This is a genomic window from Brevibacillus sp. SIMBA_040, assembly GCF_046535075.1.
Classification (GTDB): domain Bacteria; phylum Bacillota; class Bacilli; order Brevibacillales; family Brevibacillaceae; genus Brevibacillus.
The window spans coordinates 288,358-346,028 of record NZ_JAWRXI010000003.1; the positions used below are offsets into that span (position 1 = coordinate 288,358).

Annotated in this window: 57 protein-coding genes and 2 riboswitches (1 of these 59 running past the window's edge); of the genes, 46 read left to right on the forward strand and 11 right to left on the reverse strand. The window is 47.6% G+C overall.

Annotation, left to right across the window (positions count from 1 at the left end; translation table 11 throughout):
- The 5 genes from SB752_RS07010 to SB752_RS07030 form a co-directional block, all read left to right on the forward strand.
- A protein-coding gene (locus SB752_RS07010; RefSeq protein WP_410714969.1) for a LysR family transcriptional regulator crosses the window boundary here: on the forward strand, positions 1–683 show its 3' portion. It extends 184 nt beyond the left edge of the window; only the last 683 of its 867 coding nucleotides appear in the window; the start codon falls outside the window, past its left edge; its stop codon occupies positions 681–683.
- A 416-nt stretch (positions 684–1,099) separates the two neighbouring features.
- On the forward strand, positions 1,100–2,506 hold the full coding sequence (locus tag SB752_RS07015; protein WP_410715137.1) for a YfcC family protein: 1,407 nt from the start codon (positions 1,100–1,102) through the stop codon (positions 2,504–2,506).
- Positions 2,507–2,521: 15 nt separating this feature from the next.
- On the forward strand, positions 2,522–3,631 hold the full coding sequence (locus tag SB752_RS07020) for a mandelate racemase/muconate lactonizing enzyme family protein (RefSeq protein WP_410714970.1): 1,110 nt from the start codon (positions 2,522–2,524) through the stop codon (positions 3,629–3,631).
- Between the two features lie 201 nt (positions 3,632–3,832).
- Complete coding sequence (locus tag SB752_RS07025; RefSeq protein ID WP_410714971.1) at positions 3,833–4,225, forward strand: YflT domain-containing protein; 393 nt, start codon at positions 3,833–3,835, stop codon at positions 4,223–4,225.
- Between the two features lie 128 nt (positions 4,226–4,353).
- Positions 4,354–4,542 carry an aspartyl-phosphate phosphatase Spo0E family protein gene (locus SB752_RS07030; RefSeq protein WP_410714972.1) on the forward strand — a complete coding sequence of 63 codons (189 nt, stop codon included), beginning with the start codon at positions 4,354–4,356 and terminating at the stop codon, positions 4,540–4,542.
- 156 nt (positions 4,543–4,698) lie between these two features.
- Here SB752_RS07030 and SB752_RS07035 read toward each other — a convergent pair whose 3' ends face one another.
- Both SB752_RS07035 and SB752_RS07040 read right to left on the reverse strand, forming a co-directional pair.
- Entirely contained in the window at positions 4,699–5,112 is a 414-nt protein-coding gene (locus SB752_RS07035) for a hypothetical protein (protein ID WP_410714973.1), read from the reverse strand.
- A gap of 54 nt (positions 5,113–5,166) precedes the next feature.
- Complete coding sequence (locus tag SB752_RS07040; RefSeq protein ID WP_410714974.1) at positions 5,167–5,481, reverse strand: YtxH domain-containing protein; 315 nt, start codon at positions 5,479–5,481, stop codon at positions 5,167–5,169.
- 219 nt (positions 5,482–5,700) lie between these two features.
- Here SB752_RS07040 and SB752_RS07045 point away from each other — a divergent pair, with 219 nt between their 5' ends.
- Entirely contained in the window at positions 5,701–6,837 is a 1,137-nt protein-coding gene (locus tag SB752_RS07045) for a PP2C family protein-serine/threonine phosphatase (RefSeq protein WP_410714975.1), read from the forward strand.
- Positions 6,838–6,877: 40 nt separating this feature from the next.
- Positions 6,878–7,213 carry an STAS domain-containing protein gene (locus SB752_RS07050; RefSeq protein WP_410714976.1) on the forward strand — a complete coding sequence of 112 codons (336 nt, stop codon included), beginning with the start codon at positions 6,878–6,880 and terminating at the stop codon, positions 7,211–7,213.
- 74 nt (positions 7,214–7,287) lie between these two features.
- Here the strand turns inward: SB752_RS07050 and SB752_RS07055 are convergent, their stop codons facing one another.
- Complete coding sequence (locus SB752_RS07055) at positions 7,288–7,749, reverse strand: Dps family protein (RefSeq protein WP_410714977.1); 462 nt, start codon at positions 7,747–7,749, stop codon at positions 7,288–7,290.
- Positions 7,750–7,899: 150 nt separating this feature from the next.
- Here SB752_RS07055 and SB752_RS07060 point away from each other — a divergent pair, with 150 nt between their 5' ends.
- The 6 genes from SB752_RS07060 to SB752_RS07085 all read left to right on the forward strand — a co-directional run bounded on the left by SB752_RS07060 (position 7,900) and on the right by SB752_RS07085 (position 13,707).
- The gene (locus SB752_RS07060; protein ID WP_410714978.1) at positions 7,900–8,361 is read left to right on the forward strand and encodes a DUF948 domain-containing protein; all 462 of its coding nucleotides are present in this window, start codon (positions 7,900–7,902) and stop codon (positions 8,359–8,361) included.
- A gap of 67 nt (positions 8,362–8,428) precedes the next feature.
- A complete protein-coding gene (gene rsbW, locus SB752_RS07065; RefSeq protein WP_410714979.1) occupies positions 8,429–8,875 on the forward strand; it encodes an anti-sigma B factor RsbW in 447 nt (148 codons plus the stop codon).
- A complete protein-coding gene (locus SB752_RS07070) occupies positions 8,872–9,633 on the forward strand; it encodes a sigma-70 family RNA polymerase sigma factor (RefSeq protein WP_410714980.1) in 762 nt (253 codons plus the stop codon). The genes rsbW and SB752_RS07070 overlap by 4 nt, the downstream gene beginning before the upstream one ends.
- A gap of 106 nt (positions 9,634–9,739) precedes the next feature.
- On the forward strand, positions 9,740–12,496 hold the full coding sequence (locus SB752_RS07075; protein WP_410714981.1) for a CHASE3 domain-containing protein: 2,757 nt from the start codon (positions 9,740–9,742) through the stop codon (positions 12,494–12,496).
- A gap of 17 nt (positions 12,497–12,513) precedes the next feature.
- Complete coding sequence (locus tag SB752_RS07080; RefSeq protein ID WP_410714982.1) at positions 12,514–13,386, forward strand: CheR family methyltransferase; 873 nt, start codon at positions 12,514–12,516, stop codon at positions 13,384–13,386.
- A gap of 156 nt (positions 13,387–13,542) precedes the next feature.
- The gene (locus SB752_RS07085) at positions 13,543–13,707 is read left to right on the forward strand and encodes a DUF1328 domain-containing protein (RefSeq protein ID WP_084765652.1); all 165 of its coding nucleotides are present in this window, start codon (positions 13,543–13,545) and stop codon (positions 13,705–13,707) included.
- A 134-nt stretch (positions 13,708–13,841) separates the two neighbouring features.
- Here the strand turns inward: SB752_RS07085 and SB752_RS07090 are convergent, their stop codons facing one another.
- Complete coding sequence (locus SB752_RS07090) at positions 13,842–13,994, reverse strand: hypothetical protein (RefSeq protein WP_410714983.1); 153 nt, start codon at positions 13,992–13,994, stop codon at positions 13,842–13,844.
- Positions 13,995–14,068: 74 nt separating this feature from the next.
- Positions 14,069–16,066 (reverse strand): serine hydrolase domain-containing protein, encoded by a 1,998-nt coding sequence (locus tag SB752_RS07095; protein WP_410714984.1) that lies wholly within the window; start codon positions 16,064–16,066, stop codon positions 14,069–14,071.
- A 282-nt stretch (positions 16,067–16,348) separates the two neighbouring features.
- On the opposite strand from SB752_RS07095, the gene SB752_RS07100 reads away from it, so the two are divergent.
- Both SB752_RS07100 and SB752_RS07105 read left to right on the forward strand, forming a co-directional pair.
- Positions 16,349–16,936 (forward strand): sensor domain-containing protein, encoded by a 588-nt coding sequence (locus tag SB752_RS07100; RefSeq protein ID WP_410715138.1) that lies wholly within the window; start codon positions 16,349–16,351, stop codon positions 16,934–16,936.
- A gap of 6 nt (positions 16,937–16,942) precedes the next feature.
- Positions 16,943–18,751: a response regulator gene (locus tag SB752_RS07105; protein WP_410714985.1), complete on the forward strand. Its 1,809-nt coding sequence runs from the start codon at positions 16,943–16,945 to the stop codon at positions 18,749–18,751.
- Positions 18,752–18,811: 60 nt separating this feature from the next.
- Here the strand turns inward: SB752_RS07105 and SB752_RS07110 are convergent, their stop codons facing one another.
- A complete protein-coding gene (locus SB752_RS07110; protein ID WP_410714986.1) occupies positions 18,812–19,759 on the reverse strand; it encodes a helix-turn-helix transcriptional regulator in 948 nt (315 codons plus the stop codon).
- A gap of 112 nt (positions 19,760–19,871) precedes the next feature.
- On the opposite strand from SB752_RS07110, the gene SB752_RS07115 reads away from it, so the two are divergent.
- The 27 genes from SB752_RS07115 to SB752_RS07245 all read left to right on the forward strand — a co-directional run bounded on the left by SB752_RS07115 (position 19,872) and on the right by SB752_RS07245 (position 47,814).
- A complete protein-coding gene (locus SB752_RS07115; RefSeq protein ID WP_410714987.1) occupies positions 19,872–20,696 on the forward strand; it encodes an alpha/beta fold hydrolase in 825 nt (274 codons plus the stop codon).
- 166 nt (positions 20,697–20,862) lie between these two features.
- A riboswitch (glycine riboswitch) is annotated at positions 20,863–20,968 on the forward strand.
- 170 nt (positions 20,969–21,138) lie between these two features.
- Positions 21,139–21,477 (forward strand): iron-sulfur cluster biosynthesis family protein, encoded by a 339-nt coding sequence (locus tag SB752_RS07120; RefSeq protein WP_410714988.1) that lies wholly within the window; start codon positions 21,139–21,141, stop codon positions 21,475–21,477.
- A gap of 44 nt (positions 21,478–21,521) precedes the next feature.
- Positions 21,522–22,937, forward strand: a complete 1,416-nt coding sequence (lpdA, locus tag SB752_RS07125) for a dihydrolipoyl dehydrogenase (protein ID WP_410714989.1) — start codon at positions 21,522–21,524, stop codon at positions 22,935–22,937.
- A gap of 50 nt (positions 22,938–22,987) precedes the next feature.
- Positions 22,988–23,091, forward strand: a riboswitch (glycine riboswitch).
- A gap of 204 nt (positions 23,092–23,295) precedes the next feature.
- The gene (gene glyA, locus SB752_RS07130; RefSeq protein ID WP_410714990.1) at positions 23,296–24,546 is read left to right on the forward strand and encodes a serine hydroxymethyltransferase; all 1,251 of its coding nucleotides are present in this window, start codon (positions 23,296–23,298) and stop codon (positions 24,544–24,546) included.
- Positions 24,547–24,561: 15 nt separating this feature from the next.
- The gene (locus SB752_RS07135) at positions 24,562–25,080 is read left to right on the forward strand and encodes a serine dehydratase beta chain (protein ID WP_410714991.1); all 519 of its coding nucleotides are present in this window, start codon (positions 24,562–24,564) and stop codon (positions 25,078–25,080) included.
- Positions 25,081–25,953: an L-serine ammonia-lyase, iron-sulfur-dependent, subunit alpha gene (sdaAA, locus tag SB752_RS07140; protein WP_410714992.1), complete on the forward strand. Its 873-nt coding sequence runs from the start codon at positions 25,081–25,083 to the stop codon at positions 25,951–25,953.
- A gap of 22 nt (positions 25,954–25,975) precedes the next feature.
- On the forward strand, positions 25,976–27,085 hold the full coding sequence (gene gcvT / locus SB752_RS07145; RefSeq protein ID WP_410714993.1) for a glycine cleavage system aminomethyltransferase GcvT: 1,110 nt from the start codon (positions 25,976–25,978) through the stop codon (positions 27,083–27,085).
- Between the two features lie 57 nt (positions 27,086–27,142).
- Positions 27,143–27,532 (forward strand): glycine cleavage system protein GcvH, encoded by a 390-nt coding sequence (gene gcvH, locus SB752_RS07150; protein ID WP_410714994.1) that lies wholly within the window; start codon positions 27,143–27,145, stop codon positions 27,530–27,532.
- 47 nt (positions 27,533–27,579) lie between these two features.
- Positions 27,580–28,887: an aminomethyl-transferring glycine dehydrogenase subunit GcvPA gene (gene gcvPA / locus SB752_RS07155; protein ID WP_410715139.1), complete on the forward strand. Its 1,308-nt coding sequence runs from the start codon at positions 27,580–27,582 to the stop codon at positions 28,885–28,887.
- Positions 28,880–30,400: an aminomethyl-transferring glycine dehydrogenase subunit GcvPB gene (gene gcvPB / locus SB752_RS07160; protein WP_410714995.1), complete on the forward strand. Its 1,521-nt coding sequence runs from the start codon at positions 28,880–28,882 to the stop codon at positions 30,398–30,400. The genes gcvPA and gcvPB overlap by 8 nt, the downstream gene beginning before the upstream one ends.
- On the forward strand, positions 30,381–31,259 hold the full coding sequence (gene lipA / locus SB752_RS07165; protein WP_410714996.1) for a lipoyl synthase: 879 nt from the start codon (positions 30,381–30,383) through the stop codon (positions 31,257–31,259). The genes gcvPB and lipA overlap by 20 nt, the downstream gene beginning before the upstream one ends.
- Before the next feature lie 103 nt (positions 31,260–31,362).
- Positions 31,363–32,238, forward strand: coding sequence for a formyltetrahydrofolate deformylase (gene purU, locus SB752_RS07170; protein WP_410714997.1), 876 nt, complete (start codon positions 31,363–31,365; stop codon positions 32,236–32,238).
- Between the two features lie 399 nt (positions 32,239–32,637).
- Positions 32,638–33,015, forward strand: coding sequence for a PAS domain-containing protein (locus SB752_RS07175; protein WP_410714998.1), 378 nt, complete (start codon positions 32,638–32,640; stop codon positions 33,013–33,015).
- Positions 32,991–33,395: an AAA-type ATPase lid domain-containing protein gene (locus SB752_RS07180; RefSeq protein ID WP_410714999.1), complete on the forward strand. Its 405-nt coding sequence runs from the start codon at positions 32,991–32,993 to the stop codon at positions 33,393–33,395. The genes SB752_RS07175 and SB752_RS07180 overlap by 25 nt, the downstream gene beginning before the upstream one ends.
- A 220-nt stretch (positions 33,396–33,615) precedes the next feature.
- Positions 33,616–33,789: a hypothetical protein gene (locus SB752_RS07185; RefSeq protein ID WP_410715000.1), complete on the forward strand. Its 174-nt coding sequence runs from the start codon at positions 33,616–33,618 to the stop codon at positions 33,787–33,789.
- Positions 33,790–34,266: 477 nt separating this feature from the next.
- A complete protein-coding gene (locus SB752_RS07190; RefSeq protein ID WP_410715001.1) occupies positions 34,267–35,385 on the forward strand; it encodes an LCP family protein in 1,119 nt (372 codons plus the stop codon).
- A gap of 199 nt (positions 35,386–35,584) precedes the next feature.
- On the forward strand, positions 35,585–36,766 hold the full coding sequence (locus SB752_RS07195) for a DUF418 domain-containing protein (RefSeq protein WP_410715002.1): 1,182 nt from the start codon (positions 35,585–35,587) through the stop codon (positions 36,764–36,766).
- A gap of 303 nt (positions 36,767–37,069) precedes the next feature.
- Complete coding sequence (locus SB752_RS07200; protein ID WP_410715003.1) at positions 37,070–37,780, forward strand: winged helix-turn-helix domain-containing protein; 711 nt, start codon at positions 37,070–37,072, stop codon at positions 37,778–37,780.
- On the forward strand, positions 37,773–39,236 hold the full coding sequence (locus tag SB752_RS07205; RefSeq protein ID WP_410715004.1) for an ATP-binding protein: 1,464 nt from the start codon (positions 37,773–37,775) through the stop codon (positions 39,234–39,236). Before SB752_RS07200 ends, SB752_RS07205 begins: the two co-directional genes overlap by 8 nt.
- On the forward strand, positions 39,233–40,345 hold the full coding sequence (locus SB752_RS07210) for a beta-propeller domain-containing protein (RefSeq protein WP_410715005.1): 1,113 nt from the start codon (positions 39,233–39,235) through the stop codon (positions 40,343–40,345). The genes SB752_RS07205 and SB752_RS07210 overlap by 4 nt, the downstream gene beginning before the upstream one ends.
- A 181-nt stretch (positions 40,346–40,526) precedes the next feature.
- A complete protein-coding gene (locus SB752_RS07215) occupies positions 40,527–41,660 on the forward strand; it encodes an acyltransferase family protein (RefSeq protein ID WP_410715006.1) in 1,134 nt (377 codons plus the stop codon).
- 238 nt (positions 41,661–41,898) lie between these two features.
- Positions 41,899–42,606, forward strand: coding sequence for an SGNH/GDSL hydrolase family protein (locus SB752_RS07220; protein ID WP_410715007.1), 708 nt, complete (start codon positions 41,899–41,901; stop codon positions 42,604–42,606).
- Between the two features lie 312 nt (positions 42,607–42,918).
- Complete coding sequence (locus SB752_RS07225) at positions 42,919–43,506, forward strand: helix-turn-helix domain-containing protein (RefSeq protein ID WP_235615634.1); 588 nt, start codon at positions 42,919–42,921, stop codon at positions 43,504–43,506.
- 333 nt (positions 43,507–43,839) lie between these two features.
- Positions 43,840–45,120: a hydroxymethylglutaryl-CoA reductase, degradative gene (locus tag SB752_RS07230; protein ID WP_410715008.1), complete on the forward strand. Its 1,281-nt coding sequence runs from the start codon at positions 43,840–43,842 to the stop codon at positions 45,118–45,120.
- Positions 45,110–45,547, forward strand: coding sequence for a hypothetical protein (locus SB752_RS07235; RefSeq protein WP_410715009.1), 438 nt, complete (start codon positions 45,110–45,112; stop codon positions 45,545–45,547). Before SB752_RS07230 ends, SB752_RS07235 begins: the two co-directional genes overlap by 11 nt.
- A 4-nt stretch (positions 45,548–45,551) precedes the next feature.
- Positions 45,552–46,907, forward strand: coding sequence for a tripartite tricarboxylate transporter permease (locus SB752_RS07240; protein ID WP_410715010.1), 1,356 nt, complete (start codon positions 45,552–45,554; stop codon positions 46,905–46,907).
- Between the two features lie 7 nt (positions 46,908–46,914).
- Complete coding sequence (locus SB752_RS07245; protein WP_410715011.1) at positions 46,915–47,814, forward strand: hydroxymethylglutaryl-CoA lyase; 900 nt, start codon at positions 46,915–46,917, stop codon at positions 47,812–47,814.
- A gap of 66 nt (positions 47,815–47,880) precedes the next feature.
- Here SB752_RS07245 and def read toward each other — a convergent pair whose 3' ends face one another.
- Positions 47,881–48,399 (reverse strand): peptide deformylase, encoded by a 519-nt coding sequence (gene def / locus SB752_RS07250; protein WP_410715012.1) that lies wholly within the window; start codon positions 48,397–48,399, stop codon positions 47,881–47,883.
- 22 nt (positions 48,400–48,421) lie between these two features.
- Positions 48,422–48,661, reverse strand: a complete 240-nt coding sequence (locus SB752_RS07255; RefSeq protein ID WP_410715013.1) for a helix-turn-helix domain-containing protein — start codon at positions 48,659–48,661, stop codon at positions 48,422–48,424.
- 383 nt (positions 48,662–49,044) lie between these two features.
- On the opposite strand from SB752_RS07255, the gene SB752_RS07260 reads away from it, so the two are divergent.
- Complete coding sequence (locus SB752_RS07260) at positions 49,045–50,280, forward strand: MFS transporter (protein WP_410715014.1); 1,236 nt, start codon at positions 49,045–49,047, stop codon at positions 50,278–50,280.
- A 45-nt stretch (positions 50,281–50,325) separates the two neighbouring features.
- On the opposite strand, the gene SB752_RS07265 is transcribed toward SB752_RS07260, so the two are convergent.
- Together SB752_RS07265 and SB752_RS07270 are read right to left on the reverse strand one after the other, a co-directional pair.
- Positions 50,326–51,507, reverse strand: a complete 1,182-nt coding sequence (locus SB752_RS07265; RefSeq protein ID WP_410715015.1) for an MFS transporter — start codon at positions 51,505–51,507, stop codon at positions 50,326–50,328.
- Between the two features lie 97 nt (positions 51,508–51,604).
- A complete protein-coding gene (locus SB752_RS07270; RefSeq protein WP_410715016.1) occupies positions 51,605–51,916 on the reverse strand; it encodes an ArsR/SmtB family transcription factor in 312 nt (103 codons plus the stop codon).
- Between the two features lie 161 nt (positions 51,917–52,077).
- Here SB752_RS07270 and SB752_RS07275 point away from each other — a divergent pair, with 161 nt between their 5' ends.
- Both SB752_RS07275 and SB752_RS07280 read left to right on the forward strand, forming a co-directional pair.
- Positions 52,078–53,808 carry an ABC transporter ATP-binding protein gene (locus tag SB752_RS07275; RefSeq protein ID WP_410715017.1) on the forward strand — a complete coding sequence of 577 codons (1,731 nt, stop codon included), beginning with the start codon at positions 52,078–52,080 and terminating at the stop codon, positions 53,806–53,808.
- 1 nt (position 53,809) lies between these two features.
- Complete coding sequence (locus tag SB752_RS07280; protein ID WP_410715018.1) at positions 53,810–55,651, forward strand: ABC transporter ATP-binding protein; 1,842 nt, start codon at positions 53,810–53,812, stop codon at positions 55,649–55,651.
- 45 nt (positions 55,652–55,696) lie between these two features.
- Here SB752_RS07280 and SB752_RS07285 read toward each other — a convergent pair whose 3' ends face one another.
- Positions 55,697–56,452 (reverse strand): MBL fold metallo-hydrolase, encoded by a 756-nt coding sequence (locus tag SB752_RS07285; protein ID WP_410715019.1) that lies wholly within the window; start codon positions 56,450–56,452, stop codon positions 55,697–55,699.
- A gap of 209 nt (positions 56,453–56,661) precedes the next feature.
- On the opposite strand from SB752_RS07285, the gene SB752_RS07290 reads away from it, so the two are divergent.
- Positions 56,662–57,648: an iron-hydroxamate ABC transporter substrate-binding protein gene (locus SB752_RS07290; protein ID WP_410715020.1), complete on the forward strand. Its 987-nt coding sequence runs from the start codon at positions 56,662–56,664 to the stop codon at positions 57,646–57,648.
- Positions 57,649–57,671 lie beyond the last annotated feature (23 nt).

A 57,671-nucleotide genomic window follows, 5' to 3' on the forward strand; every position in this document is an offset into this window, starting at 1 on the left:
AGCTGCTAAAAAGACATACAGATAAGCTGTTCCGCGATTTGGAAGAGCTGGAGCAGGATCTGCGCAGGCTGGAAAAGCCTTATGGGAATTTGAACATATCCGCGCCTGAGTTTTATTGCAGCTATTACTTGTCTCGACTGTTGAGTATTTATCTGAAGCTCCATCCACAGGTTCAAATGAAAATGCTCTGTTATAACAGCAAGGAAACCATCAAGCTCGTCGATACGAGTCAGGTCGATATCGGAATCATTGCAGGGACGTGCAACCGACCGGGGATCGAGGAGATCTTGATCGATCAGGAAGATCTGGTGCTCGTCGTCAATCCGCTTATCGTCAAAGATCACAGCGCACAAGAGCTGTTTGAGCTGTACCCGTTTATTTCCTACGATTTGGAAGGCGTCATCAAAGAGTGCTTGGACGAAATCGGCTGCGTCCCTCATTCTACGATCGAATGCGGAAGTGAAGAGACCATCAAACGAGCTGTCATGTCCCAGGCAGGAATCGCCCTGATCAGCGACGTCATCATTGAAAAAGAGCTCAAGCAAGGCACACTGCAAGCCCTGCATCGCTTTCCAAACCGACTGCTGACACACCTGATCTACCCAAAAGACCTGCGAGATTACAGCACAGTGAGCAGCTTTATCGATGTCCTCTTGGACGTGTGGCCAACATTTCGCACATGATAGGAAAAAAGGCGAATTCGGTATTTTCCGATCTCGCTTTTTTGTGGTGTTTTCCCTGCCGAAGCAAGTGAGGGCAGGAGAGCTGGTCCGAGGAAAAAGGAGAAAAGGCAAAGCTCTTTGGGACTTCTACCAAGGCGGAATGGAAAAAAGAGAAACACGCCTTTAAGCGTCCAACCCTGAGAGGCATCTCGAGAGGACCACTTTTGGACGCGGTTTCTCTTTTTTCCATGCAGCCGGACAGCCCCACCCCCAAGCTGAAGGCCCAAGAAGCTGCAGCCTTTTCTCCTTTTTCCTCCCCACCACACCAGCCCGAGCGCCGTACTATTGATTTTTTAATAGTTACCATTAAACAAACTCATTTTTCATGAATACTCAAATGAACTACTATAAATAAACAGAATTATGAAAAAGGAGAGATCGGTGTGCAAAACGACAAGGTGCAAGCATCAGGCCGAAAAAAAGCGATCAACGTTTTTGTATTGCTGTTTGGTGTACTGCTAATCGCTACAATCCTTACCCACATCGTGCCTGCCGGAGAATACGCCCGCGTCGATGTAGACGGTAGAAGCGTAGTAGATCCACACTCTTTCAAACAGCTCGAATCAACCCCTGTCTCTTTCTTTCAATTGTTTAGTGCCATTCATACAGGGCTGGTTGAAGCAGCGGACATCATCTTTTTTGTTTTTATTATTGGGGGAACATTTGGGGTACTGACAGCTACAGGTGCAGTCGATGCGTTCATCCGATCCTTGTCTAAAAAGCTGAGCAATAAGGAAAAATGGCTAATTCCCGTCATGATGCTGTTTTTTGCATTTGCGGGGGCATTTACCGGAATGGCGGAGGAATCGCTGGCTTATATCCCGATGCTGGTTCCGCTCGCTGTCTCACTCGGATTCGATGTCATCACCGGGACGGCAATCGTGTTGGTTGGGGCGTCAATCGGATTTACGACAGCCATTATGAATCCGTTTACAGTCGGAATTGCCCAAGGGATTGCCCAACTTCCCATCTTTTCAGGAATCGGCTACCGCATCGTGTTGTTCGTCATTATGTATGTCGTTTCCGTCGCTTTTATTTATCGCTATGCGATGAAGGTGAAAAAGGACCGGACCCTTGGCTTTTACGGGGAAGACGTCTCCTATGACACCGCGCAGCAGGAAGACCATCAGCCTCTATCGAGAACCCACAAAATCGTTCTAACGTGCTTCCTGCTTAACTTTGCAGTCTTGATTTACGGAGTTCTTCAATTCAAGTGGTACATTACAGAGATTTCTGCCCTGTTTGTCGTACTTTCCATCGTAATCACCTTCATTGGACGCTTGTCCGCCAACCAGTATATCGAAGCATTCATGAAGGGTGCTGCTGGCATGCTGGCTGGCTGCCTGATCATCGGTCTTTCGCGCGCGACACTGGTTGTGCTAGACCAAGGACATATCATTGATACGCTTTTGTACCATGCTTCCAGTGTTCTGGATAAGATCCCGCCAACGATGAGTGCGGGAGGAATGTTTATCCTGCAAGCACTGATTCACTTTGTCGTACCATCAGGCAGTGGACAAGCTGCATTGACCATGCCGATCATGGCACCGTTGGCGGATTTGGTGGGCGTGACCCGTCAGACAGCAGTACTCTCCTTTTCCTTGGCTGACGGGATTGGAAATATCATCTTCCCGACATCAGGCTATTTTATGGCTGGACTGGCACTCGCGGGTATTCCGTGGAGCCGCTGGGCGAAATGGATTATGCCTTTAATATTGACCCAATTTGCGATTGGACTCGTTGCTGTCCTGATAGCAAATCTCATGCATTATGGACCATTTTAATAACGGAGGTTACGCATGAAAATTGTTTCCATTGAGGTATTTGCCACCGAGCTTCCTTTGGTACGACCGTTTATCGTCGCGTACGATACATTCCATGAGCTGCCAAGCATTATCGTCAAAATGACGACGGATACAGGAATTGTAGGCTATGGCGAGGGCATGCCGGACCCCCATGTGACGGGAGAAAGCTTTTACAGCACGTACGAAATGCTGAGCAAGGACATAGCACCGCTGTTGATTGGAGAAAATCCATTTGCTATCGAAAAGCTCCATAAAATCATGTCAGCCGCTGTATACCACGCGCCAACCGCAAAAGCTGCGATCGATATTGCCTGCTATGACATCATGGGAAAAGCGACGGGTCAGCCCGTCTACAATCTGCTGGGAGGAAAAGTGCACTCGTCCTTATCCGTTCCTTTCGTGATCAGCATATTGCCGCCAGAAGAAATGGCCAGCCAAGCAGCGCAGGCTGTAGTCGACGGTTATACAAGCATCAAAATCAAGGTAGGAGATGACCCTGCGACGGATATCAAACGAATTCGGGCCGTACGGGAGGCGATCGGTGAAAATGTCCAGCTGCGGGTAGATGCAAATCAGGGATGGCGTAATGTCGCGACGACCATGCGGGTGTTGAAACAGGTCGAGGATTGTGAGATGGAATGGATCGAGCAGCCTGTGCTGGCAGACGACATCATAGGCTTGGCAGAGGTGCGACAGAAGACAACCATTCCAGTCATGATCGATGAAGGACTGCATGGTGACAAGGAAATGAGAGAAGTCATCATGAGACAGGCAGCGGATTTGATCAATATCAAGCTGATGAAATGCGGGGGACTGTATCCTGCTTGCAAGCTTGTAGCCCAGGCTGAAATGGCGGGCTTAGGCTGTCAGGTCGGCTCCATGGTGGAATCCTCGATTGCGACAGCAGCGGGCGCACACCTCTCGATTGCCAAGAGCATGATTTTTTCCAATGAGATGGTGGGGCCACTCATGTTTTCCAGAGATTTTGGAAAGCTCCCTTATGAGAAAGGTCAATTGATGGTATCAGATCGCCCAGGATTGGGTGTGGATGTGGACGAGGCAACGGTGCGAGAATTAAGTACACAATCGACACTTATCCAATAGCTTGCGCGTTAGTTGGAATAGCCGCTTTCCTAGGTTGTAGGGGAAGCGGCTATTTCCTTTTTTGAGAGATCGATCTATGAAATGCCCGATTACTGTTTCAGCTGCTATTTTCATGGGTAATACTGGTCAGCAAGACAATTACAAAGGATTGAGACAATCGTCTCCATCCATCATCCACATTCCACTTAGGAGGGATTAAAGATGAATACCATGGAAACGAAAGTGAAAACAGTCCGAAACGTAAATGAAGCACAGCTTCAAGTCGCAAAATTCAGACGGGATGGTTATCGGGAAGATCAGATTTATGTGCTTGCCTATGACAAAGATCGCACCGAGCGCGTGGCAAGCCGTGCTAATGCAGAGCAGATTGGCGTCTTGGAAGAGGGCTTTGGCACAGCGATAGCCAACGTATTCCGTACTCGTGATGAGGAGCTGCGTGCAAAGCTGAGGTCAATGGGGTTCATTTCGTCTGATGCCGAGCGCCTTGAAATGGAAATGGAGAACGACCATATCGTCGTGATCGCATGGGGTGGAACCTACTACGACGGAAACGACTACGATCCAACGATTTATTACTATCCGCCAATGTTTTAGCGGGATGGATACTACGTAACAAATAGCAAGGAGGAGAGCTTTCTCCCAGGGAATCTGGGGAAAAGCTCTTTCCTCGGGAATAATTGATCATCACCGTCACAAAAAAGGGGATGAGGGAGTTGCGTGAAATGATGCTGAGCAAAATCGAGAGGGCCAGGCAGGAGCTGTATCAGGCTGTAACGACGAGTGGTGCTCACGGGATGAGAGGAACATACGTCCTGAATAAATCGCGTAAGCTGGACAAGCTCATCTATTGCTATTTACTAAGCGAGAAACACCGAAAAAGTAAATCAGAGAGAAAAGGACGAGGGCCATGACTCTCGTAAAAAAGGAGCAAAGCCGGGTATCCGTAACATGCGGATGTCCGGCTTACTTTATGTGTATGGGTACTTACATCACCGAAAACAAGAAACAGCCATAGCCCATTTTGCTCATCGGACTATGGCTGTTCGACTATCAAATCAATTGGGTACCTATTGGATAGGATCGGGAACCTGGTTTTTATCAATAATCTCACTACCTGTTTTTAAATCCTTCATTTCATCTCCGAGCTTTTTCATCTCGTTCATATTTTGCGCCATCGAGCTGTTTTGTGCTCCTTCCAGTGTCATTTGTGTCCACTGACGTAGATGCTGCTCCAGCTCGATCAGCTTATCGAGAGCGGCTTTTTGTACTTGTAACGGAACGCTGTTGCTGGATTCAAATTCCGCTTCTTCAAAGTTAATGACGTGATGGCCTTGTTCATAGGTGATGGTGGTGACTAGCAGCGGATACGTAACGCCTGTATTCTCGCAAGCGATGTTGAGGCGATACGTTGAGGTGACAGCGTGATTGATTCTTTCCAAGCCCAGCTCTATCAATTGTTGATGCATCATCGTTGGCTCCATATACATCTCCCCTTTAACAGAAAGTTCGTTGCTCGCAAAGCGGATTGGAGCTTCTCAGCTTTTGCCCTGCATGTCTTCTTTGACTGTTTGTATGGTATCTGCGACGATCTGTTTACCCTCCTGCGCTTTTTCTGAAAACTCGGAAGCTTGTATGCTGATCGTGTCTGCCGCATTGGTTGTTCTTTGCTTGAGGGTGGAGGCGAGATCGCGTGTTTTTTCGCCGAGAGAGTTGACAGCGTTGGACAAATCCTCTCGCAGAGCCGACCCTGATTTAGGTGCCATCAACAAGGAAGCGGCAGCTCCGATTGCGCCTCCGATCAGCATTCCTTTCAAAAGACCGTTTTTATTGTTATCTGGTGTTTGATTCATCGTCCATCTCTCCTTTTGTGTCTCGTATTTTGTTCCTACTCTTCTATAAACTTGTTTTTGGTGTTTGAAACAGGAAAATGATCCATTTCTCAAAATCAACTGTTTGAATCAGCAAACGGGTGGGTAGTAAATGGAAGGAGCTCTTTGCCATATCGTGCTATGATAAAAGAAATGGACGTGGGGAGTGTCCCCTGACTTTTTTCGTGATAGGGGGTTGCTATGAATATTGTCATTGTAGACGACAACCGAACTAATCTAGTGATCATTGAAAAAATTTTGCGAAAAGCTGGCTACGATAATCTGGTGCTGTTGTCATCGGCCAAAGAGCTCTATCATTTTCTCGGCATGGATTCAAAGGCCGCAGGAGAGGTACCGGTCGATTTAATATTGATGGACTTGATGATGCCGGAAATTGACGGCGTGGAGGCATGCAGAACCGTATTGAAGCAAGAGAGACTACGTGATCTTCCGATTATTTTTGTCACGGCGATGGGAGACTCCTATAAAATGGCGGAGGCACTGGATGCGGGTGCGCTCGATTATGTTATGAAGCCGATCAACAAGGTCGAGCTGCTGGCACGTATCCGTTCGACCCTTCGCTTGAAGCATGAAAAGGATTTGCGCAAGGAACGGGATAAACGGATTCAAAATGAGCTGGCATTAGCCAAGCAGGTTCAGCGCAGTATGCTCAGCAGTCCGATCCATGATCAGGCGGTAGACATATCGGCGGTTTATGAGCCATCCTCAGAGCTAGCCGGTGATTTATACGCCTGGTATCAAATTGCGCCGAACCGCTATGCTGTCATTTTGCTTGATATGATGGGGCACGGCATCTCCTCCTCGCTAATATGTATGTACATGTACGCGGCCATGAAGGATACGATTATGGGGGTAAGTGATCCAAAAGCGGTTATGGACGAGCTCAATCGTCGCATGAACCAGCTGCAGATGTCAGATCGACTTATCAACTACTACTTCACGGCTATCTATCTGGTGCTGGATACGGAAAAGCGGACGATTCAATACGTAAATGCAGGACATCCAGCCGGAGTTGCCATAGTCGATGGAAAAGTGGTAATGCTCGACAAAGGCTGTTGTGCCTTGGGGTTTTTTGAGAAAATTGATATTGTCCAAGATGAGATTTCTTACGACGAACAGGCACGAGTTATTTTGTTCACGGACGGTTTGGTTGAGAGCCTGGGTGTAGAGCATCAAATGGGAATGTTCCCGATTGTTAGCAGATTGCAGGAACAGGCTGAACATGATCCGGTCAGCCTTGTACAAAAGCTGCAGCCGGGTGCAGGTAGAGACGATCTAAGGGACGATAGGTGCCTGGTCATGATTTCAACGAAATAGATAAAAGTTACCAACATAAAAGATAGAGGGAGTGAGCTAGATGGCAGCGGAAAAATTTTCGATAGATCAGAAGGAAACTGATAAAGCGATTGTTCTTCATTTCCATGGCGAGCTGGATCTGGAGGTAGCATCGACGTTATTCCGTGATAAGCTGGAAGCGGTGGTGTCTGGTACAGAAAAAGAACTCATTCTCGATTTGGCGGACCTCTCTTACATAGATAGCACAGGGATCGGTATCCTCGTTTCTATCTTAAAAATACGGGATGCAAAGAGGGCGCCGCTTACTGTTCGCAATATTCCACCAGGAGTGCTCAAATTATTGGAAATTACCGGCATTTCCAAATTTATCCTGCAAGGAGTAAAAGGTGGCGCGTAAAAGGACTGCTTACACAAACAAAGACCCACGGGCTGACAGTCACGCTGTCAGGTCCGTGGGTCTTTGAATTATCTTTATTTTCCGAGGTAGGCACTGAGCATCCAGCGATGCTTTTCAAAAGAAGTGTGGATGGCCGTGAGCATATCAGCGGTAGGCTGATCGCGTTGGTCCTCTGCCAAGGTAATACCGATTTTAAGCTCCTTCATGATGTTTTCCATGTCTTCTGATAAGGCTTCGACCATTTGCTGAGCATCTTCCTCCCCTGTGGCTTCCTTGATCGTTGCCATTTCCAGATGTTCTTTTAGCGTCGCGGTCGGTACGGACCCAAGAGCCAGCATTCGCTCTGCGATGGTGTCGAGATGTAGTGCGACCTCTGTATACAGCTCCTCGAATTTAACGTGCAGCGTGAAAAAGTTCTCTCCTTTTACATACCAGTGATAATTGTGCAGCTTCATGTACAGCACTGAGAAGTTAGCAACCTGCTGATTGAGCGTCTTCGTCAAGTAAATGGAATACGTTACGGTGTTTGTCATCATAAGTACCTCCGTTTATTGAAGAATGGTGTGGATAGCAATAGTTACCCACTTTGCTGCAGGTTGAAACAGGACATTTTTTTAAAAGACGACTGTTTCAAATGAAGTGGTGGTGGGTAATGGCTCTTAAATGGTTCATAGGGAGGGCATGTTATGTTACTAGAAATGAGCGCCGTTATGGTTGCGATTGCGTTTGTTATCCTGACGTTTTTCCTGATCCGGACCTTACAATCGGTGAAAAGCTCCCTGGACGAGGTCACACATACCTTGGGGCAGATGAAAATAGAAGTCAGAGAAATTGGCGATGAAGTGAAGGCAGTAGTAGGAAATGCAAATGAAATGGCTGTTGATTTGCGTACGAAGCTGACAAAGCTGGATCATTTATTTAGCAGTGTGGGCGATGTAGGCCAGGTTGTCCACGAGCTTACGACGGCGGTCAGACAGTCGGCTACAGGATTCTTCGCTTCATTTAAGCAGCCGAAAAGAGAGCCAGCTCCAGCACAGCGTACTGAAAAATGGCAAGCGATTTTGGAAGGAGCTCTTGCAGCGGCAGATGTATGGCTGCGAATGAAGTCTGCACGGGCACAAACAGCTGGCAAGAGGGCGGGCGACTGAGCATTGTCAGTGGAATCTGTTACACTTGCAGGTAGAGCAGGAGTCAGAAAAGGAAAGAGGAGCGATCATGAATCCATTTGTGAGCATTACAATTCCCGCCGAGGCGGAATATTTGGATATTGTCAGATTAAGCTTATACAGCTTCGCGACGAAAGCGGGCTTTTCTTTCGAGGAAATCGAAGATATGAAAGTGGCCGTTTCGGAGGCTTGCAATAATGCCATCTTGCACGCCTATGGGGATGCTGATACAGGGATGATCGACCTGCGCTTCGAGAATGACGGAGAGCGACTGGTGATCACTGTGCAAGACTATGGGCATAGCTTTGTGAATACAGGGGTGCCGGGGAATGGCGTTCCTGGCGAGCGAGAAGAAATTAGCGAGCTTTCGATAGGCGGTCTTGGTATTTTCCTGATGGAAGCATTGATGGATGAAGTTCAGGTAGACACAGGGAGCACCGTAGGAACCAAGATCGTTTTGTCCAAGCGGCTGAGCAGAAAAGGGGAAAGGGTATGAATCCAAACCAACCCTCGGAGGCTTTGTACAAGCTGTACTCCAAAATGAAAATCTATCGGGAAACCGAATGCGGCGAAGCAGCAACCGAGCTTTTACTGCATTATGATCAAATCGTCCAGATGGCAGCAGGAAAGATGTCACGCAACCGTCCTGACTTGAACGAGGATTTGTATCAGGTGGGGCGAATCGCCTTACTTCGCTTGTTTAAGCAGTATGACATCGCGCTTGGCATTCCCTTTGAAGGCTATGCCATGAAGCATCTGATCGGACATATGAAAAACTACTTGCGGGACAAGTCATGGTACATACAGGTGCCGCGAAAAATTAAAGAAAAGAGCTCGCTTGTTCAGCGGATGATTGACGATCTGACTATCAGACTGGAGCGCTCTCCGCACGTGGAAGAGATCGCAGCAGAGGTGGGGCTTACTGTGGAGGAAACGATCGAGGTTCTCGTTGGTCGAGACTACTACAACTATACGTCACTAGATACACAGCTCTCGCCTGAAGGGGAGAGTAATGCGACGATTGCCGATATGATTGCCACACCCGCTGATGATTATCAGTTGCTGGAGAAGAGAATTGATTTGAATGAAGCGCTGGGCTGCTTGAAAAAAGAAGAGAAAAAAGTGATTTCGCTTCTTTACGCCGAAGGACAATCCCAAAGACAAATTGCCGAGCAACTGGGTGTTTCCCAGATGAGTGTGTCCCGAATTCAGAAGCGGGCCATCGATAAACTAAAGCATGCACTATCAGAGTAAGATTTCCTCATGAGCGTCTATCCTTTTTTCGTTTCGTGGCAGCGAATGTGGTAGAATAGTTGGTATATTTTTTCTGACACGAAGCGTATGAAAGAAGGCGAGCTCGATGAAAGGTTTTAATCTGAACATTCAGGCGAAAATTTTTATCGTGTACGTATCGATCGTGGCTTGTCTGGGCGTTTCCCTTCTCCTCGTGAATCAAGCGATGAAGGATTTGCAGGCTGAAATAGAGTTTATATCCAATCATGACATGACCGTACACGAGTTGACCAGCCAGGTACAAAAAAATGTGCTGGATATGGAAACAGGGATGCGCGGATATGTGATTACTGGGGATGAACAGTATCTGGAGCCCTATGAGATCGGAAGCCGCAGCTGGCAGGATAACTACAACAAGCTGTATACGATGCTCGCGGATAATCCGGGGCAGCAACGGAATCTGGAACAAATCCGCCCTTTGATTTTAAGCTGGGTGGCGAATACCGGAGAGTACGTCGTCCAGAAAAAGAAGGAAAACAACGGGGAAGCTCTGCGGCATCATTTTGAACAAAATACAGGCAAACAAGCGATGGATCAGCTGCGAACACAGCTCGATTCTTTTCTTGAGGATGAGAAGAGAGTGGCGGCAGAGCGCATCGAGAAGCTGAATCAGAGCAATGAAAAGGTGCTCTATATTTGGTATGCGATTATCGGCTTCGTAACGATCATCACTTTTGCCTTGTCCCTCTATCTGTCGAGAACTATCGTCAGCACGATCAAGCAGGTCGTGAAAACGATTCGAGAGATTACCGATCATTCATCCGATGTGGATCTGACAGCAAGGATTGAGGTGCAAACAAAAGACGAGCTGCGGGAGCTCGCTTTTGCGACGAATGATTTGCTTGGCAGTCTGGAGCGACAGAGCTGGATACAGAAGAGCATGACGGAAATTTCTACAATCTATCAGGGTATAACTGATATTCAGACACTTGCTAAAGCTTTTGTTGGCAGGCTTGCGCCAAAGCTGGGAGCGGCATACGGCGTCGTCTATTTACGGAAAAATCATAGTGCTGAGACGATCTTCATTCGAGTGGCAGACTACGCACTTGTGAATCAGGAGCATGCTGCGGACAGCTTTCGCTTGGGGGAAGGTCTAGTTGGTCAGTGTGCGGTGGATAAACGAATTTTTCTCATCGATCATTTGCCAGAAGATTACATCAAGGTCACCTCTGGCTTAGGGGAAGCCTCGCCTCGCCATTTAGTGGTCGCTCCGATCATGGTGGAAGGAAGAGTAGAGGCAGTCGTCGAGCTGGCTGCGTTTCAGCCGTTTGAAGCAGCGCACTTAACACTCTTGGATTTGCTGCAGGAGAAATTTGGGCAATCGATCGTCAGCGTTCTGGGAAGGATGGAAGTGGAGCGTTTGCTCAGCGAGTCGCAAGTGATGACCGAAGAGCTGCAGACACAGTCGGAGGAGCTGCAGACCCAATCAGAAGAATTGCAGATGCAGCAAGATCAGCTGCGCATGACCAATGAATTTTTGGAAGAACAAAATCTTTTTGCCCAGCAGCGGGCAGATGAGTTGCAAAAAGCAAAGGATGAGCTGGCAGACTACGCGCGCAAGCTACAGGAGAGCTCGCAGTACAAGACTGATTTTCTAGCAAACATGTCCCATGAGCTGCGCACGCCGCTGAACAGCATTTTGATCCTGTCACAAATGCTAATGGAAAACAGTCAGTCAGAAACGGACGAGGCGGAAGTGGAAGAGTACTCCCGGGTCATTTATACAGCGGGGCAAGACTTGCTTCGCCTCATTGACGATATTCTTGATTTATCCAAAATCGAGGCTGGGAAAATTGAGATCATGACAGATGAAGTCAATGTCTCGGAAATCCCGCAGCTGATGCAAAGCATGTTTGAACCAGTAACTACGACAAAGCAGTTGGACTTTGAAGTACACGTCCATCCAGACACACCCGATCTTATATTGACGGATGGGCAGAGACTGCATCAAATATTGAAAAACCTGTTGTCAAATGCATGTAAATTTACTGAACAGGGAAGCGTGACGCTGCGGATAGGTCCAGCGAATCCGTTGCGTGTAAAGGAGCTGCTTCCTGACCTGAAAGAAGAGACGGTATTAGAATTTTCAGTGATAGATTCAGGAATCGGAATCCCGTGCGACAAACAGGAGCTCATCTTCGAAGCGTTCCAGCAGGTCGATGGTACGACCAATAGACAGTACGGTGGGACCGGACTTGGACTCTCGATTTGCCGTGAGTTTACGCGGCTTTTGGGTGGCGTCATCGTGGTTGAAAGCGAACCGAATAAAGGAAGTACGTTTACTCTGTACCTTCCAAGCAAACGGGACGATGCTCCTCCAGATCGACAAGATACGGGACTTCTGGTAACGGACGAAGTGGCAGCAACGGGGAGTATGGTGCCTGCGGAACGAGGGGCTGAGGCTGCGAGCTGGTTGGATATGGTCACAGCTGCTCCCGAAGAAAAGCTCTTCCAGGGAAAGCGTGTACTGTTAGTCGATGACGATGCCAGAAATGTGTATGCGCTCGTTACTACACTGGAACGAAAAGGAGTTTCGGTGGAGGTAGCACAGAATGGCAGAGAAGCAGTGGAGAAGCTGCAGGGTGCTGAGGAGTACGATCTGGTCCTGATGGATATTATGATGCCGATCATGGATGGCTATGAAGCGATGAAGATCATACGTCAGGAGCTGGGGCTAGACCAGTTGCCCATCATCGCGCTGACTGCCAAAGCGATGAAGCACGAAAGAGAAAAATGCTTGGAAACCGGGGCTTCCGATTATATTATGAAGCCATTACATATAGACCAGCTGTTCTCGCTGATGCGGGTATGGCTGACGAAATAGAAGTAGGTGAACTCGAAATGGACACTCCATTACCAGACCTATCCACCGATTCTTTGACAGCTATGGAGAATGTGGTTCACGACGAGCGGCAACAAATAGAAATCAACCTGCTCTTGGAAGGTCTTTATCAAATGTACGGCTACGATTTTCGCGGGTATGTGCGGGCATCGCTGCGCAGGCGAATCGTAAATCGGATGATGGCGGAGGGACTTCCCACAATCACAGCATTATTGGAAAAGGTGCTGCATGAGCAAGGAGCTTTGGAGCGATTACTGAACGACTTGTCCATTCGCCTGACCGAAATGTTTCGAGATCCAAGTTTTTTTGTCGCTTTTCGCAAAGAGGTCGTGCCCTTGCTACTGGGGCTGCCTGAGATTCGGATATGGCACGCTGGCTGTGCAACGGGGGAAGAAGTTTACTCCATGGCGATCCTGATGTTGGAGGAGGGATTAGCCCACAAGACGAGGATTTATGGAACAGATATGAATGAAAAGGCGATTGAAGCGGCGCAGAAAGGGGCATTTCCCTTAAAGAAAATGCAGCAGTACACAAAAAATTACTTGGAGGCCGGAGGAACGAAGGCTTTTTCCGAATACTACGCCACCGACCATCGCTTTGCGTATTTTCGCCCCAGCATGAGTGAGAATCTCGTGTTCGCGCAGCATAACCTGGTGACGGATGGATCTCTGAATGAGTTTCATGTGATCCTGTGCCGCAACGTCCTGATTTATTTCGATCAAGAGTTGCAGCATCATGTCCATCGGTTGATTTACGGGAGCCTGGCTGACGGGGGCTTTCTCGGGCTAGGGAGCAAGGAGTCGATTCTTTTTGTGCCAGATGGACTTCCCTACACCGATTTTGTCCCTCAAGAAAGAATTTACAGAAAATAACGGTACCTATCAAAATGAAAAGGGGAACCGCCACGCAAGCAGATGGAACCCATCGCTTTCGCGGCGGTTCTTTTTGTTTCATACACGAGAAAAGTGGTTAATAATGAGCAGGAACGATAAGACAAGAAGAAGCAAAACCAGGAAAGGGTGATCCACATGTTACGATGGTCTATGCTGTTTCTGATCATTGCCATTATTGCGGCAATATTCGGGTTTACGGGGATTGTTTCGGCTGCAGTGGGTATCGCAAAATTCTTGTTTGTTGTTTTTTTGATCTTGTTCGTCCTGTCGCTCATCTTTGGAAAGCGCAGCAGTTACTAGAAAACACTTGAAGATACTGGCGAGAATCCGTCTCCTATAGGCGGATTCTTTTATTTACACGAAGAAAGGCTGCCGAGTTTTAGGGCAGCCTTACAATGGGGGAGAGAGTTTCCCATTCTTTTTTCTTCGTATCATTAATCTTTCAGCTCGGTGATCACTTTTGAAGCACGTTTTTCATCCGGGGTAGGGAACATTTGAAATTGATGCTGAAGCTCGATTTCCTTTTCATTTAATTCGCTTGTAGTTTTTTGCTCAGCTTGTCCGTTGTGTTTATCGCTATTTTCCACGACCAGTCACCTCCCTCAAAGGAGTAGGTTTTACAACAACTCCTTACTTTATCCCAAAAAGAGGAAAATGCTCTTTATCGTTTAATTGGCAGCGAATAGTAGCCAAATGCTAAATCAAGCAAGGCACTGGCTTCCTGACGCTTCAGTAAATCTTTTGCACGGAATGTGAAAGAGCCATCTGCGTCTACTTTTGTATCAGGATCGACGATGCCTTGTGAAACAAGTGCAGTGATCGCATCTTTTGCCCATGTGTCGGCAGTGTCTTGCAGCGTCACTTTGCTGGTTGCCACAGGCTCAAGCTGCTTCAAATTTTGGATCATGACAGCAGCGACTTGTCTTGTGATTGGTGCCGAAGGGTTCAAATTAGGGATGCCCGCAGCCATTTGCTGTTTAATTCCTTCCGCTTGCCCGGGAAATACGCTCCAGCCATGTGCTTTGATCAGAGCATCAGTAAATTCGCCTTGTGTCATCGTCCCTGTCGGATCAAATTGGCTTCCCTTTTTCGCGCCCATAATGGAAAGAGCGCTGAGGTTGTTGATATAGTTCTGATAGCTGCTGGTGCTCGGCACGTCGGAGAACGTTTGCTTGTTATCCATTTTTTGCGAATGAGCGACGACCCCTACGCCTTTTTGCGTGGAATAATAGAAATACGTAATACTGCCGTCCTTGTCTTCCTTGAATGCAATTTTACTGCCTTCTTCATCTACAAACAGTAGTGGGTGAATCATACGCAGCTTTTGTTTTCCGTTAATCTCATCTTCAAGCACGAGCGAGCCATTCTCATACGCAAAAGAAGTACGGATCGCCAATGCACGTGTATTTTGGTACAAGCCGATATAGCGCTGCGCATCCGTTTCACTCAAAGGCAAGTAAACAGGCTCTGCCTTTTCTTTTTCCGGGAAATAATGATCCATGAATTCCTTGTAAATATCGACGCTCATCATGGAATCGTTGTTGTAAGACATGAAAAAGGCGGTTTTTTGCTCCGGTATCAATACCATCAGGGAAGAATGTCCTGGCATGTTTCCACCCTTCAAAACAACATGCTGACCATTTGCCAGCTCGTTAAAATAGGTTTCAAACCCTACAGTTGTGATCGGAATGTCCTTTTCCACGAAAATCTGGTAAGCGTGCATCAACTCCATGCTTTTCTTGCTGACGATCTCTTTTCCTTCAAATTTTCCGTTTTGCAGCTGCATGATCATATACCTAGCCATATCCTCCCCGGTTGATAGAATGCTTCCCTGTGGTCCATCGGTCGGAGCATGACCAAATGTCGGTTGTGGCTCGCCAGTCGAGCCGTAATGAGCGGCCATGCGTTTTAACAACTCGGGCTTAAAGCGAACGCTAGAGGAGCTCATTCCGAGAGGCTTGAACACTTTTTCGTCCATATACTGGGCAAATGGCATTCCACTTACTTTTTCGACCGCGTATCCAGCGAGTAAGAATCCAAAATTGTCATACGTATAGGCCTCTCCAGGAGGGCGAATGACGGTCGGCATATGCTTCGGAAGAAACTCTTCCATTGAGATGTCCTGCCCAATATATTCCGGCCCGATAAACGTCGTAATATCAGGCAAGTCTACGCCGCTTGTATAGGTAAGCATGTCATAGAGGGTGAGGGATTTGCCCGTCGTATTGGGAATCTTTAGCCCCCCAAGGTATTCCTCTACATTGTGATGCAGGTCCATTTTGCCCGCATCAACCTGCTGCATGACAGCCAGCGCGGTAAAGGTTTTCGTTACAGAAGCAATTTGGAAGACCGTGTCTTTATCAACAGGGATGTTTTTTTCCTTGTCAGCGAAGCCGTAGCCTTTATTCACAATGACTTTGCCATCACGGACGACAACGAAGCTGGAACCATTCACATTAAATTTTTTCATTTTGTCTGCAAACAGTGGATCGGCAAACGCTTCGACTTCTTTGGCATCCAGGGGACCTTTTATGCTGGGGGCAGCAGGGGAAGCAGTCGGCTTTGATTCAACGGCACCGAGGGGCTGCGTGCATGCGGCAACCAAGGTCGTGGAGAGCAGAAATACGGTGAGACTCATTTTTTGAAAAGCTTTTTTCATGTGCGATTCTCCTTTTGTTTTTGGTAAGCAAGTTTGTGAGCGCCGACTCCGAGAGTGAGAGCTTGGGTACAGTATGGCAAAGCACGCGTCATACTCGGTAGTTACTTCCTGTCATCACTTTTCCGCTTTACCCAAAAAACTGCTGTGGCTGATGAATTGGCATGACTTGACCTGTCATATGACATTTTGGCACTGGTTCATGTGACGCGCAGTGGATTACGGTAAGGGCAGACCGTCATCAATTGTGTCGGAAAAGGTATAGACAGGAGAGAGTTGGCTTTGATGAAAAGAGCGATCATGCGAAACATGCAAAATTTTTTCTTCATGCTGTTTACATTTGCTTCGGGTGTGTTTTACTTTTGCTTTTATTTGAGCGGGATTGCGCTTGGTCTGGCATTGTCATTTACCGTAGTGGGAATTCCGTTGCTTACGAACGTATTGCGGACAACGCAAACCTTTGTCCAGCATGAACGTATTCAGACAAAGATTTATACAGATATCTCGATTGAGCCATTGGCAGCAAGAAAAAGAGCAAAAGGAAATCAATGGACGCAAGCGAAGGCAGAATTAACAGATGGAAGAAACTGGATGTCCGTTTTTTGGCTGATGCAAAAATTTGTAATCGGGATCAGTTGTCTTGTGATTGGAATGCTCATTTACATCGCACCCGTTTTGTTTGCGTTTGTACCGCTGCTCTACCCGTATACGGAGATCAATTTTATGGGGATCGCTGTGGATTCGGAGCTGAAGGCTTTACTTCTGATGAGTTTAGGGTTCATACTCATGATCGGGTGCTCCAAGCTTGGCAATGGACTGGTACAATTGATTGGTGGTTACACGCGCTTGATGTTCAAAGCAATTAGGGGATGATATGGCTTGCTCGATATCGTAAAGCAATGGATCTGGTATGACTGGATCATGTTTTTTATACGTCTGATCAGTTGCTTCTCAATTACCTTTACGACTGTACAATTGGAAGAGCATCTCACACTCTCCCTTTGGATTGTTGTGTTTTGGCAAATCATTGCTTTTTCCGTCCCGTGGATTTGTTTAATGCTGAGCTACAGATACTACCTGGTCGCAGAAATGCTTTTGTTTGGCGGCGTTTGTCTGTATCTGACGTCCTTGTTTCCGGAGGCTTATCTTACTCTTTTGATGCCAGCTTTTATGATTGCTGCCAACAGTGCGGAGAAATCGTATCGCTGGTCGGCTCCGATTACGATTGTTCTTCTTCCCATGCTGATTGTGCTTTTTTCACACGGGATTGACGTGATAAAGATTTTTTCACAAGTCGGACTTGCTTATGTGATGGGGTTTGCCTTTCATTTGCTCATCGTCAATCACCGCCAAAATGAAATTATTCGCAAGCAAAACAGTGTGCTGGAGCAGTACCTCACGCAAATGGAGAGAGTGACGCTGCTGGAGGAGAGGAACCGGCTGTCCAAGGACCTGCATGACACGATGGGGCATTCGTATACCTCGATTATCATGGGATTGGAAACCTTGCGCCCGGATGTGGCGTCGCAGGAAGGGGAGCACAAGCTCGATTCCCTCTTGCAGCTCGCTCGAAGAAGCATGGAGGAAGTGCGAGGGTACTTGCATCAGATGGAGTCACCACAAGAGACGCTTCCCTTGGTCCATACGCTGAGGCAGGTTGCGGAAGAATTTCAGACACATGCAAAGGTAAATGTACGTTTTCGTGCAATCGGAGAAGAGTATCTGGTCGGGAAGCAAGTGAAAATGACCTTGTTTCGCTGCTTGCAGGAATCTTTGACGAACGCGGTACGCCACGGTCAAGCAACGGACATCGTCGTTTCTTTGCATTTTGAGCCGCAACAGACGAGGCTGGAAGTACAGGATAACGGTTACGGGGTGGAAAACTGGAAGGATGGCTTCGGGATCACCGCGATGAAAGAGAGGGCCGCTCATTTGCAAGGAAGAGTATCCGTATACTCAGAGCGGGGAGAAGGAACGCTCGTTACTTGTTTTGTGCCGAGGCTGGTAGAGAGCGCCGATGAAATCATTCGTTTGTTTATTGTGGATGACCACTCGTTCATTCGGGAAAGCTTGCGCACCATACTCGAGGGACAACGGGATTTGCAGGTAGTCGGGATGGCAGAGGATGGGGCGCAAGCTCTGGAGCTGTGTGAGGAGCTGGAACCAGACCTCGTGCTGATGGACCTCGAGATGCCGAATATAGACGGAATCACTGCGACAAAACGGATGAAGGAAAAATGGCCAAATATTCGTGTCCTCGTCCTGTCTACGTTTCAGGATACCGAAAAAGCCAAGGAAATCATGCGCAGTGGCGCAGACGGCTATCTGTTGAAATCGATTGAATCACGTGAGCTTGCGGAAACGATTCGCCTCGTCCATCGCGGCGGTACGATGATTGCACAGGACCTGTTTCATAAAATGCTGGATGCACAGGTTGCAAACGAACAGGGAAATTTGCTCGTTGCACCGAAAATAAGCGAAAAAGACGAGAATTTTTATGGGTTAACGAAGCGGGAGCTGGAAATTTTACAGTTGCTTTCCCAAGGCATGCGGTATAAAACAATCGCGTCAAAGCTGTATTTGTCTGACGGGACCGTACGTAACTATGCGTCAGCTCTGTATGACAAGCTCGGTGTGCGGAACCGGGATGATGCGATACAAAAAGCGCAAAAGGAAGGACTGCTGTAACGTGTAATGTGTATAAGCCAGGGAGAGTTGTCCCTGGCTTTTTGCTTTTTTACTAACTGTTCAAGTAAATGAATAGTGAGACGAGAGCTCAGTTAAATAGCTTTTCATGCAGTTCAAAAGCTCTGGCGGGTGCTTCACGGTCACGTCTTTTCCGACACTGATGAAGAACTTGGCAAAATACAACAGGTCTCGCTTCGCTATGCTGCCTTCCAGCAAGCCGGTCCCATCTTTTCGAAAATGGAGCAGGGTTACAAGACCTGGTTCAGCCTCGCATGCCTGTACCCCCGCTTTAGTCAGCTCTGCCACAAGTGAAATTTGCTCCTGCTCCTCTACCTGATTGCTGGCGCTATTGCCCAGATGCATATTCCATAGATCCCTCGGCTTTGTGTTAGATGCAACAGCAGAATGGATGCGATCACAGCGAAATACGCGAATATCATCGCTTTGGAAGCAAAAAGCGCGGCAGTACCACAGGCCATTTCTCGTATAGATGCCAATCGGTTGTATGTTTCGATTAGCCCGTTTATCCTTTGATTCGTAATCGATGAGGATGACATTTTGCTGGATCGCAGCGTCGAGGAGGATGGATAAATAGGGTGAGCTGGCTTGTCTGGTCGGTGTAATGAAATCAACACGGTTTCTCATTTGTTCGATCCGTTCGCGGACGTCCTGTGGCATGAACTGATAAAACTTTTTCAATGCGGAAGAAGCTTCTGCTGCAAAAGGCAACGAGGAATAGTGGCGCAGGGCATGAATCGCAAAAAAGATGGCAACGGCTTCTTCTTCAGTGAAAGCGATCGGCGGCAAGATTCTTTCCTTGAGAACCTGATAGCCACCATGAGGACCGACTTCCGAATAAAGGGGCACGCCGAGCTCGCTCAGCTCCTGCAAATCTCGCAGGATCGTTCGCGTGGATACGCCAAACTCCTGAGCAAGCTCCTTGACGGTGAATTTCCGTTTGCGATTGACGGTCAGCATGAGTTCCAGCAGTCTCTTGGATTTTGGCATGGATTTTACTGTACTCCCATTTTAATTATGACATGATCTGTCACTATTGTCTGATAGAGTGAAGAGGAAAGCAAGCCACACACGATACAGAAGAAAAAAAGGAGGAAATAACATGTCTCATCCCACAGACAATCATTTGGCGACAAGAAAATATTTTCAATCTGGTGATATCAAGCTATCCTACCTCGACTATGGGGGAGAGAGTCCAAATGTACTGCTTCTGCTGCACGGACATATGAATGATGCACGCACTTTTTCCGCATTTGCCGAGGCATTTCAAAAAGATTGGCGAGTAATTGGTTTGGATCAACGGGGCCATGGCTGGAGTGAGCATCCGCCACAAAAGGACTACACAAGAGAGAGCTACGTCAATGACATTCTAAGCTTGGTTCGTACAGAGCTTGGCGGGCGACCTGTGACGATCGTGGGACATTCCTTGGGCGGAGTCAACGCATACCAGTTTGCTGCACGCTACCCTGAATTGGTCAAAGCCGTTATTGTGGAGGACGTCGGTGCAGACATTTCAGTGGATATTTCTTTCGTGGAGCTGCTCCCCGAGCGTTCTGCTTCGCTAAAAGAATTGAGGGAATCTCTTGAACGTGTAGGTGTGCGAGCCATCGATTATTTTTCTGAGAGTGTATTTGAGGATGAAAAAGGGTGGGGGTTTCGTACAGATTTAAAAGGAATGAATATCTCTCAGAAAAACATTAATGGCAGCTGGTGGGAAGACTGGCTTTCCTCTACATGTCCAATCATGCTGATTCATGGTAAAAAAAGCTTTGTACTAGACGCAAAGCAAGCAGAGCTGATGGTATCGCGTAGACCAAACACAAAGCTGGAGACTTTTGAACAATGCGGTCACGGGGTTCATTCAGATGATCCTGACGGTTTTTATCAGGTAGTAAAAGCGTTTCTGGATGAGCAGGCAGCAGAATAATTATACCTTAGCGAATGTTGGGGAGAAGGGGGAGCAAGCCACTCTTTTCCCTTCTTATGTTCTGCTATTTTATAATGCCTGAATAATATTTTTTTTCAGAATTGACACGGATAAGATGGATGTGATTTACTTAATGAAAAGTTATCCATCAATTGAATAGCGGCGGATGATGATTGTAGGAGAGACTAAACAAACAGGTTTAGCACCGAAGGAGCAAGTCCCATAAAACCCTTGGGATCAATCTCTCAGGTACCAGATACTACAATTGGACGCACCTCTGGAGAGCGCTTGAAAAAGCCACCCAAGGGGAATACTTCGGGCTAGTTGGACGAAGTTAAACTCTCAGGTAAAAAGGACAGAGGAAAGGTAGAGTATCGTCACTCTATCTTTCTCCTGTCCTTTTTTGGTGTTCGTAAAAAAGGTTTAAGCGGAGGATGGCGCGATGGGAAAGGAGGCAGGGAACAAGAACATGGAGCTTACGGTGAAGGACGCTGCTCGCAGTGAACTCAGCAAGCTTAGCTTTCCACAGGACACTGCTCTGCGGATTGACGTAGTGATGTCGGGAGATTGTGGATGTGCTTTTTCCGTCCAGCTAGCGGTTGACGAATTGAGAAAAAACGATACGCTGGTCTACCAGAACAGGATTCCGTTCTGCATCGATCTTTTGACGAAGCGCAATTTGGGCGACGTATTGACGCTAGACTTTGATCCAGATCAGGGCTTTGCGCTGTCGAGTCCAGAGGAATTGTTTTCGGATCGGCTGCGCATTCGCACAAGCTGATCATACAAAGCGCATAAATAGAGAGAAATAAGTGGGGGAAAACCATGGCAGAGAACGGAGTAGTGGAGCAGCTTGATGTCCTGGTCATTGGCTCTGGTCCAGGGGGATATGTCGCAGCGATTCGAGCTGCTCAATTAGGTAAGCAAGTAGCGATTGTGGAAAAAGAAGCGGTGGTTGGCGGTGTTTGTTTGAACAAAGGCTGCATTCCTTCCAAGGCACTCATTTCGGTAGCACATCAGTACGAAGCGACAACGCATTCCCAGGAGATCGGATTGCAGGTAGCGGGAGTCAGCGTCGACTTTGCCAAAGTGCAGGAATGGAAGCAAAGTGTGATCGATAAATTAACAGGTGGCGTCAAGTCGCTGCTCAAAGGAAACAAGGTCCAGCGAATCCAGGGCGAAGCGAGGCTCGTGGGCGACGATCTGGTACAGGTGATAAACGGAGAAGAAACGAGTCTTTACCGCTTTGCACATTGTATCCTCGCTACTGGCTCCAGACCGATTGAGCTAAAAGCTTTCCCGTATGAGGGACGGATTCTTTCTTCTACGGAAGCGCTTACGCTCACGGAAATTCCGAAAAGCCTGGTTGTGATCGGTGGAGGCTATATCGGAATCGAGCTGGGACAGACGTATGCCAAGCTCGGTGCCAAAGTAACGATTCTCGAGGGATCGGACTCGATTTTGCCTGGGTTTGAGAAAGAAATGTCCCGCTTCGTAGGACGAAAGCTAAAGAAGCTGGGCGTAGAGGTGCATACGGGAGCGATCGCCAAAGAAGCGCAGCAAACAGCAGCTGAGGCCACGATTACGTATGAAGTGAAAGGTGAGCTGCATCAGGTATCATCAGAATATTTGCTGATTACAGTAGGCAGACGCCCGAACATCGATCAGCTCGGACTTGAAACGGTAAATATGAAATTGACTGAGCGTGGTTTCATCCAGGTAGATCAGCAGTGCAAAACGAGCGTGCCCAACATTTATGCGATTGGCGATATCGTAGAAGGTCTGGCCTTGGCGCATAAGGCATCCTACGAAGGCAAAATCGCCGCAGAAGTCATTGCTGGCCTGGACAGCTCCGTCAGCTATAAAACGATACCTGCTGTCGTCTTCTCAGATCCGGAGATCGCAAGTGTCGGTCTGAATGAGACGGAAGCCAAAAACCAGGGCTATACGGTTTCGATTGGGAAATTCCCGTATGCTGCAAACGGGCGGGCACTTTCCCTGAATGCGGGAGACGGATTTGTGAAAATCATCGGAGACAGCGAAACAGGTGCAATCCTGGGAGGACAAATCGTTGGACCAGAAGCATCCAACCTGATCGGAGAAATTGGTCTGGCGATTGAAAAAGGGCACAAGCTGCAAGACATTGCTCATACGATCCATGCGCATCCAAGCTTGGGCGAGATCATCATGGAGGCAGCAGAAGGAGCACTTGGGCAAGGGATTCACCAGCTGAGCCGATAGATAGTCTGAGCAGTTGCTTTTGGCAAGAATGACAAAATTTCATATGGCGGATGATGATTGTAGGAGAGACCAGATGCTTTGACTGGCACCGAAGGAGCAAGTCCCAAAAATCCTTGGGATTAATCTCTCAGGTAAAGAGTACTACAATTGGACGCACCTCTGGAGAGCGCTTGAAAAAGCCACCCAAGGGGAACGCTTCGACAACAGCCTGCTGTTATGCACACAGGAACGAGCGCCGAAGCTAAACTCTCAGGTAAAAAGGACAGAGGAAAGGTAGATTACACGTTAATCTATCTTTCCTTCGTCCTTTTTTGTATTCCAAAAACACGAGGAAAGGTAGCAAATAGGAGGAGCGTTCATGAGTTTGCAGGATCGTGACTTTGAAATTTTTTCGGCCATTGAAAATGAAAACAAGCGGCAGCATCGGACGCTGGAGCTGATCGCATCGGAAAACTTTGTCAGCGAAGAAGTCATGCAAGCGATGGGCTCAGTACTGACCAATAAATACGCAGAGGGCTACCCGGGCAAACGTTACTACGGTGGCTGCGAGCATGTAGATGTGGTTGAGCAGCTCGCGATTGATCGCATCTGCGCCTTGTTCGGTGCCAAGTACGCGAATGTTCAGCCTCACTCTGGCGCACAAGCCAATACAGCGGTCTTTTTCTCTCTGCTTCAGCCGGGCGACACGATCATGGGCATGAATCTTTCTCATGGTGGGCACTTGACCCACGGAAGTCCGGTTAGCCTGTCGGGGAAATGGTTCAACGTAGTGGCTTACGGTGTGAGAGAAGACAATCATCTGATCGATTACGACGAGGTAGAAGCGACAGCACTTCGCGAGCGCCCGAAGCTGATCATTGCCGGAGCAAGCGCCTATCCCCGCCAGATTGATTTCGCCAAATTCAAAGAAATCGCGGACAAAATCGGAGCCAAGTTCATGGTGGACATGGCACATATCGCAGGTCTCGTAGCAGCTGGGTTGCATCCATCTCCTGTTCCCTATGCGGATGTGGTGACGAGCACGACGCACAAAACATTGCGTGGTCCACGCGGCGGCATCATTCTGACCAACGACGAGGAAATTTTCAAAGGAATCAACAAGGCGATTTTCCCTGGGATTCAGGGCGGTCCGTTGATGCATGTGATCGCAGCAAAAGCAGTTTCCTTTAAAGAGGCACTGCAGCCGAGCTTTAAAACCTACGCAGAAAATGTTGTCAAAAATGCTTCCACATTGGCTGCTACCTTGCTCCAAGAAGGCGCGACATTGGTGTCTGGCGGAACAGATAATCATCTCGTGCTTTTGGATGTACGCCCATGGGGATTAACAGGTAAGGAAGCGGAGGCTCTATTGGAGGAAGCAGGCATCACTGTTAACAAAAATACGATTCCGTACGAAACAGCCAGTCCTTTTGTGACGAGCGGTGTACGTATCGGTACAGCGGCGGTTACCACTCGCGGCATGAGAGAGCAGGAAATGCAAGTGATTGGACGCGCAATCGCTACCGTATTGAAGGCAAAAGGCAACGCTGCTGTCAGCGAGCAGGTACGTGAGCGAATCGGCAAGCTTTGCGAGGCGTATCCCTTGTATGAAAAGATCGCAGTCCAGTAGGTAGGAGGCACAACCATGGTATACAATAGCTGCTTTGATATTATCGGTCCGATCATGGTAGGTCCGTCCAGCTCTCATACAGCGGGAGTGGTATGGATCGGAAAGTTTGTTTATGACTTTCTCGGAGGAGAACCGGAAGCAGTACAAATCATTTTCTACGATTCATTCTCGGAGACCTACAAAGGGCACGGAACGGATAAAGCAGTCATTGGCGGCTTGCTCGGTATGGACACCGATGACAAGCGAATCAGGGATGCCATCGAGATCGCATCAGTGCGCAACGTAGCATTTACCTTCGCATGTGAAGGGGAGTGCCCTTATTACGATCATCCCAATACCGTTCTCATCACCGCGCGAAAAGAAAATGTGTCGGTAGTCATCGGCGGAGTCTCACTCGGGGGCGGAATCTCTAAAATCTTTCATATCAATGGGTGCGCCGTTGATATCCCATTGAATGCTGATTATGACCTGACTGAGATCAGGGTGCTGTATGAGGAGAAACCACGCTGTGCGGCGTACGTAGGGGGATTGTAAATGAACTTCACATCAATGGTCGAGCTGCAAGAGGTTTGCGAAAGCAGCAATAGGAGCATTGCCGAGGCGATGCTTGCCCGCGAAAGCAGCAAGTCGGGACAGACCGAACAGGAAATCAGCGAAAAAATGAAGCTGCGCCTAGTCAGAATGAAGGAAGCGATCGATCAGGGAGTCATAGACCAAAGCCTTGCTCCGAGCGGCATTTCTGGTGGAGATGCGTACAAGATGGAGCGCTATCTGGAAAAAGGCGAGCAGCTCACGGGCAATATTGTCGCTGATGCGATGAAATTCGCTTTTGCCACGTCCGAAATGAACGCGCGGATGGGGATTATCGTAGCGACGCCAACAGCTGGCTCTGCTGGAATTTTGCCAGGCTGCCTGTTCTCTCTCCATGAAAACCAGAAGTTTACGTTTGCGCATCTGGTCATGGGATTGTTTACGGCGAGCGCAATCGGATATGTGATTGCCAACCGTTCCTTTATCTCAGGTGCAGCGGGAGGCTGTCAGGCAGAGGTAGGCTCCGCTACTGCTATGGCTGCCGCAGCCATCGTGGAGCTCAAGCAAGGGACACCTCGTCAAGCGATCAATGCTGCAGCGATTGCACTCAAATCCATGCTGGGTCTGGTGTGTGATCCGGTAGCAGGGCTTGTTGAGGTGCCATGCATCAAGCGAAACGTCATCGGATCGTCCATCGCATTCTCCGCAGCGGATATTGCACTGGCGGGAATTGAAAGCCAGGTGCCATGCGATGAAGTGATCGGCGCGATGTATGACATTGGCAGAAACATGCCGCGGGCACTGCGGGAGACAGCACTTGGCGGTCTTGCCGTAACGCCGACGGGAGCAGCAATTAAAGAGCGCATCATGAAATAAATGACTGGGGGAGAAAACCAGGATGGAAGCATTAAAAAGAACGCCTTTGTTCCCGCTCTATGCCAACTATGGAGCCAAGGTCATTGATTTTGGCGGATGGGAGCTGCCTGTTCAATTTAGCAGCATTATCGAAGAGCATCATGCCGTGCGGACGTTGGCTGGCTTGTTCGATGTATCCCACATGGGCGAAGTGACGATAGAAGGGCCAGACGCAACCACGTGTGTCCAATATTTGATTACGAATGACATTTCGAAGCTGCAGATCAATCAGGCGGTGTACGCTGCGCTCTGCTACCCGAACGGCGGCATCGTAGATGATTTGCTCGTCTACAAGCAGGGAGAGCAGAAGTATCTTCTCGTCATCAACGCATCCAACATCGACAAGGACGTGGACTGGATTTTATCTCATGCCATCGGCGATGTGACCATCGAAAATGTTAGCAGCAAAACAGCGCAGCTGGCACTGCAAGGTCCAATCGCAGAAAAAGTGCTGCAACGCATGACCAAAGCAGACCTGTCCGAGATTGCCTACTTTACCTTCAAGGACGATGTCGAGGTGGCTGGCATCAAAACGTTGGTGTCACGCACCGGCTACACCGGAGAAGACGGCTTTGAGCTGTATCTGGATGCAGCGGATGCTCCTGCCCTGTGGGAAAAGATTCTTGAAGAAGGCAAAGTAGATGGTGTTGTTCCGTGTGGATTAGGAGCGAGAGACACGCTGCGCTTTGAGGCGAGGCTACCTTTGTACGGACAAGAGCTTGGCCCTGACATCAGCCCACTCGAAGCGGGCATCGGCTTTGCTGTCAAGCTGCAAAAGGAAGCAGACTTTATTGGCAAGAAAGCACTCCAAAAGCAAAAGGAAGAGGGCGTTTCTCGTAAGCTTGTCGGAATCGAGCTGATCGGACGCGGAATCCCGCGCACCGGCTACCCGGTCTATGCGGCAGATGCTGCGGAAACAGACGAAGCGATTGGCTACGTCACCTCGGGAACGCAATCTCCGACCCTGAAGAGAAATCTAGGTCTGGCTCTGATCAAAGCAGATTACGCGGCGATTGGAACAGCACTCACCGTCGAAATTCGCGGCAAGCGAATCGAAGCTGTTACCGTGAAAGCCCCATTTTATAAACGATAAAGGAAGCTTGGCACATACAGATCAACCACTAGCAGATACATTGGAGGAGAACAAATCATGAGTAAAGTAGTAGAGAACTGGTTGTACAGCAAGGAACACGAGTGGGTAGAGGTATTGGGAGAAAATCGCGTGCGCGTAGGGATTACAGATTTTGCCCAAAACCAGTTAGGTGACCTCGTTTTCGTAGAAATCCCGCAAGTAGGCGTTGAAGTAACCGCAGACGAAACGATGGGAACGGTTGAATCGGTAAAAGCGGTATCTGATCTGTTTTCTCCAGTAAGTGGAAAAGTCGTGGAAGTAAACGGAGAGCTCGAGGACAGTCCTGAGGTTATCAACTCTGATGCATACGGCCAAGGCTGGATGATCGTAATTGAGCTTTCCAATCCAGATGAGCTGTCCGGGCTGCTTACTGCAGGGCAATACGCGGCATTCGTTGAGGAGGAATAAAGGTGAATTATCGCTATCTGCCTACGACGCCAGAAGACAAAGCTGAAATGCTCTCCTTTCTTGGAATCGAGAGCGTCGAAGAGCTTTTTGCGGATATTCCTGAAAGCGTGCGTTTCAAAGGAAGCTTGCAAATCCCTGCAGCTTTATCAGAACCGGATACTGTTCGGCATTTCACCAAGCTAGCGAGAAAGAACGTAGACGCTAGTGAGTATGCCTACTTTCTCGGAGCAGGCATCTACGATCATTACATTCCGAGCACGGTCAACCATGTGATTTCGCGCTCCGAGTTTTATACAGCTTATACACCGTACCAGCCGGAGATCAGCCAGGGAGAGCTGCAAGCGATTTTTGAGTTCCAGACGATGATTTGCGAGCTGTCTGGAATGGAGGTAGCCAACTCCTCGATGTATGACGGAGCAACTGCTTTTGCCGAGGCAGCAAATCTGGCAGTTGGCGGAGCATCCGGGAAGAACGTGGTTGTATCCAAAGCCGTTCATCCGGAAGCACGCGAGATTCTGCATGTCAATGCAAAAGGTCAGGGCTATGAGGTCATTGAGGTGGACTGCAAAGGCGGCGTGACTGATCTCGCAGCTCTGGAGAGTGCGGTAGGCGAGAATACAGCAGCGGTAATGGTTCAATACCCGAACTTCTTCGGTGCGGTTGAGGATTTGGTCTCGATCGAAAAGATTGTCCATAAACAAAAAGGTTTGTTTGTCGTCAGCTCCAATCCATTGGCACTGGGCGTTCTTCAGCCACCGGGAGCGTATAACGCAGATATCGTCGTGGGCGAAGTGCAGCCTTTGGGTATTCAAATGCAGCTTGGCGGACCATCTTGCGGATATTTCGCTGTGAGAGAAAAGCTGATGCGCAAAATTCCAGGACGAATCGTAGGACAAACGACAGACCAGGAAGGCAAAAGAGGCTTCGTTCTCACCCTGCAAGCGCGTGAGCAGCATATCCGCCGTGAAAAAGCGACGTCCAATATTTGCTCCAACCAAGCATTAAATGCACTCGCTGCCTCTGTCGCTATGTCTGCATTGGGCAAAACGGGCGTACAGGAAATGGCGCGGTTGAACGTACAAAAAACACAGTATGCGATTCGTGAAATCGCCAAGCTAGCCGACTACAGCTTGGTACATCACAATCCTGTATTCAATGAATTCGTTGTAAAGGCTCCAAAATCTGTAGCAGAAGTAAACCGCGAGCTGCTCAAGCGCAAAATCGTCGGTGGATACGATCTGGGACGCGACTATCCTGAACTAGAGGGCCATATGCTGCTGGCTGTGACAGAAGCGCGTACAAAAGAAGAAATTGATGCACTTGTCCAAGGATTGGAGGAAATCGGGCGTGGGTAACAACAAGGAGAAAGAACTTATTTTTGAAATGAGCAAAAAAGGTCGCGTGGCTTACAGCTTGTCTGAATGTGATGTTCCAGAGGTTGCGCTCGATTCTGTTTTCCCGGCCGAGTACCTGCGTCAAACGCCGGCAGAGCTGCCCGAGGTATCCGAGCTGGACCTGATGCGTCACTATACGGAGCTGTCCAATCGCAACATCGGAATCGACACTACCTTTTATCCGCTCGGCTCTTGCACGATGAAATACAATCCGAAAATCAACGAAGATGTGGCGCGCTATGCTGGCTTCGCCAAAATTCATCCATACCAAGCAGAAGATACGCTGCAAGGTGCCCTACAGGTGCTTTATGATTTGCAGACCGAGCTATGTGAAATTACCGGCATGGACGAAGTGAGCCTGCAGCCTGCGGCAGGTGCCCAAGGTGAGTGGACCGCACTGATGATGATTCGTGCGTATCATGAAAGCCGTGGCGAGAAACGGACACAGGTTATCGTACCGGATACGGCGCATGGAACCAACCCGGCAAGTGTAGCTGTAGCTGGACTGGAAACCGTCACAATTTCTTCAGACGAACAAGGCAATGTCAACCTCGATGAGCTGCGCAAGGCTGTCGGTCCAAACACAGCCGCTCTCATGCTGACGAATCCAAGCACGCTTGGTCTGTTTGAAGAAAATATCGTAGAAATTGCCAAAATCGTTCACGAAGCAGGCGGAATGCTCTACTACGATGGAGCGAATACAAATGCGATCCTGGGGATTACACGTCCGGGAGACATGGGCTTTGACGTGGTTCACTTGAACATGCATAAAACGTTCACGGGACCTCATGGCGGCGGCGGTCCTGGTGCGGGTCCGATTGGCTGCAAAAAAGAACTGGTACCTTTTTTGCCTCGTCCAAAAGTAGTAAAGGATGGCGAGATGTATCGCCTGGACTACGATATTCCGCAATCCATCGGACGTGTAAAGGCTTATTACGGCAACTTTGGCATCTTGCTGCGTACGTTTGTCTATATCCGTGCGAATGGTCCAGTAGGATTGCGTCGTGTATCGGAAGAGGCGGTGCTCAATGCCAACTACATGATGCGCAAGCTGGCACCGTACTACGATCTCGCGTATGACCGCGTCTGCAAGCATGAATTTGTCTTGTCTGGTCGTCGTCAAAAGAAACTCGGTGTGCGCACGCTCGATATTGCCAAGCGTTTGCTCGATTTCGGCTATCATCCGCCAACCATTTATTTCCCGCTCATTGTCGATGAATGCATGATGATCGAGCCGACAGAGACAGAGTCCAAAGAGACCATGGATAAATTTATTGACGTGTTGATTGAGATTGCCAGGGAAGTAGAGGAAAATCCTGCGATTGTTCAGGAAGCTCCTCATACTACAGTCGTCTCCCGTCTGGATGAAGTAACCGCAGCACGAAAACCGATCCTGCGTTATCGTAAGACTCTTCAAGAACAAGCTGCGCTTCAAGAGGAGGGGAGCAAAGTAAATGAGGGTGTCAACGTCTGAGCGCAAGCCTGATTGGTTAAAAATAAAGCTAAACACAAACGACCAGATGAAAGAGCTAAAAGCGATCATGCGTGGCAGTGAGCTGCACACCGTTTGCGAAGAGGCAAAGTGCCCCAATATTTATGAGTGCTGGAGCAATCGAACAGCGACGTTTATGATTCTCGGGAGCATTTGCACACGGGCCTGCCGCTTTTGTGCCGTAAATACGGGCCTGCCTACCGAGCTGGACAGAGAAGAGCCGGAAAAGGTAGCCAAGGCGACTGCCCAAATGGGATTAAAGCATGTGGTCGTAACCTCCGTGGCTCGTGATGACTTGCAGGATGGCGGAGCCGCGATTTTTGCGGAAACGATTCGTGCCATTCGTACGCGTAATCCAATCACCGGGGTTGAAGTGCTGATCCCCGACTTTAACGGCTCTGAGGAATCGCTTGCGGTCGTATTGGCAGCGAAGCCGGATATTTTGAATCACAATATTGAGACGGTAGAACGCTTGTCCGATCGTGTGCGGGCGAGGGCAAAGTATCAGCGCTCGTTGACACTCTTGCAAAATGCCAAGCAGCTTCGCGAAGGGCAAATGACCAAGTCGAGCATCATGCTGGGACTTGGCGAGACGATGGAAGAAATCGTCCAAACCATGGGAGACTTGCGGGCGGTGGAGTGCAATATCCTCACTGTTGGGCAGTATTTGCAGCCAACCAAAAAGCATCTGCCTGTCATCAAATATTACACACCAGAAGAGTTCCGCGAGATAAAAGAAATCGGCCACGAGATGGGCTTTGATCACGTAGAGTCAGGCCCTCTTGTCCGCAGCTCTTATCACGCTCACGAGCAGGTTGAGAAAGCAATCATGGCCAAGTAAATCAAAAATCATTGCGAAGCAAAAGGAAAATCTCCCGGCTTGTTTTTACAGGCAACGGGAGCTTCCTTTTTGTACGTGGAATTGAAAAAACGGAGGAACCAGTATGGATCGCAACCTGATGAAAAACGAAAACAGAGCTGTACTCTTAATTTCTTGCCCGGAGCGTCTGGGCATCATCTCCGCAGTATCCAACCTGCTTTTCAGCTACAAAGCCAACATCGTTCAATTCGATCAGCATACGACAGATTCGCGTGACGGCATGTTTTTCATGCGGATTCAATTTGATTTGGACGCGCTCCCTGAAGCCTACCCGAAGCTTGAGCAGGATCTGTCTGCCATGGCCGAGGAATACCCGATGGAATGGCGTCTCAGCAAGGAAAAGCAGATCAAGCGCATGGCTATTTTTGTGTCCAAGATGGACCATTGCCTCGTTGAGCTGCTATGGCGCTGGAAATCCAAAGAAATTCTTGTGGACATCCCGATGGTCATCAGCAACCATCCAGACACCAAGGAAATGGTAGAAGCGTACGGGATTCCTTTTTACCATATCCCGATGTCATCGCAGAGCAAGGAAGAATCGGAGCGTGCGGCGCTTGCACTTTTGCAGGATAAAGTAGACTTCATCGTGCTGGCGAGATACATGCAGATTCTTTCCCCACGCTTTATTGCGAAGTATCCCAACCAAATCATCAACATCCACCATTCTTTCCTGCCTGCCTTTATCGGGGCCAATCCGTACCAGCGTGCCTTCACCCGCGGCGTAAAGCTAATCGGAGCCACTGCTCACTACGTCACGAACGATCTCGACGAAGGCCCAATCATCGAGCAAGACGTCATCCGCGTCAACCATCGCCAAAACGAAACCGACCTGAAAGTAGCCGGACGCCACGTAGAACGAAACGTCCTCGCCCAAGCCATCTCCTGGCACGCAGAAGACAAAGTCATCGTCTACGGCAATAAAACAATCGTATTCGCGTAAGGGGTTCGTACGCATCCGCGAGCCACTGGCTAGGTTTTCCGATATTCTCGTTTTAAAAACACGAGGACGAGTACAGCAGGTCCGAGGAAAAAGGAGAAAAAAGCGAAGATCTTTGGAACACCGCCCAGGCGTAATGAAAAAAGCGAAACACGTTTTTAAGCGTCCACCTCTGTGAGGCATCCTGAAAGGGCGACTTTTGGACGCGGTTTCGCTTTTTTCATTACGCCGGACAGGAATGCCCTCCCAGCAAGTGTTCCAAGAATCTGGAGCTTTTTTCTCCTTTTTCCTCGCCTCCCCCAAAGCACGACGACAACAATCGCCCTCAGTTTCCCCTCCCCTCTAGGCAAGTTAGTCTTTTTTGACTATTCTATAATCAATAATGACTAGGTGGTGCAAGCAATGGAAATCAAGCATGATGTTTTTCTCAAACATATCATTCAAAACTCGTTTGACGAGATCTTTGTGATTGATACAAAAGGAAATGTCATCTTTGTCAGCCCTACCTGTAAAGAAATGTTCGGAATCCCCGCAGAGGAAATGGTCAAGCAAAACGTCTACGACCTCGAAGCCAAAGGGATTTTCGCACCATCTGTAACCGCAATGGTATTAAAAACGAGAAATAAAGAAACGGTCATACAAGACACCCAAACGGGAAGAAAAAATGTTGCTTCCGCCTACCCCATTTTTGATGAACAGGGTGAATTCGTGGGATCAAGATCAAGATCCCTCCCATCAGAGAAAGACGTGAAGAGATGGTGTCCCTCATTTACGATCTGACGGACGAAATCAATCAGAAATACAAAATGAACAAGCAGTTTTCGACCGCCATGGTGTCGTGGCTGAGCCAGCAGGATTGGCCAGGGAATGTGCGAGAGCTGCGGCATTTCATTGAAAAAACAATCATTACTGCAAACGATCAGCTCATCGAGTGGGATGAAGAGATGACAGGGCAAAAACAGCAGCAGGGGGATCATGACCAGGAGCTGACACTGGATGGTTACATGGAGATGCTCGAAAAGGATTTTATCCTGCGCATGTACAGAAAATATCCGAGCAGCGTAAAGCTCGCAGAAAAATTAGGAATCAGCCAGTCAACAGCGAACCGCAAAATCAGAAAGTACCTCGGACAGGAGTTAGTCAAAAATGACAAGGAATGAGTGTGAATAACCTCCTCCTTTTTTATAAATGGCTTGAAAACCCTTGCAACGGCGGGAATCGACATTTTTCTTCAATAACCTTCATCGGTTTGGCATCGGAATTGCTATAAGAGAGAGGCAAGTGCAAAACGAAAGGGGATAGTCAGAAGGGAGCAACAGGAGTCTTTGGATAGGAGCATGGGACCGAAAAGGGAAAGCCAAAAATGAGGAGGAGTAAACAATGGTAGATAAAAGCGAAAAACAAGTACTGAATTTGCCGTATACAGGAATCTGTTCGTTTGGAAAATACCCTATTTGTACAGATTTGGACCAGTTGGATGCAGATGTCGCGATTATCGGTGTCCCATACGATATGGGCGCTCAATGGAAGTCAGGTGCTAGAATGGGCCTGTGATTTATAATTAATGTTGTTACTACTTATATTTAAGCTTGTCACCAGATTATAAGGAGTGACAAATGACATTTGAAACCTGTTATGACAAACCGTTGTCATAACAGGTTTTTTTTAACTTTTTATATAGTCGGGTTTAAGATTAACTGTTTAGGGAAAGTGTCATGTTGTTTTGACACCATGTACGCTTGCAGAACAGGGGGAATTACGTGAATTAGGAATACAAGGACTTTCAGCAGCCATGTTTCGTTATTCAAGCGAAATATGGTTGTATTTTTATGAAAGGGGAAATCAACACAATAAATACTTAGCTTCATCCCTCTGTTAACAATTTGTTTGCAAGTAAGCCAAACTTTCGTGACATAAGAGCTATATATTCGGAGTGGTCAGGGGGTGTAAGTAATTCAATCAGTGGATCTTGTCTTTACGTACATTGCATAACATAGTTTATCAATTAGGAATGTAAGGAGATTGACATACATGCCAGATACGGTAGCGAGAGATCGCCTCTCTAAACGTACGCAAAGAAAGCTTGTTCGACGTAAGAATGTGCGTCGGATTATTCTACTAGTTGCGCTTTTGCTGTTTCTGAGCATCTGCGGCACTGCTGGGGCTGTCATTTGGAACGTGAATCATACCCTCAATAAAATAACAGAGCTGGCACATGGCGGGATAGATACACCGAAATCAGATGTATACACAGCTTTTCAAAATGATAATCCAATCTCGTTTGTCATTCTTGGCCGTGATACCCGCCCGGAAACAGGTACAATGAATACGGATGTTATGATCGTGGCGGTCGCTGACCCTACTACAAAAAAAGTGACGATGGTCTCCATACCTCGTGATACGCGAGTGAAAATTCAAGGTTACCGCGGATATCATAAGATCAATGCGGTTTACGCTAAAGGGGAAGTTAAGCGGCGCCAGGCGGAGCGGAACGGACAGGTACCAACAGAAACGGGTGAAACGCTCGTCAAAAAGACACTCAGTGGCGTGCTTGGAATTCCAATAGAGCATTACATAAGCATTGACTTTGAAGGGTTCCGATCAGTGATTGACGAACTGGGTGGCGTTGAAGTGGATGTAGACCGCAAGTTGTACTACAACGACCCAACCGATGGCACCAATATCGATCTTAACCCCGGGTTGCAAGTGTTAAACGGCGATCAGGCGTTAGACTACGTTCGCCACCGTGAAGACAGTCGTGGTGTCAAATATTATTCGAGCGACTTCGACCGCAACCGCCGTCAGCAAGAGGTGATTAAGGTAATGACTGATAAGCTGACTTCTCTGGACGAACTGCCAAAACTATTCAAGCTGCTGGAAGTAGCTGGTGAACATCTCCAGACCGACCTGTCGAAAGATCAAATAATGGGTCTTGCTATGGACTTGATAGATATTACACCTTCTACCCTAGTCTCTCTAGACAACGGTGGCTATTGGAAAGATGGATATACGTATTTGGATAGGGAAAAATTCCTTACCGTTCGCACTACACTTCAAAGAGAAATGGATGTGAGGAGCAATCAAATTTCCGAATTAAACAACTCTCCGATCCATGCCAGCGATAAAGGTACTACTAGCACAAATCAATAACGCTTCTCTTGCGTACAACCTTATTTCGGTCAACCGACTGGAGTAAGGTTGTTTTTGTTTGATCATAAAATAGGTATTCGTCCGTTGTGACATTTTGTTTACATCTTGATCAAATTTTAGTGACATCTGCCCTCTATAGTGGAATAAGCATGAAGTCACACACACCTAACGAAATATCCATTTTGAGGAGGAGTACTAATTGTCAGTCAGTAGCAAGCTGTTGGACGAGTCTGGCAGTAAACATGAAAACAACAGACTGAGAAATAATGCGGTTGCAGGCAAATCGACGGGGCGTCTTGTGGCGCTTGATGCAGCGCGGGGTTTGGCAGTCATAGGGATGTATTTGCAGCACTTCGGGCAAAACGAGAGAATTGGTGCAATCGTCTCTGGGAACACAACGTTACTCTTTGTGCTCTGTGGAGGCATTTCCTACTCGATTATGGCGCAACGTATGAAGGATCGAGAAACGGAGATGACCTCGTTACGGGCAAGAATGCTCGCTCGCGCTGTGTTCATCGATGTGATTGGGTATCTGCTCATCATGCTGAATACCGGATACGGGGTGATCTTGCCCGCCTATGCGGCAATGTTCGTGCTTGCGTTGGTTCTGGTTCATCGTTCAACGCGCGTGCTTGTTACGACAGCAGCCGCTTTGACTGTGATAGCCCCACCGCTGATGATTCTTGGTATGAGCCTCCTATCGGAAGCGTACCTTCTTTCTGATATTGCTGGCGGCCCAATGTCTGCTCTCGCACTTGCCCCCGCTTTCGTCGCAGGAATGGCGATCGGGCGCCTTGATCTAACCAAGATAAGTACTGCACTCTCGCTCGCGGTCGGCGGTATTATCATGTTCGTCGGCGGTAAAGTGCTGGACGCTTTCGTTCTTCCTGGACTACGTCCTTCCTTCGAGGCGTGGCTGGTTCGCGTTCAAGGCGTCGTACCCATGGGCTACCAGCCGGACCTGTATGCAATTTGGCCGCTCAACACGGAACCACCGCTGTGGCAAATGCTTCTCAGTGCTGCTCCGCACACTGCATCGACATTTCAGACGCTAATTGGGCTAGGGCTCGCACTCCTGGTACTGGGACTGGTATGCCTCGTGCCGAAGATAATCTCTTCCGTGCTGCTGGTGCCTTTTGCGGCAGTCGGACGCGTGGCGTTTACGATGTATGCGGCTCAGTTCATCGTGATATGGTTTCTCAAACATGCGGGGATTGAAAATAGTCTTGAGGGAATCCCTTTAAGGGACGTGCTCGTCGTGGCGGTAACGCTAGTGACTGGGTTGTTAATCGCGTGGCTGCCCAATGGTCCGCTTGAGACATTGATGCGACATTTCGACCGGGTGTTTAGCGCCTCCCGAACAATACCGGCGTCCAGGTAGACAGTCATCCTTAACAGTGCTCAAAACTGTACAGGAGGACACATCTCCATAAACTTGGGAGGCAGCTGCAATACTTTTTCCCACATATCTCAACGCTAAGTGGGGTTAATTTTGAGGAGCTGCACAAACACAGCTCTTCTTTGATGTTCAATGAAGGAACAGGCTGAAGAGTTGGCGGTACGGGTTACGCCACTCGCTGCCATCCATTGGGATTGATTATTTACAGACAAATCTTTAACATTAGTATCAATGTCATGGGTATATATCATAAGCATTCGTGCAAGAAAAGAGATAGGAGCCATTATGAATAACGCTAAAATTCTCATTATCGAAGACGATGCTCCGATTGCAGATTTACTTTCATACGGACTTTCAAAAGAGGGATTTCTAACGCGTATCGCGACAAATGGAGCAGCAGGAACGAGAGAACTCCAGTTGTTTCAACCCGATTTATTGCTGCTTGATTGGATGCTACCTGACCAAAGCGGTCTGGATATTTGCAAGAAGGTAACCGCAGAATATAACATTCCGATCTTTATGATTACTGCGAAATCAGACATAACAGACAAAGTTCTAGGTCTTGAATTCGGTGCAGATGATTACATTACAAAACCTTTTGATCTTCGTGAAGTGCTTGCACGCATCCGGACGATTCTTCGACGAGTTGACCAAGCAAGCAGTGGTGATAAAGACGAGGTGAAAAAAGACATCATTTGTTTTCAAGATATCGAAATCAATCTAGAGGAACGACTCGTCCAAAAAAACAAGCAAACGGTTGAATTAACACCTAAAGAATTTGACTTGCTCATGATATTGATCAGGAATCAAGGAAAAACCTTTACTCGCTCGGAATTGCTTGACATAGTATGGGGATATCATTTTGTCGGAGACACCCGTACCGTTGATACTCACATACAAAGACTTCGTAAAAAGCTGGATGCTTCCGAATTCATTACGACTGTATTCGGAATTGGATACAAGTTCAAAAAACGGGTGGATAAGAAAGATGAATAAAATCAGCATTAAATTTCTTGTTGGATTTATTCTCATTTTTTCTGTTTCTTTTCTTGTGCTTAATCAAACGGTTAAGGAGCTCATTCGGACAAATAATCAGAATATCATTACATCAGAATTAGAGGGGCTTAAAAGCAACAGCAACATGTACGTACGTCAAGCGTTCCTGATTAACCATTTCACGAGTGATGAACTATATTTTGGCGAGATGGCTGAGGAAATGGGAAACACCCTCAATCATGCCACTGGTAGTAGCGTCGGCGTGTACACAATCGATGGCGAATTACTGTATGCTTCGGACAAGTCCAAGTTTTCACAGTCGAATAAAAATGATTTACAAGAGGCGATTCATGGCAAGACAGCCTATAGTATTAGTTATGATGATGATAAAACCTCCGTCCTTTTTTCTTATCCCGTTGTCATTGATGGATCAAAAGTTGGTATATTACGCTTTTTTAAAGATGTTAGCCTGCTTTATCAACAAAGTGGACAAATCTTGGAAAGTACCCTCTACATTACGCTTGCGATTTTCGCGGCGGCATTTTTGTTTTCGTATATTCTTTCAAGACATATCACCCTCCCACTTGGCAAACTTACCCTGGCCTCTACCGAGGTAAAAAACGGTAATCTGGACGTTCGCATCCGGTTTAAACGAAAGGATGAAATTGGTCGACTAGCTGACAATTTTAATGACATGATCGATCAAATCAGTAGACAAATCAACATTATCAAAAGGGATCGCGATCATCTCAAGGAGCTCCATAAACAGGAGAAGCTTTTCTTTGACAATGTCACCCACGAGCTCAAGACGCCATTAACCTCGATTCTAGGATATGCCGAGTTAATTCGAGCAAACGGTGAGAGTGACCGAATCTTCTTTGAAAAGGGAATCAATCATATTATAGAAGAAAGCAAGCGCCTACATGCAATGGTATTGAAATTGCTTGAAGTCTCACGTAATAATGTCACGAAGAATGAGTTAGACAAAGTCGATGCTGGACATATCCTTCAGGACGTCTGTGAATCGATGAGCATTCGCGCTCAACGATACAAAAAAAGTATAACGTATGACATCGATAAAGAATTAATCGTATTCGCTCAAGGAGACAGGATACGCCAACTCTTTATTAATTTGCTTGATAATGCGATCAAATACAGTTTATCCTTCTCGAAAATAACGGTGAAGGGACTTCATGTTGACGGGAAAATCCGTCTTATTTTTGAAAATCCAAGCGATCCGATCGACGTTGAACAGCTTTCCAGACTTTTTCAACCCTTCTACTTAGCTCACTCAAAGGATTTAGAAAAGGGCAGCGTAGGGCTTGGTCTTAGTATTGTCAAGTCCATTGTTGACGAATGTAATGGTTCGATTTCCATGGTTAGTCAACATGAACATACGATTGTTACTGTGGAATTTGACTGTTTGAAAATGATGGAAGCGGAGAAGAGCTTATGACTAATAAAAAATGGATAGTATGGTCAGGGACTCTGTCTTTGTTAGTTACGCTGCTGTCAGGATGTAGTGCAGGACCGCAAACTGAAACCATTATTATTTCCAGACAGGAGGAAATAAATAATGTGGATCAGACTTCCGGTCCATTTCAAGTTAAGAAGATTTATCGGCTCCCTTATGAATTTACAAGTTTAGGTGATTTGTTAGGCTGGTCCTCATCTGATTCGGTCGTTGCTTCATTCAAGATGGGAAGCATGCCTGAACGGATAGAATTGAAAAGTTTGGCCTATCCATTTAAGCAAAACCAGATCATCTCCGAGGTAAAAATTGATGACTCTCAAATGATTCTTTCTCCGGATGGAAAACATCTCTGCGAGATTTCCTGGTCCAATTCGGGCGTAAACTTGAAGCTGCTTTCATTGGAGGATGGGAAAGAAACGGAGATAGCCAAATTCAGTTACCCGATATATGTGCAAGATATATCATGGTCTGATAATAGTAGGTACCTGGGGTACTTAACGTTCGATTCTTCTGGAAGGGAGAAAAACAATCTCCGACTATATGATATGAAGTCACGGACTTCCAAGATCTATGAATTAAAGGATTTTGCTAGAGAAGATACACCCATAAGTATGAATGTTTCAGATGATGGCCGCGGCGTATTATTTACAATGTTTCCTGAACATATTGATCAAAGTAGAAAAAGATCTATTCTATTGGGAGAAATCACTGATAACAAAGTGGAGAAACGGTTCACTCGTGAGTTCGGAGGAAAGCAGAATGCATGGATTAGTAACGATCAGTTTGTATTCCTCGGATATGATGGAACATTATACGAATATGATCGGCGAAACGGCGCACTCTCCGTAATTTTAGAAAGAATTTCTACATTTAAACTCTCCCCTGACAAAAAAAGCATTGCTTACTCATTGGATGGTGAAAATATCATTTATGTAGGAAAATTGCAGGGAAGAAATGTTTTGTATAATGAACCCGTTTACCATGGGATTGTGCCTACAAATATGTACTGGAGCCTCGACAATAAAAAACTATTCATTCAGGGGCAAACCGATTCCACGGAAGGGCAGTCATTTATCTTAGAATTTGAATAACCTTGTTCACTCCAAGCAACCTTATTTCGGATCATCATCCGGATAAGGTTGTTTTTGTTATCAAAGCCCTTCACTCGGTGTGACAACTTGTTTACATCTTCATCAAACCTTAGCAACATCTAGCCACTATATTGTAATAGAGAAAGGCACAAGCCCATAAACAGACAAGGAATGAATCATAATGAATGGGGAACAAAACCGACCGAGGAAACGCTATATTCCTGGATTAGACGGCATACGAGCAATGTCTGTCCTGGCTGTGATTGGTTACCACCTCGATTTGAAGTGGGCTCAAGGTGGGCTGTTGGGAGTAGGGATTTTCTTTGTACTATCTGGCTACCTTATTACGGATCAGATCATATTGGAGTACAAAACAAAAAATAGATTATCGATCTTGAATTTCTGGATGAGAAGAATACGTAGACTGTTGCCTGCCATGGTTTGCATGCTTTTGTTGGTAGCATTATGGCTGATGATCACGGATTTTTCCAGACTTCAAGCATTGGAGGGTGATTTTCTCTCATCACTTTTTTACATGAATAACTGGTATCTCATCTTTCATGAAGTTTCCTATTTTGAGAGTTTCGGTCCAGCATCTCCAATTGGACATCTTTGGTCGCTTTCCATTGAGGAACAGTTTTACTTAGTTTGGCCAGTTGCACTCTTGATTGGCTTAAAACTAGTGCCACGTCGAGGAAAACTAATGCTGTCCATTCTTTTAGTGGCTTCCATATCCGCTATTGCAATGGCAGTAATGTATGAGCTGGGAATGGATCCAAGTAGAGTGTATTACGGGACGGACACCCGAGCATTCGCTATCCTGATTGGAGCAGCATTGGCGGTCGTCTGGCCGAGCTGGAAGTTGAGTGACAGGATTTCCCCTTTTGCTAGAGCGTTGCTTGATATCAACGGTGTGTTAGGAATCTTTATTTTACTTATCCTGATAGGTCGTTCGAATGAATACGATGATTGGCTATACCAGTTCGGTTTTCTTTATGTGTCTTTTGTCACCGCAGCTGTCATTGCAGTGTTGGCGCATCCAGCCAGCCGACTAGGGAAAATCATGGCATGCCAACCTCTGACCTGGATTGGGAAGCGATCTTATAGCCTCTATATATGGCATTATCCAGTCATTGTACTATCGAGTCCGACAGTCAATACTGGGGGGCTTGGTTTCACACAAATTCTGCTGCAAATAACCATGAGTGTAATCCTGTCAGCTTTATCATACAAGTATGTCGAAGAGCCGATCCGCCGGGGAAATTTCGGGGCACATCTTAATCTCGTTCGCAAGCGTAACATGGGCAAATCATAAGCGGATTAGCATTGATGATCCTCGTCTTTATACTTGTGTTATGGAGTATGAAAACAACTAAGCCCCAGCCTGATTCGGATATACCTGCTATCAATCAGGAAACATTCCAATCGGCGACCCTTCTGATGAAGGAGGGGGTAATTCAAAGGACACAGGTGACTAAAAAATGGCAAAATAACGTAAATAATAACCTGAGAGAAATTTCGAATGAATTCCAAAATGAAAGGATGAAATGGAAATGAAGATAAGAAAGGGAATGAGGAAAAGACAAGTATGGAAGATATGGGTGTTCGTCATCTTAATTTTTGTTGTAGGATTTCTGGATCTCCGTGCCGAGACCTCAGAAACGCCTGAAAAGATAGAAGTAAAAGGCCAACAATCTGAATCACATCAGAATAATGCCATACATTCCCCGCACCCACAGAACTCTGAGATGATTTCGAACGAGACTGAAATCAAGAAAGCAGAGCCACTCGATGGGGAAGGGATCACTGTCATCGGGGATTCCGTAATGATGGGAATCGAACCGTATCTGAAGGAAAAGCTACCCAAAATCACGGTGGAGGGAAAGGTCGGCAGACAAATGTCTCAAGCCAAGGATGTTGTTAATGAATTAGGAAAGCAAGGGAAATTAGGTGACCACATCATTATTGAACTCGGTACAAACGGGCCTTTCAAGAAAGATTACCTTCGCAATTTGTTAACATCACTTTCTGAGGCCAAAATGGTTTTGGTGGTAACAACCAGAGTTCCCAAAGGATGGCAAGATACGGTTAATTCGACTATCAAGGAAGTCGTCAGTGAATTCAGTAATGCAAAAGTTTTAGACTGGTACGCAGCCAGTGAAGGGAAAGGAGATTATTTCTATAAAGACGGGGTGCATTTAAAGCCGGACGGCAGCAGGTATTATGCTTCCCTTCTCATAGAAGCCTTGCAAGAAAAGTAAAGCAGTCTTTCAATTTATTACGGTGAAAGGCGAAAAAAAATGACGCTAAAAACTAAAAAAATAGTAGCTTTACTATCGTCAATGGTGACCCTTGTTGTAGCTTTTCGCTGGATAGTCAGTAAATGTCATTTTTAATTATATTAATTCCGTAAAGAGACAATCATAAATAAAAAATGTTGTTGCAAAATAAAAAATAGTGAAACGAATTGCCTCCACTTTCAACGGGAGGCTTTCTTTTTGTTGATTGATGCACTGGGATGATTGAATTTCGTTCAACTTTGTTGATCGATCAATCATGAGTCGGTATAATCAATGAGTGAACAACGGAAGAAGGGGATGGTTGTCATCGATCTATCAGAAATTGGGAAAAGAATCAGGAAAGCAAGACTTAGCCAAGGCTTCACACAACAGGAGCTCGCTGACCGTTGTGGGTTCACAAAAAGTCTTCTTTCCAAAATAGAAAACGGTCAAACCGCCTCAGCTGTTGCGACACTATCAAAGATTGCCGATCACTTGAAGACTCCGCTGGCGTGGTTTCTCGAAGAAAATCGCGAGGAGCATCTGGTTCTGTCCCCTCAAAACAAACGCACCTCCAAAATCGGCAGCAAGGAAATGGGCTATTTGTACGAAACACTCGCAAACCGCTCGCGGTTCAGTAAAATTGAGCCTGTGCTTGTTACCGTTCCGTTGGATATTGATACAACAGAGCCGTTCACCCATCCGGAAGAAGAGTTTATTTATATCGTAAGTGGAGCCATCGTTTTGTATTACGACGGAGACAAGCATATCCTCGAAGAAGGCGACACCGCTTATTTTTCGGGCAGCAAGCCGCATATTTTTCTCCCCCATGGCGATCAGGAAGCCAAGGTGCTGAGTGTGTTCATTCAGCCGTCCACCTAGCCTGACTTTTTCTAGCAGAACAACCCTCGATTAGCATGACTCACGCGATGTTTACCGTACCTTTTCATTGGCAGGTGCGGTAAATTGTCCTTCCCTCGGCTTCCCTCGGCATCGTCTCTCAACCCGATCTCGTGAAAAATTTTGAATCATCCCCATTTACAGAGCAGTGCAACATGTAGTAGTATATGGTCATTCAACAAAGTTGAATAAAAAGAAACATGATTGAGTGGAATTGTTATCTTTTTTGAAAGCGTTTTACAAATCGAGCGCTCGATTAGGAGAACAAAAAATGATAGGGCCAGCACAAATCATCATAGAGTAGGAGAATGCACAATGAGTACGAGTCGCGTATCCGGTTTTTACAAACTATCTCCAGAGGAACGGCTGAATCTGGTTGCAGATGCAAGACAACTGAGTGAGGAAGAAAAGCTAATCCTCAGCGGGGCTACTCCGTTTCCGCTCAAAAGCGCAAATGCCATGATTGAAAATGCAGTTGGCGTCATGTCGATTCCACTGGGGATTGCCACAAATTTCAAGATTAATGGGGTTGACCGCTTTGTTACAATGGCGACAGAAGAAGCGTCCGTCGTTGCGGCAGCAAGCAATGCAGCGCGTACCTCATATGAGCTGGGCGGATTTTTTACCTCACTGAGCGGGTCGATTATGCGTGGACAAATTCAGGTTGTGGATTTGTCAGATCCATATGGAGCAATGGCTCGCATCTACGAAAACAAGCAAGGCATTCTCGATCGCTGTAATGCCAAAGATCCTACGCTCGTGTCGCTCGGCGGAGGAGCTATCGATGTGGAGGTCCATGTCATTGAGCGTGCAAAAGAATCAATGCTGGTGATCCATCTGCTGGTCGATACTCGTGACGCGATGGGAGCTAATGCGGTAAACACGATGGCAGAGGCGGTTGCGCCATACATAGAAGAAGTAACAGGTGGGCGAGTTGTACTGCGTATTATTTCAAATCTGGCGGATCGTCGACTTGTACGTGCCAGAGCCGTTTTCGCCGTAGAGGAATTAGGCGGTGCCGAGGTTGTTCGTAACATTATCCGTGCTTACGAATTTGCAGAATGTGACCCATATCGTGCGACGACACATAACAAGGGCATCATGAACGGAATTTCTGCTGTCGTACTGGCGACTGGAAACGACACGCGCGCTGTGGAGGCAGGCGCACATGCTTATGCAGCTGTATCCGGACGCTACCGATCCTTGACTCGTTGGGAAACCAACCATGACGGCAATCTCGTAGGAACCATAGAGCTACCTATGGCGGTAGGGATTGTAGGAGGAGCGACTAAATCGCACCCGACAGCGCGCATGGCGCTCAAAGTGATGGATATCCAAAACGCAGAAGAACTGGCAGGAACGATTGCCGCAGTTGGCCTCGCGCAAAACCTGGCAGCCATGCGTGCGCTTGCTGCCGAAGGAATTCAAAAAGGGCACATGGCTCTGCACGCGCGCAATCTGGCGATGATGGCTGGGGCCCATGACGATCAGATTGATCAAGTAGTGAAGCAGGCGATTTTGGAAAAAGACGTTCGGTACGATCGCATTTTGGAGCTCACAAAACAATTGCAGGCGGGGGTTGCGAATGAAAACTGAAGCGGTCATGAAAGAAGCGCAAGTGAACACGTCCAAGCAAGAGTACATTGAGATTTTGGGAGATACAGTTGTTCCTTCGCGTATTTTGTTGTCGGTCATCATTAGCATTGTCGCCAGTATCGGCGGCTACTTTCTGGGGAAAAGCATTTTTCCCCAGATCGCTGAGGCAAAAATGGTCTCCTCGTACTCTTTGCTGCTTGGTATCGGCGGGAGTGTGATCGCCCTCATTATTTGTTCCAGGCTGTTTAAGCCAAGCCGCATCTTGATGGAAGAGGAGACCTCCTCAGAAGGCTTGGAAGAGATTTTGCAAGATTTGCAAGCGGATGCCAAGTCAGAGTATGAGCTGATCAAAAACGACCCCGTGACGAAAAAAGAGATGGAAGAGCTGGGGATTTTGGAAACATTCAAGCGAAGCGGGGAGCGATAGACCTATGAGCGTATTAATGATTTCGATTTTGTTCGCATTAGCAGGTGCGCTGATCTTTACGTTGATCGGTTTAGTTTCAGGCACAGATGAAACCGCTATCATTGTTCCGTTTACGTTGCTGGTTATTTTGCTTGGTGCACCGCCGGAGGCAGTCTTTTCCTTCTTCATGGCAGCGGTTTTATCCAAGCATTTGACCCACGCCATCCCGACCGCCCTCATGGGGGTGCCGGGAGATACGACAGCTGTTCCACTGATTGACCACGCGTCCGCTCTGCGCAGACTCGGTGTTCCTCACGTGGCGCTACGCAAAATGCTGTCCGGTGGCTTGATTGGTGCTTTCATCGCGCTGCCAACAGCTGTATTGTTCGGGCAATTCCTCGGACAGTTCGCAGACTTTTTCAAATCGGCTTCGGGCTTGATCTTTACTCTTGCTGCGATTTTGATTGCCTATTTTTCCAAAGGCAAGTGGGTAAGCGTCCTGATGATTATCCCGTTTGCCTTCTTTATCAAAAGCATCGACACGTTCAGCTTCAGTGTCGTAGAGAAGCATTTGAGCATCAGCTTCTTTTTGGGGATCGCGATTGGCCCAATGTTTTCCGATATTCTCGTGTCCCTGTCGTCGAGTGCGAGAAAATCACTCATTCGCTCTGCACCAAAGGAGTATCATCTGGCACCAGAAGTCAAGGGCTGGAAGGGCTTCTTCCCGAATCCGTTTAAGGTTCTGACCGGCAGACAGACAGCTCATACAGCAGCGACCTCTTTTGTTTCTTCGCTTACGTTTGCTTTTAGCCCAGTGGGAATGACCTCGCTGATGGGGGAGATTGTCGGCTCGCGAAACAAGGGCGTTTACAAAAAGTCAACCTCCAGTCTGGCTGCGATGAACGGGGTAACAGAGTCCACTTATATTGCAGAGGCGATCATTCCGCTTTTGGCATTCGGGATTCCACTCAGCCCGGTTGCACTCGGACCTGCTTCTCCGTTATTTAATGCACCGCCTGTGTTTACGAGTGATCCGGTTAACAACCTGCATAATATGCTGACACCATGGGAGTTTTTCCTCTACGGATTGATTGGTCTGGTCATCGCGTCGATCATTGCTTATCCGTTTGCGATGAACTATGCGCGTACAGCTACCGTATTTGTCATGAAGCACATCAGCCAGGAAGCGATTGTCGGGATGTTTATCGGACTTGCATGTCTGCTTGCCTTCCATGAGGCAGGGTTGGTTGGGATCATGCTAACTTTGACGATGGCAACTGTTGGCGGACTGTTGAACCGTGTACTCGGTGTTAGCTCCGGTGTACAGTTCATGATTTTTTACGGCTCCACGTACATGATGACAAAATTGTTGGGAGCGTGATGATGACATGAGGATCGAACCGCGATCTATTAACATCAAGGAAGTGGGACCACGAGACGGCTTGCAAAATGAATCGGTCTTTGTGGATACGGAGGACAAAATCGCGTGGATCAATCAGCTCTCGCACACTGGCTTGTCCTATATTGAAATTACGTCCTTTGTCCATCCGAAGTGGATTCCGGCGCTCGCGGATGCGGTTGAGGTAGCCCAAGGTATCGAGCGGGTACCAGGAGTCACGTATGCAGCGCTTGTCCCCAATGCCCGCGGTCTGGAACGGGCGCTTGCCGCCAATATAGACGAGGTATCTATCTTTTTGTCAGCCAGTGAAGCGCACAATCAAAGCAATATTAACAAGTCGATTGCGGAGACGCTGCCGATTCTCGCGGAGACGGCGCGAGATGCGCTCGCAGCGGGCAAAAGTGTCCGGGGGTATGTCTCGACGGTGTTTGGTTGCCCGTATGAAGGCGCGGTTCCTGTAGAAAATGTCATCCGCGTCACAGAAGCCTTGTTTGAGATGGGCGTACGTGAAGTATCGTTAGGTGATACGATCGGGGTAGCGAATCCAAGACAGGTACACGAAGTGCTGACGGTACTGCTCAGTCGCTTTGATGCGGAATCACTGGCGATGCATTTTCACGATACGCGGGGCATGGCGATGGCGAATGTCCTGACATCCATAGCGATGGGCATGTCGACCTTTGACAGCTCTGTCGGCGGTCTCGGCGGATGTCCGTATGCGCCAGGGGCATCTGGCAATCTGGCTACCGATGATCTGTTGTACATGCTGGACGGGATGGGAATGAAGACCGGAGTTGATGCAGAAAAGCTGAAAGCAGCAGCCCTTTTCATCCAGCCCAAAATGGGGAGAACGTTGCCAAGTCACAACATGCAAGCATGTCAGCCATAAAAGCAGAAAAATCCACGCTGAGGAATCAGGTGGATTTTTTCACGTCCAAAGCAAGGAGAGCTGTGACTACAGGTTTCGATTCGTAAGCCTCAAGACTTCCAATAGGTTCGCTTTTCGCTTGGAGCGATCATGAAAAAAGCTGGTGCCTTCGATGCGGTCCACATAAAGGATGCCATCTAAATGATCGATTTCATGCTGAATGCAGCGAGCCAGGTAGTCTTCTGCTTCAAGAAGGAAGCTCTCCCCTGTGCGTGTGTTGCTCTTCACTTTTACGTAATTGCTTCGCTTGACGATGCCGGAATACCCGGGTAAAGATAAGCAGGCTTCTGGACCGATTTGTTCGCCATGACTTTCGAGGATTTCGGGATTAATCAGCTCGATCAAGCCATCCCCGCAATCCATGACAACCACTCTTTTTAAAATTCCGATTTGTGGCGCAGCCAGCCCTGCTCTGCCTTCTGCGGCGTACAAGGTATCTACCATATCATCTACCAATTTGGCGAGTCTATCGTTGAAATCTACTACCGGCTTTGCGACCTTTCGGAGAATCGGCTCTCCAAAAGGGACGATTGTTTTTTCTGCCATCGTTATCCTCCGCTGGGGTTATTTAAGCTCCTTTGCATTTGGATGGAGTATGGACCCACAGATCATTCGGGGTGCAATCCAGAGCCGTACATAAAGCGTCGAGCGTGTCCGCTTTCATCTGCTTGGGCTGACCATTGAGCAAAGCGCTGATCGATGGAGCGGAAATATGGTAGCCCGCTTTTTCCTTCAACAGACGGGCGAGTGCCGCACCGGACCAGATGCCTCTGTCTGCCATAACTTTTCGCAGCATCCACACAAGCATGCCAAACCCACCTTTCGTTTATTTCAGTCTCTTCAACAGAATATTAGTCAATAACTAATAATATTAGGTAATACCTAATATAAGGCATCGGTTGAAAAAAGCAATAGCAGGATGGAAAGCAATAGACAAGAGGACGTTTGGAAGTAGTGTGCAAGCTGATTATATATAGAAGAAACACGAGAGGCTTTACGGTCGCGATTGTTTGAATCGAATTGAATTGACAAAATACTTTGCATATAACCGAGGGACCATATATAATCATCAGCACATCTTCCATGTGGGGATTAACAATGCACAGTAAGCAGGCTGGAGGTGACGATGTGGTACTCATGAATGCTGTTCCCCCCGAGATACCCAAATTCTAAGCGATCTCGGGGGAGATTATGAGACAGGCATTGAACAGAAACATTGTTTTGCTTTTCGCAGGTTATTATTTGAAAACCATTGCTTATGGCATCGCTTATTTTGCGAGTATAGCCCTGGTGATGGAAATGAGTGATCATCCACTGGATGTAGGCATCATTACGATGCTGGAAACGCTGCCCTTTATGCTGTTCAGCGCTTACGCCGGCGTCTTGGCCGACAGATGCGACCGCAAAATGCTGATCATCTGCTCGTATCTGGTGCTCGCATGCGCCATTTCCATTGCCTTTTTCGCAGAGTCTTTGTGGTCCCTTAATTTTCTTGCCTTCGTGACGGGAACCGCCTATGCCTTTTCGTTTCCTGCCAAAAAGGCGCTGCAGCCGTCTCTGGTCGAAGAGAGGCACTATGTGGAGCTGAACAGCCTGGAGGCTATGCTCAAAAATATTTTTCAAATCATCCGTCCTGCTTCTGCCGGAATCGTAGTGGCTTTTCTCGGTGCCCATCAAGCATTTTTGCTGGCTGGTGCTCTTTGTTTGATCGCGGCTGTATTCATGCTGCCAATCCATACTCCAAAGTCTGAAGAAAAGCCGGATCAGATCGAAAACCAGGCACGCAGCAGTCGCGGTCTTCACGATTTTTTCGAAGGGGTACGTTTGGTTGGTCAGGAAGCGTCCCTCACGTATTTGATACTCGTTCAGCTGTTGGTGACGTTTGTCATCTCCATGCAGGCAGCACTCACGTTCCTATACGTGAAAGAGCATTTTTACGGATATGGCGATACGGAGACGATTGTGGGCATATTGTTTTCGGTAACAGGAATTGGTGGTTTACTGGGAGCCTTGTTTATGAACAAAATGCTCGCGTATATCCGAATGATCCCACTGTTTTTGCTCAGCCTGGCACTGGACGGTGTTCTCGTCATCATTTTCGCAATCAGCAAAGACCTTTATACGGTAATTGCAATCTGGGTATTTTTGGGTGTTGTCGGGACAGTCAACAGCATTGTTACAGATACGGTCATTCAAAAGACAGTGAAAGCTGATATGCGTGGCCGGGTATACGGGATTGTCAGTACATGCAGTGAGCCAGTCAGCCTGCTCTCAAGCGGAGTGGGTACGAGCTTGGCTGCCATTGTTGGCGCGAAAATGGTGTTTCTTTTAGCAGGAGCGTCTGAAGCAGTAGTAGCTGTGATAGGCAGATTGCTTCCTTCATATCATCGGCTCAATCAGACCATCAATGAGTCTGACGAAAATTAAACACGAAGAAACCCACCTCCACAAAAATGGCTGGTGGGTTTTTAACTAGGCAGCGTCTTGTGTGTCTTTCTGATCGGCAGCTGTAAAGCCTTTGATCCGAAGCAAAATCATCAGAAAAGCTAATCCGGCAAACAAAACCCCGCTCCAAATGAGCTGATTTACACCCCACTCTGAGATAAACCAGCCCCCAAGTGCAGACCCGAGCGTGATTCCCAAATTGGAAAACGACACGAACAAGCTGTTGCCAAATTCCGGCGCGTCCTGGGCTTCGGTCATAAGCCACGCCTGACTGACGACGAGTCCCCCGGAATGAACGATCCCCCATAAGAACACAGCAGCTGACATCCACAGGAAGCTTGGACCTGCAAAATAAACGAGCACATACACGGCTATATAAAGTAGAGGATAGGCGAAGACGGTTATCTTTATGCTTTTCAGAAGCAGACCACCGAACAGGAAATTCCCCAAAATCATGATCAAACCAAAGGTCATCAGCATGAAGCTGATCCATGAGCCGCTCATTTGTGTGACTCGCCCCAAATACTCTGCAAAGTAGCTGTACACAGAGAACATTGCAGCGAAAATAAAGACGACTGATGCAATTTGCAGCCAAAGACGCGGATTGCGGAGGATGCGAAGCTGCTTGCCGTAGGTCATTTTTTCCAAGACAGGCATGGAAGGGAGCCAGGCAAAAATTCCTGCAAAGGCGATCAGGCTGACCACTGCGCTAAACAGAAAGGCTGCTTCCAAAGAGATTTTCTCAGCGAGATAGGATGTCAGTGGCACGCCAAAAGCAAAGCCGACTGTAATGCCAGCGAAAACCTGCGTGACTGCCTGACTGCTTTTTTCAGGTGGAACCAGCCTCGCTGCCGTCACCAGCGCAACAGAAAAGAACACGGGATGAAACAGGGCAGGTACAATACGAAAAACTAGCATGACTTCAAAATATGTAGTGTACGCATACGCCAGATTCGAAATAGCGAAAAAAAGGACCGCTGTCAGAAGTATGACTTTGCGGTTAATACCAGAAGCAAACAGCGTCAAGAAAGGCCCTGAGATCGCCACGACTAAGGCAAAAATACTGACCAGAAAGCCTGCTTCAGCTGCTGTTACATGGAATTTCTGCGTGATTTGGGGAAGAACCCCGACAATACCCATCTCGGTCGTGATGATACCGAATACACCAAGTGCCAGCATCAAGATGAGCAGAGGATTTTTGGTTGTCATGTTGGCTTTAGCTCCTATCTACGTAAAATTCAACAAACTATATATCTAGATAAATGGATATGAAAAAAGAAAAAAACCTCCCTTCTCCATAGAATGTTTACAGTTCTCTTTGAATGTACGCGGCAAAATCACGTATGGTCTTTTCGTTGCGGCGGTAAAAGGTCCACTTTCCGACCCGCTCTGATTCCAGCAGTCCGGCATTTAGCATTGTCAACAAGTAGCTTGAAATGACGGATTGGGCAAGGCCCGATTTCATCTGAATATCACTCACGCACACACCTGTTTGAAAGCTAATTCCTTCCCGGACATATGGAGTATCATCAAAGTGCTCCGCGGGATTTTTGAGCCATTCCAAGATTTGACGACGAGTATCGTTCGACAACGCTTTGTAAATGAGAGTAGGTTCCATAAAAGTATTATATCTATTTTTATAGATTTGTAAATATGTTGATCTCACGCCAGTTCGTGCTCTCCAAAAAATTTCACCTCGTGACAATTCAAAAATCAAGAGGTATCGTGGTACATAGAAGTTTCACTACAGAGAAAGCAGTACCGGGATGAGGTGAACAAATGCGTTTCTATCAAAAGTATATAAAGAAATATGGCTTCATTGCTTCGGTTTCTATGATCTTTTTGACGATTGAGGCTATATGTGATCTCTTGCAGCCAACCATCATGTCCCGGATTATTGACGTCGGTGTGGCACAGCGGGACATGGATTACGTGCTTCAGACAGGTGGCCTGATGCTGCTCATTACTGCAATCGGAGCAGTCGCAGCCTCGATACGCAACATTCTGGCTACGTATGTCTCACAAAATTTTGGAGCGCAGCTTCGCTCGGATTTGTTCTCCAAGGTGCAATCATTGTCCTTCGATAATTTAAACAAGTTCGACAAGGCTTCACTGGTAACACGTCTGACGAATGACGTCAATCAGGTCCAGGTTTTTGTGAACGGGATGATGCGTATTTTCGTCAAGGCTCCGCTGATGTGTATCGGGGGACTGATCATGGCGACGCAATTGAATGCCGAGCTGGCTGTCGTGCTCGCCATCGTGGTTCCAATCGTCGGCTTGTTCATTTATTTGAATATGAAAATCGGCTTTCCATTCTTTCTTAAGGTCCAGCAAGCACTCGATCGAGTGAACGGGACGATGCGCGAGTATTTGTCAGGTGTGCGCGTCGTGAAGGCATTCAACCGCTTTGATTTTGAGATCGGCAAATTTACTGGTGCCAACCAAGAGCTGCAAAAGAAATCGGTTTCCGCTACTCGCGTCATGTCCATTTTCAGTCCGGCCATCATGCTGACAGTCAATCTCGGGATTGTGGCAGTTCTTTGGCTGGGCGGTCTCGGTGTGGAGCAGGGCAGCATCCAGGTCGGGCATATCATTGCGTTTACGAACTACATGACGCAGATTTTGTTTTCCCTCATGCTGATTTCGATGGTATTCAACATGTTTGTACGCGCCAAAGCATCCTCTGGTCGGATCGGGGAGGTCTTCGCCGAAGAAAATCAGATGACCTGGAAGCAGGAGCAGCTGAAAGAACAGGCAGGGGATTCTGGTCGCATCGATTTTGAAAACGTTAGCTTTTCGTATGAAGGCAAAGAGGGCGAGCCGGTCCTGAGGCAAATATCATTCACCTGCCTGCCAGGGGAGACGGTGGGCATCATCGGTTCGACGGGATCAGGAAAAAGCAGTCTTGTCGGGCTCATTCCCCGTTTTTATGATGTGACAGAGGGGACTATCCGCGTGGACGGGCAGGATATCCGCGAGCTGGACCCGAAAAAGCTCCGCGAGAAAATGTCCGTCGTCCCCCAAAAAACGACGCTGTTTACCGGAACCGTCCTCGAAAATATTCGCTGGGGTAAAGAGGATGCGACGATGGAAGAAGTGGAACAAGCGGCCATGATGGCGCAAGCCCATGAGTTTATTTCCACGACTCCCGAGGGCTATGAAACCCGTGTAGGACAGGGCGGAATCAACTTCTCCGGCGGACAAAAGCAGCGCATCTCCATCGCGAGGGCATTGGTGAAAAAACCACAGATTCTCATCTTCGACGACAGCACGAGTGCTGTCGATGTTGCGACGGAAGGCAAAATAAAGGAAGCACTCAAAACCTATGCGAGAGGTCTCACCTGCATCCTGATTGCGCAGCGGATCACGTCCGTCATGGATGCAGACAAGATCATCGTGCTCGATAACGGAGCGGTCGTCGATATTGGGACACATGAATCATTGCTCGTCGGCTGCAAGGTATACCAGGAAATCTTTCAATCGCAAATCGGCAGGGAGGTGAAGTAGGATGGCACAGCATAAGGAACAGCCTGTTTTTCCGACACAGCCTGGACGCAGCTTCAGGCACGGTGCAGGGCGAGGACCTGTAAGCAAGCCGAAAAACTTTTTAGGTACGGTCAAAAGACTCTGGCAAGCATTTGGTCAGGAAAAAAGGCTTTTGCCATTCGTCTTTGTTATCGTGTTCGTTGACTCCCTGCTGATGCTCTCTGCCCCATACCTGATCGGAAAAGCGATTGACGCGATGGCTGGAGGAGCAGAAACCTACAGTTATTTATCGATCATCATTCTGGCCCTGCTCAGCTCATACGTCCTCGATGGGGCTCTGACTTTTTTGCAAGGCTGGGTGATTGCGGGTATCTCTCAGCGAGTCGTAACGAGTATGAGGCAGGCGCTGTTTGAAAAGCTGCAAAAGCTTCCCGTCGCCTTTTTTGACTCGCGTACACATGGAGAGCTGATGAGCCGTCTCACCAATGATATCGACAACGTCAGCAATTCCATCTCGCAATCAACGACTCAGCTTATGTCTGGAGCGATTGTTCTCACTGGCTCCTTGGTGATGATGCTTGTTCTGTCCCCGATTTTGACGCTCGCATGCTTAATCACGGTTCCACTCGTATTTTTGCTGACCCGCTCAATCGCGAAAAGAACGAGCGTGCTGTTCAAAAATCAGCAGGTGGAGCTGGGCAAGCTCAATGGTCACATCGAGGAGACGATCTCCGGGATTCAGGTTGTGAAGGCATTTAACCATGAGCAAAAAGCGATCGAGGATTTTGACGAGATCAATGATCGGCTGTGCAAGATCGGGATGAAGGCGCAAATCTGGTCAGGCTTTCTGATGCCAATCCTGAACGTGATCAATAACCTCGGCTTTGCGATGGTAGCCATCGTTGGAGGCGTGCTCGCGGTCAAAGGTCTCATCACAGTCGGTGTCATTGCCAGCTTTCTCAGCTACTCCAGACAGTTTGTCCGTCCGCTGAATGATTTGGCGAGTATTTTCAACGTTCTTCAATCCGGTGTTGCCGGGGCTGAGCGTGTATTTGAGGTGCTGGATGAACGGGAGGAGCCGGATGACGCGCCAGATGCCGCCTTGCTCGAACAGCCCAAGGGACATGTCGTCTTTGACAATGTCAGCTTTGGCTATCGCCCCGATCAGTTGATTTTGAAAAATGTCAGCTTTGAATCAGATGCGGGCAGCATTACCGCGCTGGTGGGTCCGACAGGGGCAGGCAAAACGACGGTCGTAAATCTGCTGACGCGGTTTTATGATGTGACGAGCGGCAGCATTTATTTGGATGGAAAAGATATTCGGGAGTACACCCGAGACAGCTTGCGCAAAAGCTTTGGCTTTGTTTTGCAGGATACGTACCTGTTTTCTGGAACGATCAAGGAAAATATTAAATACGGCAAGCCAGATGCGACAGACGCCGAAATCGAGGCGGCAGCGGCATTAGCCAATGCAGATGTATTTATCAAGCGATTACCAAAGCACTACGACACGCTTCTGACGGAAAATGGAGGCAATCTGAGTCAGGGGCAGCGGCAGCTTTTGGCGATTGCCCGCGTGATTCTCGCCAAGCCGTCTCTTTTGATTTTAGATGAGGCGACCAGCAGTATTGACACGCGGACGGAGCTGCACATCCAGGATGCTTTGCTTGGCATCATGCAAGGACGCACGAGCTTTGTCATCGCCCACAGGCTGAATACGATCAGAGATGCTGATACGATTATGGTGGTAGACCGCGGTGAACTCATCGAAAAAGGGAGCCATGATTCGCTGATGCAGCTGCAAGGCTTCTACTACCAGCTGTTTTCTAACCAGTTTAAAAATATCCAAATGGCTTCGGAATAAAAGGGACGGCTACCTCATTGGGTAGCCGATTTCTTTCTTCCTTCCTTATTTTTTAGATGCATCATTTGTCGTATGTGCTTGAATAAGCTGATGCAGCGCTTGTGTGGCGTCACCTGCAAACAAGCCGCCGTGATAGCAGATGAGCTGCCGGGTGTCGTATTCGAGCAAAAGTCGGACAGAACGGATGGCTGCTTCCATGTCCATCGTAAATTGGGGGTTGGCAATTTCCAGTTTACCAGAAGAAGCGACGACCGCATCACCTGTGATCAAGGTTTTGCTTGCAGGAAGATACAGGGAGATATGGCCAGGCATATGACCCGGCGTATGGATGATCTCGATCCCGCCACACCAAGGCAGCCGTTCTTGATGAGTCACAGTCCTGTCGACGTGGGCAGGCTCGATCGAATGCAGGAAGCGGATGAATGCTTCCGCATGCGGTTTTTCCTCAGGGGAGAGGTCATCCAGTGTTGCTTCTGCCTGCTCGATGCGAAGTGATTTTTTAGTTCCGGCTAGGTAAGGAACCTCCGACTCATACGCAATGATTTCGATCTGAGGATATGTGCGCTTTAATGCAGCCAGCGATCCGATATGGTCCATGTCGTGATGCGTAACGATCACGGCTGTCAGCGATTCGAGACGAATGCCATGCTTCTGCGCTGCCTTTTCCAAGAGAGGGAGAAAATCCAGGTAGCCGCAGTCGATCAAAATCGTATGGTTATCGTCGTGAAGCAGGACTGGATAGATGATTTGTTTTTGACCGTTTTGTTCAAATTCGATGTCAAGCAGGTGCACGCCTTTCATAGAGACCTCCTAGTTTGCGAGTATGTACTATGTAGTATATTTCGCGATTGGTTTGTCGTGGGGGACGATCATGAGTCAGAGTCAAAGCTGTTCATGGAGTATCCCGTATATCGCTGGTACCTTTGCTTTCGATTCAGTGGTGGACACAGCAGAGTCTTCTTGATAAAATGACAAATGATAATAATTATCAATATCATTTGGAGGGCATCATGCGAACAAGATCCAAATTCCTCTCCTTTACGACTACGCTGCTCCTACTCGCGTCCTTGATGGCGGGCTGCGGGAGTAATGTGCCAGAGTCGTCTGTACAAGCAACTGCCGGGACAGAAACAAAAACAGCACAAGAAACAAGCGAAGCCGGGGGAATGAGAACCTACAAGATGGTAAACGGCAAAGAAATCCAAATTCCCGCCACGCCGAAACGAATTGTTTCAGACCTGTATTTGGGCGAGCTGCTGGCTGTCGGGGCCAAGCCTGTCGGGATTCATCCGTATGAGTTGAAAAACCCTTTCCTCACCAAGGAGCAATTGGCTGAAATCGAGGAAATCGGCGATCCTATTTCTTTGGAGAAAATAACCGCTTTAAATCCTGATCTGATTATTATCTCCGATGAGGAGCTGTATGAGCAGGTATCCAAAATTGCTTCCACTGTTTTGATTCCGTACGGTACATACAATGACGATGTCCATGTAGATATGCGGGCATTTGGCGAGCTGTTAGGCAAGCAGGAAGCTGCCGAGGCGTGGATCAAGCAGTTTGATGAGAAATCCGCAAATGCGCGTGACAAAGTAAAAGAGGTCGTCAAAGAGGGAGAAACAGTCGGCATCTATGAGCTGCGTTCGCAGGAATTTTACGTGCTGGGGGAAAACTGGGGCCGCGGAGGTCAAGTCATCTACAATGCACTCAAGCTGACGCCACCTACTGCTGTCAAAGAGGTAGTAGATGCAAATACTCCGCCTAAGTTGGTTTCACTTGAAGTATTGCCCGAGTTCGCTGCTGACCACATGTTTGTAACGACCTATGAGACAGGAAAGGAAGATATGGACAAGTTCTTCCAATCCTCCATCTATCAAAACCTGCCTGCTGTCAAAAACAATCATGTATACAACATGACTTTTGATCAAATGTATTACTATGATCCGATTGCAATCGAAGGACAGCTGGATCTGATGGTCGAGCAGCTTGTGACGCATTAGAAGAAATAAGACGGCTGCGAGAC

Bases quoted from the DNA above. Each gene is read 5' to 3' on its own strand.
- SB752_RS07020 (WP_410714970.1), top strand. From the start codon at position 2,522: ATGAAAATTGTTTCCATTGAGGTATTTGCCACCGAGCTTCCTTTGGTA.
- SB752_RS07025 (WP_410714971.1), top strand. From the start codon at position 3,833: ATGAATACCATGGAAACGAAAGTGAAAACAGTCCGAAACGTAAATGAA.
- SB752_RS07030 (WP_410714972.1), top strand. From the start codon at position 4,354: ATGATGCTGAGCAAAATCGAGAGGGCCAGGCAGGAGCTGTATCAGGCT.
- SB752_RS07035 (WP_410714973.1), bottom strand. From the start codon at position 5,112: ATGGAGCCAACGATGATGCATCAACAATTGATAGAGCTGGGCTTGGAA.
- SB752_RS07040 (WP_410714974.1), bottom strand. From the start codon at position 5,481: ATGAATCAAACACCAGATAACAATAAAAACGGTCTTTTGAAAGGAATG.
- SB752_RS07045 (WP_410714975.1), top strand. From the start codon at position 5,701: ATGAATATTGTCATTGTAGACGACAACCGAACTAATCTAGTGATCATT.
- SB752_RS07050 (WP_410714976.1), top strand. From the start codon at position 6,878: ATGGCAGCGGAAAAATTTTCGATAGATCAGAAGGAAACTGATAAAGCG.
- SB752_RS07055 (WP_410714977.1), bottom strand. From the start codon at position 7,749: ATGATGACAAACACCGTAACGTATTCCATTTACTTGACGAAGACGCTC.
- SB752_RS07060 (WP_410714978.1), top strand. From the start codon at position 7,900: ATGTTACTAGAAATGAGCGCCGTTATGGTTGCGATTGCGTTTGTTATC.
- rsbW (WP_410714979.1), top strand. From the start codon at position 8,429: ATGAATCCATTTGTGAGCATTACAATTCCCGCCGAGGCGGAATATTTG.
- SB752_RS07070 (WP_410714980.1), top strand. From the start codon at position 8,872: ATGAATCCAAACCAACCCTCGGAGGCTTTGTACAAGCTGTACTCCAAA.
- SB752_RS07075 (WP_410714981.1), top strand. From the start codon at position 9,740: ATGAAAGGTTTTAATCTGAACATTCAGGCGAAAATTTTTATCGTGTAC.
- SB752_RS07080 (WP_410714982.1), top strand. From the start codon at position 12,514: ATGGACACTCCATTACCAGACCTATCCACCGATTCTTTGACAGCTATG.
- SB752_RS07085 (WP_084765652.1), top strand. From the start codon at position 13,543: ATGTTACGATGGTCTATGCTGTTTCTGATCATTGCCATTATTGCGGCA.
- SB752_RS07095 (WP_410714984.1), bottom strand. From the start codon at position 16,066: ATGAAAAAAGCTTTTCAAAAAATGAGTCTCACCGTATTTCTGCTCTCC.
- SB752_RS07100 (WP_410715138.1), top strand. From the start codon at position 16,349: ATGAAAAGAGCGATCATGCGAAACATGCAAAATTTTTTCTTCATGCTG.
- SB752_RS07110 (WP_410714986.1), bottom strand. From the start codon at position 19,759: ATGCCAAAATCCAAGAGACTGCTGGAACTCATGCTGACCGTCAATCGC.
- SB752_RS07115 (WP_410714987.1), top strand. From the start codon at position 19,872: ATGTCTCATCCCACAGACAATCATTTGGCGACAAGAAAATATTTTCAA.
- SB752_RS07120 (WP_410714988.1), top strand. From the start codon at position 21,139: ATGGGAAAGGAGGCAGGGAACAAGAACATGGAGCTTACGGTGAAGGAC.
- lpdA (WP_410714989.1), top strand. From the start codon at position 21,522: ATGGCAGAGAACGGAGTAGTGGAGCAGCTTGATGTCCTGGTCATTGGC.
- glyA (WP_410714990.1), top strand. From the start codon at position 23,296: ATGAGTTTGCAGGATCGTGACTTTGAAATTTTTTCGGCCATTGAAAAT.
- SB752_RS07135 (WP_410714991.1), top strand. From the start codon at position 24,562: ATGGTATACAATAGCTGCTTTGATATTATCGGTCCGATCATGGTAGGT.
- sdaAA (WP_410714992.1), top strand. From the start codon at position 25,081: ATGAACTTCACATCAATGGTCGAGCTGCAAGAGGTTTGCGAAAGCAGC.
- gcvT (WP_410714993.1), top strand. From the start codon at position 25,976: ATGGAAGCATTAAAAAGAACGCCTTTGTTCCCGCTCTATGCCAACTAT.
- gcvH (WP_410714994.1), top strand. From the start codon at position 27,143: ATGAGTAAAGTAGTAGAGAACTGGTTGTACAGCAAGGAACACGAGTGG.
- gcvPA (WP_410715139.1), top strand. From the start codon at position 27,580: ATGCTCTCCTTTCTTGGAATCGAGAGCGTCGAAGAGCTTTTTGCGGAT.
- lipA (WP_410714996.1), top strand. From the start codon at position 30,381: ATGAGGGTGTCAACGTCTGAGCGCAAGCCTGATTGGTTAAAAATAAAG.
- purU (WP_410714997.1), top strand. From the start codon at position 31,363: ATGGATCGCAACCTGATGAAAAACGAAAACAGAGCTGTACTCTTAATT.
- SB752_RS07175 (WP_410714998.1), top strand. From the start codon at position 32,638: ATGGAAATCAAGCATGATGTTTTTCTCAAACATATCATTCAAAACTCG.
- SB752_RS07180 (WP_410714999.1), top strand. From the start codon at position 32,991: ATGGTGTCCCTCATTTACGATCTGACGGACGAAATCAATCAGAAATAC.
- SB752_RS07185 (WP_410715000.1), top strand. From the start codon at position 33,616: ATGGTAGATAAAAGCGAAAAACAAGTACTGAATTTGCCGTATACAGGA.
- SB752_RS07190 (WP_410715001.1), top strand. From the start codon at position 34,267: ATGCCAGATACGGTAGCGAGAGATCGCCTCTCTAAACGTACGCAAAGA.
- SB752_RS07200 (WP_410715003.1), top strand. From the start codon at position 37,070: ATGAATAACGCTAAAATTCTCATTATCGAAGACGATGCTCCGATTGCA.
- SB752_RS07205 (WP_410715004.1), top strand. From the start codon at position 37,773: ATGAATAAAATCAGCATTAAATTTCTTGTTGGATTTATTCTCATTTTT.
- SB752_RS07210 (WP_410715005.1), top strand. From the start codon at position 39,233: ATGACTAATAAAAAATGGATAGTATGGTCAGGGACTCTGTCTTTGTTA.
- SB752_RS07215 (WP_410715006.1), top strand. From the start codon at position 40,527: ATGAATGGGGAACAAAACCGACCGAGGAAACGCTATATTCCTGGATTA.
- SB752_RS07220 (WP_410715007.1), top strand. From the start codon at position 41,899: ATGAAGATAAGAAAGGGAATGAGGAAAAGACAAGTATGGAAGATATGG.
- SB752_RS07225 (WP_235615634.1), top strand. From the start codon at position 42,919: ATGAGTGAACAACGGAAGAAGGGGATGGTTGTCATCGATCTATCAGAA.
- SB752_RS07230 (WP_410715008.1), top strand. From the start codon at position 43,840: ATGAGTACGAGTCGCGTATCCGGTTTTTACAAACTATCTCCAGAGGAA.
- SB752_RS07235 (WP_410715009.1), top strand. From the start codon at position 45,110: ATGAAAACTGAAGCGGTCATGAAAGAAGCGCAAGTGAACACGTCCAAG.
- SB752_RS07240 (WP_410715010.1), top strand. From the start codon at position 45,552: ATGAGCGTATTAATGATTTCGATTTTGTTCGCATTAGCAGGTGCGCTG.
- SB752_RS07245 (WP_410715011.1), top strand. From the start codon at position 46,915: ATGAGGATCGAACCGCGATCTATTAACATCAAGGAAGTGGGACCACGA.
- def (WP_410715012.1), bottom strand. From the start codon at position 48,399: ATGGCAGAAAAAACAATCGTCCCTTTTGGAGAGCCGATTCTCCGAAAG.
- SB752_RS07255 (WP_410715013.1), bottom strand. From the start codon at position 48,661: ATGCTTGTGTGGATGCTGCGAAAAGTTATGGCAGACAGAGGCATCTGG.
- SB752_RS07260 (WP_410715014.1), top strand. From the start codon at position 49,045: ATGAGACAGGCATTGAACAGAAACATTGTTTTGCTTTTCGCAGGTTAT.
- SB752_RS07265 (WP_410715015.1), bottom strand. From the start codon at position 51,507: ATGACAACCAAAAATCCTCTGCTCATCTTGATGCTGGCACTTGGTGTA.
- SB752_RS07270 (WP_410715016.1), bottom strand. From the start codon at position 51,916: ATGGAACCTACTCTCATTTACAAAGCGTTGTCGAACGATACTCGTCGT.
- SB752_RS07275 (WP_410715017.1), top strand. From the start codon at position 52,078: ATGCGTTTCTATCAAAAGTATATAAAGAAATATGGCTTCATTGCTTCG.
- SB752_RS07280 (WP_410715018.1), top strand. From the start codon at position 53,810: ATGGCACAGCATAAGGAACAGCCTGTTTTTCCGACACAGCCTGGACGC.
- SB752_RS07285 (WP_410715019.1), bottom strand. From the start codon at position 56,452: ATGAAAGGCGTGCACCTGCTTGACATCGAATTTGAACAAAACGGTCAA.
- SB752_RS07290 (WP_410715020.1), top strand. From the start codon at position 56,662: ATGCGAACAAGATCCAAATTCCTCTCCTTTACGACTACGCTGCTCCTA.